We start from the raw sequence: 57446 nt of genomic DNA on the forward strand, positions 1-57446 counted from the left end.
AGCGGTCCGGTGGTGGGGCTGTACAGGCCCCAGAACAGCAGGGACGCGGAGGCCAGCCCCAGCGCGCTGGGCAGGAAGTAGACCGCACGGAAGAAGCCCGCGCCGGGGCGGAACTCCTGCACCAGCAGGGCTAGCACGAGCGCAAGGCCGAGGAGGACGACCGTGACGATCACGGTGTAGAGGAGGGTGAAACGGACCGCTGGCCAGAACAGGGTGCTGTCGGTGGTGTCGGTGTAGTTCTCGGGGGCGTTGACGCCCCGGTCCCCGGCGAGCAATGGCCAGTCGCTGAGCGACATCTGCCCGACGAGCAGCAGCGGGAGCAGGAAGAAGACCGTGACGAACACGGCCGTGGGAGCCGCGTAGGCAAGGCCTTTGACCTTGCGGGACCGCCATCGGGGCGCGGATGCGCGGGGTGGGCGGACCCGGCGTTCCGGCCGGGTATCGGGTTCGGCCGCCGTGCGGTCGGCTGCCTTCACCTGCATTTCTCTCCTCTGCCTTGTGACGTGGGAGGGGCTGGTGTTGTGACGTGGGAGGGGCTGGTGCTGCCGCGGGCGGGGACGTGCGGGTACCGGACCGGGCGGTGAAGCGAGGCCGGGACCGGTGAGGGGAGGGTCGACGGGGCCTTGAACGCCGAACTGTCGCTCAGTCGGCCAGCGAGGCGGTGACCGCCTCGTTGTCCTTCTCGACGGACGCCCCGTCGTCGAAGACGGCGTTGCGCATCAGGGTCAGCCAGGGCCCGTTGGGGTCGTTGAAGGTCTGGCCGAACTTCAGCGCGTACGGGGTGTGGCCGTCGGCGACGAGTTCGTTGATCGTCACCAGCCGCGGGTCCGCGTCGGAGTGCTTGTTGGACGCGAGGTCGGTGCGCGCCACCACGTCCTTGTTCGCGGCGACCACGTCGACCTGCGCCTTGTCGCCCAGGGACCAGGCGAGGAAGTTCCAGGCCTGGTCGGCCGACTTGCTGGTGGCGGAGATGCCGATGGCGTCACCGCCGACGAAGGTGGACTTGCCGCCGTCGGGTCCGGGGATGGGCGCGACGCCGAGGTCGAGGTCCTTGGGCATCAGCCCCAGCGTGGTCGACGGCATCGGCATGACACCGACCTTCCCCTTGGGGAAGACCCCGGTCCAGGTCGTGCCCGTCTCGTCGCGCGCGCCGGGTGCCACGATGTCGTCCTCCACCCACCCGCGGTAGGTCTCGTAGACCTTCTTCGCGGTGTCGGAGGAGAGCGTTGCCTCGGTGCCCTCCTCGTTCAGCACCTCTTCGCCCGCGGCCCAGATGGACGGCCACCAGGTGAAGACGCCACAGCCACCGCAGTTGCCGCCGAAGAAGGTGCCGCTGACGCCTCCGCCGAGCGCGTCCACGGCCCGTGCCTGCCGGTCCCACTCACTCAGACTGGTGGGCGGCTTCTCGGGGTCGAGCTTCGCCTGCCGGTAGAGCTCCTTGTTGTAGAAGAGCACCGACAGGTCGAGGGTGTGCGGCACGACGTACTTCTTGCCCTCGTACGTCCCGGCCTTGATGTGCGACTGGGCCAGCTTGTCGGCGAAGAGCAGGGCGTCGATGCGTTCGGTGATGTCGGCGAAGAGCCCGCTGGAGGTGTAGTTGGGGACGAACACCACGTCGGAGGCGAACAGATCGGGAAGGTCCCGGGAGCCCGCGGCGGCACCGACCTTGGCCTGGTAGTCGTCCGTGGGTATGACGGTGAGCTCGATCTTGTTCTTGTGGCTCGCGTTGTATGCCTTGACCAGGGCCTCGCTCTGCGGCCGGGTCGCCGCTCGCGTCCACATCGTCAGCGTGGCGCCGTCGTCGACGCCCGTGACGTCCGCTGCCGCACCCCCTCCGCCGCCCGAACCCTCGTCCCCGGAGCCGCATGCCGTGATCAGGCTCGTGGCGGCGAGCAGCGCGATGGCACCGGTGACGAGGCGTCGTACGTGTCCACGCGGTCCGGCCGTGCTCCCCATGGTCGCTCCCCCTTGTGTGGCGACGGGCCGTGCGCGGGCCGGCCGGTCGGGACGATGGATGTGGTGGCGCTGAACTCTGCGACGAACTCTGCGACAGAAACGAACCGAAAAGGTTTTCCGTGAAGCTAGGACTCGGCTTACGACCCGTCAATCCCCTTTGCTTGAACGGATGGATCCGAATCATCGAAACCCGATCAGGCACCGGGACCGAAAGGACTCGCGTACTGTTTTCCGCGCGGCGTGCACCCTCGGGGCGTCGGCAGGCGACACGAGACAGGAGAAACACCCATGGCACAGGCCACCGGCCCCTCTCGTTCGCAGCCCGCCACGCTCAGCGACGTCGCCCGGCTGGCAGGCGTGTCCATCGCCACCGCCTCCAAGGCCCTCAACGGCCGCAGCCAGGTACGCGCGGAGACCCGACAACGGGTGATCGAAGCGGCCGAGCGGCTGTCGTTCCGACCCAACCAACTGGCCCGCGGCCTGCTGGCCGGGCGGACGGGCACCGTCGGTCTGCTCACCAGCGATCTGGAGGGCCGGTTCAGCATCCCGATCCTCATGGGCGCCGAGGACGCCTTCGGCGCGGGCGAGGTCGCGGTGTTCCTCTGCGACGCCCGTGGCGACGCGATCCGCGAGCAGCACCACGTCCGCGCGCTGCTCGGCCGCCGGGTCGACGGTCTCATCGTGGTGGGCAGCCGGACCGACCCACGCCCGTCCCTGGGCCGTGAACTGCCCGTTCCCGTCGTCTACGCGTACGCGCCGTCGGAAGATCCGGCGGATCTGTCCATCGTCCCCGACAGCGTGGGCGCGGGGCGGATCGCGGTCGACCATCTGCTCGCCTGCGGCCGCAGCCGGATCGCGCACATCACCGGCGACCCCGGCTATCTCGCGGCGCAGGAGCGGGCCGTAGGGGCCCGGGCCGCGCTCGCCGACGCCGGCCTCGCCCTGGTCGGCGAACCGCGCTTCGGCGTGTGGTCGGAGGGCTGGGGGCGGGCGGCCACCGCGATGCTGCTCGACCAGCACCCGGACGTGGACGCCGTGCTGTGCGGCAGCGATCAGATCGCCCGCGGCGTCATGGACGTACTGCGCGAGCGCGGCCACCGGGTGCCGGAGGATGTGGCGGTCATGGGCTTCGACAACTGGCAGGTCCTCACCTCCGCCTCCCGGCCACCGCTGACCAGCGTCGACATGAACCTCGAACAGGTCGGCCGCGCGGCCGCGCACGCCCTGTTCACCGCGATCGCCGGGGCACGGCGCTCGGGAGTCGAGACCCTGCCCTGCCGGGTGGTGATCAGGGGGTCCACGGCACCCCTGTCCTGAGCGGCCTGCCCGCTCCGCGTGACACCGAGCCGGCAGGCGTACGGGGCTGCCGTGAGCACCGCCGATGCGGCCGCCCCCACAAGCCCGGACCCGGACCCCTGAGCCTCCCAAGTGCCGGACCGAACGCTCGTGCGCAGCAGGTCATGCCCGCCATCGGCTGCCGGGCGGATGCCCGCCTGTTCCGGGATACCGCCCTCACGGACGGCGCGCGTACCCTGAGACCAGGCGGCAGGCGAGGGGGGCGGATACCGTGTCCGCAAGGCCATGCGCGGGATGTACTGAGCCGATGGGTGAGCTCCGGAAGGCACTGCAACAGGCCGCGGAGGACCGCCCGGTGGACGGGGTGCCGTCGTTCCGGGTGTCAGGGGACCGGTCTGCGCAGGAGGCCCAACCCGATAGTGACCCGGTGTCGTCGTTCGAAGGAGAAGTGACCGACCGGGAACGCGGCCTCGGGCCCGACCATCCCGACACGCTCGCCTCCCGCAACAACCTCGGGGGCGCACTCCAGCAGGCGGGACACCCCGACCGAGCCATGGCGCTGTTCCAACAGAACCTGGCCGTCAGCGAACGCGTCCTCGGCCCCGACCACCCCGCCGCCCTCACCGCGTACAACAACCTCGCGGGCGCTTACGAGGCGTCCGGCGACCCGGCCCGCGCCATCCCGCTCTACGAGTACGCCCTGGCCGGCCGCGAGCGCGTCCTCGGCCGCGACCACTTGCTCACCCTGCGGTGCCGGGACAATCTCGCCCAAGCCCACGAGCAGACCGGGAACCCGGCTCGCGCCATCCCCCTCCACGAACAGACCCTGACCGACCGTCAGCGCGCCCTGGGCCCCGACCACCCCGACACCCTGCTCTCCCACGGCAATCTCGCCCACGCCCACCACCAGGCGGGCAACCGGGAACAGAGCGTGGCGTTGCTGGTACGCACACTGGCCGACAGCGAACTCCACCTCGGGCCCGACCACCCCGCCACACGACACGTCCGGGAACTGCTGACCCACGTGCAGAGCGGCTGATCCGCCGTGCCCAACACCGTGACGGGGCCCGGTCGGGCCTGCCCACCAGGAGCGTGCCACAGTTCACACACTGTCCGGAGGCGGCCGCGGAACACGCGGGGGGCGGTTCCGCGTTCTTCTGTACGTGGCTGCGGAGGGGACAGTGTCCCCGGGCCTCACCTATAGCCCATGGGGACGATCGTTCGGCTGAAGCCCCATGGAGCCTTTCGCCGAGAGGCGACCGCCCTCCGCCGGCCACCGCTCACGGCCCCGGCTGGTCTCCCCCGTCCAGCCGGGGCTTCTCATGAGGCGAGGGGCTCATTCGGGCTTCGACGCCGCTGCCCGCGGACGTCTCGGAGGGCGATCACGCCGGTGTCGACTCCAGCGTGGTGGAGCCGCATCCCTGATAGTGCCGCGGCAGACGCCGTTCGGTGGCATCGATGAAGTCATGCAGGACCTGGCGGGAGCGGGCGAGCGTGTCGATCTGTTCGTCCAGCCCGTGCAGGCGTGCTCGCAGGGTGGTCAGGAGCTCGGGGCAGGGCTCGAGGTCAGGAGCCGCGCCGGTGACGCAGGGCTGCAGGAACCCGATTTCCTGGGTCGACAGTCCGGCATCCAGCAGCTTCCTGATCTGAGTCACGGTCAGGACGGCGTCGTCGGCGTACTCGCGATAGCCGCTGGTACCGCGGCTCGGTTCGAGCAAGCCCTGGGCCTCGTAATAGCGCAGCTGATGCGCACGGACTCCGGTCCGTCGGCTCAACTCCCCGATCAGCACGCTCAGTCCCCCTTGACCTTCATACCGGTATGAACGTTGACGATTCTGCCACGATCACCAACCCACCCCGAGGGAGCACATGATGCAGAATCGCGATGCCGGCCACACTCCCGTGACGGTCATCGGCCTGGGCCTGATGGGCGAGGCGCTGGCCGGAGCGTTCCTGCGCGACGGGTATCCCACGACCGTGTGGAACCGCACGGCGGCGAAGGCCGAACGACTGGTCTCCCAAGGCGCGAAGCTCGCCGACTCGGTCGGCGACGCCGTCGCGGCCGGCCCGCTCGTGATCGTCTGCGTCTCGGACTACGACGCCGTGCACGAGCTCCTCCACCCGCTGGGCGAGGTCCTTGACGGTCGGGTCCTGGTGAACCTGACCTCGGGCACCTCGGCGCAGGCCCGTGAGACCGCCGACTGGGCGGCGCGGCAGGGCAGCACCTACCTCGACGGCGCGATCATAGCCATCCCTCCGGCTATCGGCACGGCGGACGCCGTCATCCTCTACAGCGGGCCACGGTCGGCCTTCGACCTGCACGAGTCGGCCCTGAGGAGCCTCGGCGCGGGAACGACATACCTCGGCGGCGACCACGGCCTGTCGTCGCTGTACGACGTCGCTGTGCTGGGCCTGATGTGGGGCATTCTGAACGGCTTCCTGCAGAGTGCCGCCTTGCTCGGCGCGGCGGGAGTGGACGCCGCGGCATTCGCCCCGCTTGCGAAGAAGGGTATCGAGACCGTGACCGACTGGCTGTCCGACTACGCCCAGCAGGTCGACGACGGCACGTACCCGGCCCTTGACGCCACCATCGACACCCACCTGGCCGCGATGGAGCACGTCATCCAGGAGAGCGAGTTCCTCGGTGTCAACGCCGAACTTCCGAGGTTCGTCAAGGCCCTGACCGACCGAGCCGTGGCCGATGGGCACGGCGGCAACAGCTACGCAGCGATGATCGAGCAGTTCCGCAAGTCCTCAGGGACGTGACCATGACCGGCCACCCGGCTCGCTTCGGCGCGAAGAGCCTGCGTCCGGTCGTGGCGGCCTGGCCCCCGACCTGATCGCCACACCATTCAACCCACGCGCATGGGGCATGGACGGTTCGCCGAGCGCGCGGATCTTCGCGTGCGAACCTCGGTGTGCTCGGCGACCTGAAGGTACTGTGCGAAGTCGAAGTCGAAGTCGAGGCCGTCGACGCGATGGCGGAAGGCGTCGACTTCGATTGCTTCGCCCTGCTCGACGCGTCCTCGGACGGGAACTCACCCAGGAGGTGGGGTGGTCAGAGGCCCTGGGTTGCGGATGGCAGGCCTGGCCGGTCTCGCCGCGCGCCGGCGCTCGCTACGGCGGCGGCCCGCCGCGCGTCCGATGCCCGACCTGCTCGAGCCGTGGGAGCAGGAGGTCGACGAGCGCACCGTGCGTGCCCAGGTACGCACCGGGATCCGTGGGTTCCCGTACTGTCCGCGCCGCGGACGTGCCCGACGGCGCGCTCGGGGCACTTCGCCAGGCCGCCGGGATCAGGGATGTCGAGGACCTGCTCGTCGTGCCCGCCCAGGCTCGGCCCGGCCGTCTCGGCGGCAGCCGCCTGCAGATTCTGACGCCCGCCGGCGTGCTCGGTTTCGGGCCAGGCGGCGTGGCGTTGTGGGTCGGCGCTCCCGCCCTCCCCGGAGTGCGGGTGGTCCTGCGCCCGCAGCAGGTGGCCGCGATCGAGACCACGCACATCCTGCTCCACGCCCGCCTGACGATCCTCGCCACCGACGCGCGGCTGACCATCCATTACAACGCCGTCGCCGAGCACGAACTGCACCCCTTGCTGCGATCCCTGCGTCGCCGGGTCGCCCACACCGAGCTGGATCTGCCGGATGCTCCCGTGCCGAACGCCGGGCTGCCGTACAAATGGCGCCGCCTGCTCGTCTCGGATGCGGTATGCCTGGACGACGGCGATCCGGTCGCCGCAGTCGCCGGGCGGCTGCCCGTGCCCCGCTGGTCGGAGCCCGCGTACGCCGCCGTCGTACTCACGCCCCGCGAACTCGTCTTCCTCGCCGACCCCGTGCACACCGAGCCGACCGGTGGCCGCCACGGCCTGGACACCCACTGCATTCCACGCGCGAGGATCGAGCAGGTGCGCGCGGACGGCCCGCTCCTGCGGGTCCGCGTGTGCGGAGCGGACCTGCAACTGCCGCTGGGCGACGAACTGTCCGCCCGGGTCGTCCACACCTTCGCCCGGCATCTGCCCACCGCCCGGTAGCCCTTTTGCGGTGCCCGGGCCTCGAGTTCGTGGTGCCGGCCGCCGCCGGTCCTGAAAGCGGTTCAGGAAGCGGATGATGGGTGATCGGACCTGTCTATGCAGGTCCGATCACCCATCATGTGTCACCTGGAAGGTGTCAGCCCTGCCTGTGCCTGATACGGCGGAGCAGCAAGCCTCCGGTGATCAGGAGCAGTGCCCCGGCCGCGGCCGGCCACAGTTGCGTCCCGGTGTCGGCGAGCCCGCCCGAGACCGCCTGCGGTTCACTGTCCCCTGCGACCGACTGGTCGTTCCCACCGATGGTCGGCGTCGGTTCAGGGCCGGGGACGGCACCGCCGCCGTCGCTGTCCGAGCTGTCCCCCGATGTGACGGGATCGCTGTGGACAGCCGAGGGGGATGTGTCGGCCTTCGGTTCCGCGTTGCCGCCGTCGCTGTCGCTGTCCGAGCCGTCCGCCGGCTTGGGCGCCTGCGCACTGCTGGTCGAGGGCTGCGGCGTGTCCCCGCCACCGTTGTCCGCGGGGTCTTCGTCCTGTCCGTTCCCGCCGGACGGAGCATCAGGCGTCCCGGACGGAGTGTCAGGAGCGTCAGGAGTCGGCGACGGGGTGTTCCCCGGCTCCTCACCGGCGCCTGAGCCGTCGTCCGAGCCCCCGCCCGATCCGGCGCCCGAGGCGGCGTCGCACTGTCGGCCGCCGTTGATGCAGTCCACCATCTCCCGCATCAGCTCTTCGTCGAAGACGTTGATGAAGTCGCCGTGGTCGGTCACCGGCTTGTGCAGCTGCTCGGGGAAGGAGTCGACGGCGAACAACGGGGTCGTGCGGCCGCCGTCCTGCAGGCTGGGCGCGTCGACGTCGTAGACGATGCGCTGCACCAGCTGCGGAATGGCCTTGAAGCCGCCCGCGCAGTTGCCGCCGGCGTCGGCGAACGCCACGTGGGTGCGGTGGTTGGCGCTGTCGATGTTCCGGCCGTCCCAGCAGCTCTGGAACTTGAAGGTGCGGACCACGTCACTGCCCTTGGGGCAGAGCGGGTACTTGTCCTTCAGCTGCACCTTGTTCTCGAACCCGGTGCAGCTCCACGAGGCGTTGGCGTTGGCGGTGCCGTTGACGAAGGCCTTGGCGTCGCCGGTGATGATGCGCAGCAGCCTCGGCATCTCCGTGACCTCGCTGCGCGGGTTGCCCACGAAGGTCATCGTGACCTGCTTGGGCGTGACGATCTCACCGGCGTTGCCCTCGATGCCGCCGCCGGGAGAGGCCGCGTCCTTTTCCTGGGTGCCGTTCTGCAGGCGCAGTACGGGCCAGAAGTACGAGGACTTGTCGTCCTTGCTCTCGCAGGACGTGTCCGCGTTGGCCAGGTCCTCGTCGCTCGCGAAGGCGTCGTTGGACTGGTTGCCGACGTAGTCGTGGAAGTGGTGGGCGCCGTTGGTGACACCGGGGGCCACGATCACGTTGTCGGAGTTGAACAGGCCGCCCTCGTTCACACCGCAGCTGGTGGTGAAGGTGCCGCGGGAGGCGTCGCCCTGCGGGTTCGGGTTCTGCACGTTGGGCTGGACTTTGGTGATGTCCGCGAAGTCCGCCGCCGCGGGGCCGTTGCCGGCCTGGCCGCCGTTGCCGCCCTGCTGGTTGCCCTGTTCCTGGTCATTCCCCTGGTTCTGGCCGTCGTCCTGGCCACCACCTTGGTCCTGGCCGTCATGGTTGTCGCCGGCCTCGTCCTGGCCGTCGCCGCCCTGGTCACCGTTCTGCCCGTCCCCCTGGCCGGGCTGGTTGCCGGAGGCGCGCAGCGTGCAGGCCGCGAAGTCCTCCAGCCCCTGCGGACGGTCCCCGACACGGTCGATGGCGATCGAGATCCGCTCGATCGTGGCAGCCCGCTTGTCCTTCAGCGGATTCATGATCGCGCTGTCGGCGAAGCCGCCGTCCTGCTCGATGGCCTGCGCCGAGTTCTGCAGGCGCTGATAGGCCTCGGCGATCTGCTTGTCCAGGAGCGCGAGTTCGCCGTCGACCTCCGTCTTTGCCTGGTCGGGCACCGCCGTCAGCTGACTGCCGACGTCCGGGCAGTCGATCGTGGCGGCTCCGGAAGCCAGGACTTGGCCAGCCTGGTTCTGACCCGACTGCCGGGTCGAGTCGCTTTCGGAAGCGGTGGCGTAAACGTTCGCCGCTACCAGCCCACCCCCACCCAACATCAGTGCGACCGCTCCAATGGTCGCGCGGCGAGCACCTGTTGGGCGTCTGCGCGTGTTGCGTCTCAAGGGAGTACTCCTACGCTTCGTTGCCGGCCCGGCATAGCAATGCCTCATCCCATACGGAGGCGAAGCCTCGAGTGTTCAAGCACCTCTGAGATTTATAGAAACCTCTCACGAATCAAGCCACCCGGGGGCCGTCTCCCAGATGTCCGCTCCTCGTCCGTGCCGCCCCGTACCGCCCGCCCCGAACACGAATGCGCCGACCCAACCAGCCCGCTCCAGGTCTGGGTGCCCGCGCGCGCCGCATATCCCCGCCACGCAGCAGGCAGGCGATGTCGGCGCGGTCGGCCAGGGCCGCTCGGAATCCATGGCGAACTCCTTGTCACACAGGTCGTCACACACATCGGTTCAGGCACAGCGGCAGTTCGCGGTCAGCGTCAGCCGCCATCGCACCTCGCCGCAGGCGGGTACCTGGGCGGCGTCACCGGGGCCTGCCTCGGCGAGGTCGAAGACGCGGCCGAGCATCGGCTCGACGCCCGTGCTGCGGTAGGGATGCACGTCGGGGAAGCCGCCTAGGTTGCGCCACAGGGCGATGGACATCGGCTGTCCGTCGGCTTCGAGTGCCAGCGACAGACGGTCCGTGTGATCGTGGACGCAGCAGCCGGAAGCGTCCACGACGGCTCCGACCGCGGTGCCGTCGTCGGGACCGAGCCGGTCCAGGCGCAGTCCGCAGGGGGCGGGCCAGCTTCCTTCCACCCAGGCGGCGCCCTTCGGCCACGCCCGGTCCAACAGCGGCGCTGCCTCGGGGAAGAGGCGGGTGCTCGCTCCGTCGCGGGTGTGCAGGGTGGCGCGGTCGGAGAGGTCGAGCAGGGCGTGGGCGGCCCACACGAAGCGGAAGCCCTCGTCGGCCGTCAGTACGTAGTCGGCCTCGGCTCCGCCGGTGGTGGTGCGGATGGCACGGGTCAGGGTGAAGCGGTCACCGTCGATGACGTCCCGGTCCGCGTCTCGTCTCCAGGGCCGTGACCAGACGTCGCCGTGGTCGGGGGTACCACGGACGGTGGGGACGCACTCCTCCAGTCCGCCCGCGTCCACGAAGGGCTCGCCCGGTGACACGCTCGCCCGCTCGGGTGCCTCGCGCCGCCACAGCCATTCCCGGCCGGCCGTGCGCAGCGAGGTCCAACGGCCCCCATGGGCAAGGTCGGTGACGATGTCCAGCGGCACGCTCACCACTCCGCGAAGGAGCCGTCGGGGTGCCGCCACACGGGGTTGCGCCAGGCGTGCCCGGTGCGGTCGGCGGCGCGTACGGCGGCCTCGTCGACGGTGATGCCGAGGCCGGGGGCGTCGCCGCGGGAGGCATGGCCGTCGACGAATCGGAACGGTTCGGGGTCGACCAGGTAGGACAGCAGGTCGGCGTCCTTGTTGTAGTGGATGCCGCGGCTCTGCTCCTGGATCAGGAAGTTCGGGGTGGCGAACGCGACCTGCAGGCTGGCCGCCAGCGCGATCGGGCCGAGCGGACAGTGCGGGGCGAGCTGGGCGCCGTAGGTCTCGGCGAGCGAGGCAATGCGGTGCACCTCCGAGACGCCGCCGGCGTGGGACAGATCGGGCTGGGCGACCGCGATGCCCGCGGCGAGCACGGGCAGGAACTCGGCGCGTCCGTAGAGGCGTTCACCGGTGGCGAGCGGTATCGGGCTCGCGGCGACGAGGCCGGCCAGCTGGTGGCCGTGCTCGGGTACGACGGGCTCCTCGACGAACAGCGGGTGCAGGGGGACGAGTTCGGCCAGGATCCGGCGGGCGCCGGCGGCGGTGAAGCGGCCGTGGAAGTCGACGGCGACGTCACGGTCCGGGCCGAGCGCCTCGCGGGCGGCGGCCACGCGGCCGACGACCGCGGCGGTCTCGGCGGCGGTGGGGACCGGCGAGGTGGCTCCGGCCGCGTTCATCTTCACCGCCGTGAAACCCGCCTCGACCTGGGCGGCTATCTGCTCGGTCAGCTCGGCGGGTTCGTCTCCGCCCACCCAGGCGTAGACCCGGACGCGGTCGCGCACCGGGCCGCCCAGCAGGGCGTGCACGGGAGCGCCGTAGGTCTTCCCGGCGATGTCCCACAGGGCCTGGTCGAGGCCGGCCACCGCGCTGGAGAGGACCGGACCGCCGCGGTAGAAGCCGCCCTTGGTGAGCACCTGCCAGTGGTCCTGGATGCGCAGCGGGTCCTGGCCGACGAGGTACTCGGCCAGGACGTCGACGGCGGCACGGACGACCTCGGCGCGCCCTTCGACGACCGGTTCGCCCCAGCCGACCACGCCCTCGTCGGTCTCGATGCGGCAGAACAGCCAGCGCGGCGGGATCAGGAAGGTTTCGATGCGGGTGATCTTCACTGAGAGCGGGAGCCTTCCATGTCATCGGAGTCGCCGACACGGTCCAGATCGCGGCCGGCCTGGTCGAGCAGGGCATGCATCGCGGCCTCTGCGGCCCGCGGGTCACCGTCCCGTACGGCGTCCAGGACGGCACGGTGCGCCGGGACCGGGTCCTCGCTGTGCGGGGAGCTGTGCACGATGCGGTCGCGGTGGGCCAGGCCGGACTCGATCACCATCTCCATCCGTTCGAGGAGCTCGTTGTGGGTGGCGGCCAGCAGAGCGCGGTGGAAGGCGAGGTCGGCCTCGACGGCGTGGGCGGCGTCGGTGTCCTCCTCCCCCATCGCCTCCAGGGCGCCGTCCAGGGCGGTCAGGTCCGCGTCGGTGCGCCGTTCGGCGGCCAGGCGCACTGCGGCCGGTTCGATGATGGCGCGCACCTCGGCGAGGTTGCGCAGCAGCGCCTGGTCGGCCTCCGTGGTGCTGCCGCCCTCGAACTGCCAGCGCAGTACGTCGACGTCGAGCAGGTTCCAGTCGGCGCGTGCGCGGACGAAGGTGCCGCGCTTCTGGCGGGCGTCGACCATCCCCTTGGCGGCGAGCACCTTGAGCGACTCGCGCAGGGCGGTGAGGCTCACGTCCAGCTCGCTCTGCAGCGCCACCAGGTCCAGCGTGGCCCCCTCGGGGATCTCACCGCCCAGGATGCGGCGGGCGAGGACTTCCACGGTCTGGCCGTGCACGCCGCGGCGGGCATAGGGCGTCATGTCGTTGAGCCTTTCTGCTGAGAGGTGAGCGTGGTCATGCGGAGGCCTTGACGACGCTCCAGCCGCCGTCCACGACGAGACTCGTCCCGGTGATGTAGGAGGCTTCGTCAGCGCTGAGGAAGGCGATGGCCGCGGCCACTTCCTCGGGGGTGCCGAAGCGGCGCACCGCCGTCTCGGCGATGCTGCGCTCCCGGTCCTCGGGGGCGACCCGGTCCCAGGCGGCGGTCAGGATCGGCCCCGGCAGGACGGCGTTGACGCGCACCTCCGGGCCGTACTCGACGGCGAGTTGGCCGCACAGGGACAGCAGAGCGCCCTTGGAGGCGGCGTAGGCGGGATGGCCGGGGATGCCCTTGTGTGCGTGGACGGACGAGGTGAGCACCACCGCTCCCCGGCGTTCCCGCAGGTCGGGCAGGACCGCCTGGAAGCCGAGGAAGCTGCCGGTGACGTTGACGGCGAGCTGCCGCTGCCACGAGGAGAGGGACATCTTGTGGGCCGGTGTCACATCGACGGTGTAGGCGTTGCTGACGAGGACGTCGACGGGTCCGAAGTCGTGGGCGGTGGTCACGACGCGCGTCCAGTCGTCCGCCGCGGCGACGTCGGCTCTCACGAACCGGGCGAGGCCGCCGGCCTCGGTGATCTGCGCGGCGACGGCCTGGCCTCGTTCCTCGGCGATGTCGGCGAGCACGACGGCGGCTCCTTCCTCGGCGAGGCGTTCGGTCGTGGCGGCTCCGATGCCGGAGGCCGCTCCGGTGACCACGGCCGTGCGGCCGGTGAAGCGGGCGCCGTGCCGTCGTGCGGGCTGCTCCATCGTGGGGTTCGACTCCTTTGCGGGCGTGACACGGCTGGTCGGCCGTCCTGGAAACATATGCCGGGCCGGTTTCACTGCCGTATCAGCACCACCAGTTCGGCGTCGTGGTCGGCGCTCCAGGCGAAGGGCAGCCCGTAGTGGAGCAGATGGGCTCCGCTGTATGTGCCGCCCGATACGGCGTCGCGATAGCGCGCCTGTGGGGCAAGGCCTCGCAGGCGCAGCCGGTCGGGGCGGCCGGGCACCAGCGGAGCCCCGTCGAGACGTCCGGTGCTGAGCGCCGCGACGACCGTGCGCCCTGCCTCCGGGTCGTCGTACTGCACGCCGAAGGTGGGGTCGTTCGGTGTGCCGAGGAGCTGGACGTCCCCCTGGTGGATGATCTCCCGTATCTCCTTGTAGCGGGCGATCCACCAGGCGGCCTCGGCACGCTGCTCGGACGTCCAGGCACGCAGGTCGGCACCGATGCCGAGGACGCCGCACATGGCGTTGACGAAGCGGAAGGCGAGGCTGCGGGGGCGCGGGTCGAACACTCCGGGAGCGTCGGTGACCCAGGAGCTCATGACGTGCGGGGCGTGGGCGTGCAGGAAGCCGTACTGGATGGACAATCGGTCCAGCGGCGCGGTGTTGTCGCTGGGCCATACGACGTCGGTGCGCGCGAGGGTCGCGTGCTCGATGCGGCCGCCGCCGCCCGCGCAGCCCTCGATGGTGACGTCGGGGTGCGCGGCGCGCAGATGGTCCAGGATCCGCAGGTATCCGCCGACGTGCTGGGCGTCCAGGTCGAGGTGGTCGGCGCGCTCGGTGCCGGGTCGGCCGCGCTCGGTTGGCGGCCGGTTCATGTCCCACTTCAGATAGCTGATGTCGTAGGCGTGCAGCAGCCGGTCGAGCGTGCCGATCACGAAGTCCTGGACGTCCGTGCGGCCCAGGTCGAGGAGCAGTTGGTTGCGGACCAGACGGGCGGGGCGGCCGTCGATGCGGTAGACCCACTCGGGGTGCTCGGCGTACAGGCGGCCGGCCGGGCTGACGGCCTCGGGTTCGACCCACAGGCCGAAGTCCAGATCGAGCGCCCGGATGTCCTCGACGAACCGGTCGAAGCCCTGCGGGAAAGCCGCCGGGTCCGGGTACCAGTCGCCCAGTCCCCCGGTCTCGTCGCCGCGGCCGGTGAACCAGCCGTCGTCCACGACGAACAGTTCGGCGCCGATGTCGGCGGCCGTCTTGGCCAGTTCCAGCTGCCCGGCCGCGTCGACGTCGAAGCCGGTGGCCTCCCAGGAGTTGTAGAGCACCTTGCGGGGGCGGTGCAGCCGTCCGCCGGCGAGGTGGCGTTCGTAGCGGTGCCAGACGCGGGAGAGCCCGTCGAGGCCGTCCGGGCTGAAGGCGCAGGCGAGGCGGGGGGTGGTGAGGGTTTCGCCGGGGGTCAGGAACACCACGCCCTCGTGCGGGACCCGCCCGGCGCGGACGCGCACGGAGCCGCCGGGCTCTGCCTCCGCGGTGATGTGCCAGTTGCCCGGCCACTCGAGGGCGACACCGTAGGCCGCCTCCGCCTCTGCGTCCTGTACGGCGAGCCAGGGCGCGTACGCGTGTCCGGGCGCACCCTGGAGGCTGCCCATGGTGAAGGTGCCCCGGGGCAGGTCGAGTTGGGTGCGCTGGAACTCCTGCGACCACTGGCCGGCGAGGTACGTCAGCCGGGCCGGGCCGGTGACGGGGATGTTCACGGCGGCCGAGTCGAGGCGCTCCAGGCGCAGTTCCTCGCTTCCGGTACAGGTGAACTCGGTCCAGCGCAGAATCACGTCCGTGCCCGGCACCGCCTGGTAGCAGAGGACCGTACGCAGTCCCAGGAGGTCGTCGGTGAAGGAGAGCCGCAGGCTCCCCTCTTCCTCCTGTGGGCCGTCGAAGTCCCACCACACGCCCCGCTCCCGGCCCGGACGGGTTGCCACGAGCTCGGATCCGGTGAACGGCCGCAGGCCGTGCGGCAGATACTCGGCGGGCGCCGCGTCCGCGGGCGTGATGAAGTGCGTGCGCCGGGACCAGTCGAGGGCGGAGGGGCCGTGTTCGACGCCGAGCGGGCCCCAGGCGTCGAGTTCGGCCCACGGGCCGTCCGGGGACAGGCGGACGGTGTAGCTGGTGTGCTCGGTGCGCAGGGTCCAGCGCAGGTACGACGTCACTTCACCGCTCCCAGGTTGAGGCCGGCCACGAAGTGCCGCTGGAACCGCAGGAAGACGGCCACGGTGGGAGCGGCGGCGATGACGGATCCGGCGGCGATCACGTTCCACATCGACACATACTGGCCCTGAAGTCCGATGAGGGCGGCGGTGATCGGCATCTTGGTGTCGCTGCGCAGCACGGTGATCGCCCACAGCAGGTCGTTGAAGATCCACGTGAAGGACAGGGCGCTGAGGGCCGCCAGGGCGGGGCGGGTCAGCGGCAGGATGATCCGCCAGAAGATCTGCCACGGTCCGGCGCCGTCGACGACCGCCGCCTGCTGGATCTCCGCGGGGATCGCGCGCATGAAGCCGTGCAGGACGAAGACGTAGAAGCCGACGCCGAAGCCGATCTGTACGCCGATGAGTGCGGGCAGGGTGTCGTAGATGCCCATCAGCTCGCTCAGTTTGGACACCGGGATGAGCAGGATCTGCGGCGGGAGCAGGTTGCCGCCGAGCATGAGCAGCAACAGGGAACGGCGGAAGGGCAGTTCGTAGCGGCTGAGAGCGAAGGCGGCCATGGCGGCCAGCGCGAGTGTCACGAGGACGCAGGGCACGGTGACCAGCAGGCTGTTGATCAGGGCGCGCTGCTGGCCTCCGTCGTTCCAGGCCTGGCCGAAGTTGTCAAGGGTGAAGGAGTGCGGCCAGCTGCCCAGACCGTGTGCGGCGATGTCGTCGAAGGAGCGCAGGCTGGTCACCAGGACCAGGAGGATGGGCAGCAGCCACAGGACGGCCAACGTGCCCGCGCCCAGGTGGAATCCCGCGGTCGCGGCCCGCTTGCGGCGCAGTGCCGTGGACGTGGCGGACATCAGTCGGCCTCCCGGAACGCACGGACGAGGTAGGAGCAGATGACGCCGAAGGCCAGCACGAAGATGACGACGGCCAGGGCGGAGCCGTAGCCAAGGCGCAGGGACTGGAAGGCAGTTGAGTACATGTAGGTGCTCAGCAGTTCGGACGAGTGGTAGGGGCCGCCGCGGGTCAGCGACCACACGACGTCGAAGGAGCGGAGTGAGTCGATGACGATGACGGACAGGACGACCGCGTTGACGCTGCGCAGTTGGGGCAGGGTGACGTGGCGGAAGCGTTGCCAGGCTCCGGCGCCGTCGACCTTGGCCGCCTCGTACAGGGCCGGGTCGATGCCCTTGAGGCCGGCGAGGTAGAGGACCATGACGTAGCCGATCTGCCGCCACAGCGCGGGCACGATCACCGCGTACAGGGCGGTGTCCTGGTCGGCTAGCCAGGCGTGGCGCAGGCTGCCCAGGCCGACCGATTCCAGGAGTTGGTTGAGGACGCCGTCGGGCTGGTAGATCGCCTGCCAGACGAGCGCGGTGGCGACCAGGGAGAAGACGACGGGCAGGAACAGGGCGGCCCGGTAGAAGCCGACGCCGCGCCGCTCCTGCTGGAGCAGCAGCGCGGCGGCCAGGCCGAGGAGTGCGGACAGGCCGCCGAAGAGCACGAGCCACAGCACGGTGTGGCCGGCCGCGCTGCGGAAGACCTCGTCGCCGGCCATCTCGCGGAAGTTGTCCAGGCCGACGAACTGCGGCGTCGACACGCCGTCCCACTGGGTGAGGGCGAGGTAGAAGCCCTGCGCCGCGGGCCAGAACACCCACAGGGCCTCGGCGAGCAGCGGTACCAGGACGAAGGCGAGTACCAGCGGGGGTGTGCGCCGGGGGCCCCGGCCCCGACCGCCACGGGACGGCGTCGGGACCGGGGGCTTTTGGTGGGGAGCGGTCAGGACGGCCATGTCAGGCGTTCCAGATCTTTTCGGCGTCGCGCTGCCAGTCGGTGAGGATGCCGCCGATGCTCTTCGGTTTGGCCAGGAACTTCGTCAGCGCGGTGTCCGCCGCGGGCTGCATGGCGTCGCTGGAGTCCCGGTTGAAGAACTGGGTGATCTCGACTGCTTCCTCGATGTGCTTGCGGCCCTTCTTCACCAGCGCGGTGCCGGCGTCCTTCGCGTCCGGGTGGCATGGCAGGACGGTCCCGGACGAGCCCTTGATGTAGATCTCCTGGGCTTCGGCGGTGGCGAGGTAGCGCAGCAGGTCGGACACCTGGTCGCGGCGGCCGGTGCGGGCGCTGGCGAAGTAGCCGTCGACCGGGGCCTCTTCGGCGAGCGGGATCTTCGGGTCGATGACGGGGAAGCGGAAGAAGTCGATGTCGTCCAGGGCGTCCTTGGGCGCCGCGTCGGCGAAGAAGGTGCCGATCAGCATCATGCCGCTGCGGCCGTTGAGCAGGGAGGTCGTGGCGTCCTGGAAGGCGACGGCGGTGCCGTTCGGGTCGAAGTACGGCAGCAGCTCCTGCCACCGGTCGAAGACCTTGCGTACCTCGGGGTCGTCGAACCGGTGCTTGCCGGCGAGGAGTTGGCGGTGGTAGTCGGCGCCGTTGATGCGGATGTCGAGGTAGTCGAACCAGGCCGAGGCCACCCAGGCGGTGTTGCCGCCGGCGCCCAGGCCGATCGGGTCTACGCCCTTGGACTTGAGCTTGTCGCACAGGTCCAGGAAGTCGTCCCAGCTCTTGGGCTCGCTCACGCCCCACTTCGCGAAGTTGGACTTCCGGTAGAACATGCCCCACCAGTAGTAGGTGGCGGGGACGAAGACCTTCTTGCCGGAGCTCGCGGTGCACAGGCTGTGCAGCGCCTTGGAGTAGCCCTTGAGGTCGGGCGAGGTCCAGACGTCGTCGAGGTCGAGCAGCAGGTCCTTCTTGGCGTAGGCGTCCGCGACCGAGCCGGGGTACCAGGTGCAGACGTCAGGCGGGTTGGCGGAGGTGAGATACGTCGGCAGCTGGGTGCGGAAGGTCTCCGCGGCGACGGTGTTGAGGGTGGCGCGCCCGGACCCCTTCTTCGCGTAGGCGGCGACGATGTCCTCCATCGCGGCCTTGGCCTGCGGGGCGGAGAGGTTGGACTGGAGGGTCACCGCGCCTTTCGAGGAGCTCTTGCCGGAGGAGGTGGCGGTGACACAGCCGCTGAGCAGCGCCGCCGTCCCGGCGGCGCCGAGTCCGGTGAGGAACCGGCGTCGGTTGGGCTGATGGTTCGTCATGGAGGCTCCCTGCAGATCCGCGCGAGTGGGGCGGGCCCTCCTGACGGCCGGGGCCCCGCTCGCGCGGATCCAGATTCGCGTGGTGCTTCGACCACGTCAAGAATAATTACTAATTTATTTGAACTGGGTCCGGTGGACGTGTCCGTCGACTCCGCGGAACACCGCGTCGACCGTGCCGCCCGGTCCGGCCACCGCTCCGAGCGCCCCGTCGAAGGCGGCGCTGGGGAACTCCTGCCGCTTGGTCCAGCCCTGCCAGGCACCGTTCTCGTACCGCTGCTGCCAGAGCGTGTAGTCGGCGGCCCGCGCGTACAGCACCACGGCGTCTCCCACCGCGACGAGCGTCGGGCTGCCGCTGACGGTCCCGCCGAGCGACGTCCACTGCGACCCCTCCCCCGACGTCGCCCGGGACCGCGTCCACACGTCGTCCGCCGCGGTGCGAACGGCCACGTGGACCCGCCCCTGGGCGTCGACGACGGCGGACGGCCGCCCGTAGGTCGGCCGGCCACCGGGTGCGTCGAGCGACGTCCACCCGGACGAAGGGCCGCGCTGCACGATCCGCCCGTCGGAGCCCCGGGCGAACAGCGTCCAGTGACCGGGATCGGTGAACGCCACCGACGGCGCGTCGGTCACCTGGCCGCCCAGGCTCTGCCACGTGCCCCAACGGCCGCCGGAGAAGACCCGCCGGTACACCCGGGAGTCGGCGCCCCGCACGAACACGTCGATCCGGCCGCCCGCCGAGGCGTACGCGGCCGGCTGCCCCAGGATCCTGCCCTTCGCAGGACCGCCGAGATCCCGGATCCGCGGCCTGCCGCTGCCGTCGGCGGAGGCGGTGTGCTGGACGAGGGCGCCGTCCGGTCCGCGCAGGAAGGTCGTGAGTGTGTCGCCGTCGCGCACCACTGCCGGACTCGCCGTGGCCCGCTGTCCCAGGCTGGTGCCGGGCAGGGCGTCCGGGCCGGACAGCTTCAGGAACGCGGTGCCGTGCGCCGGAACTTCGACCGTGTACGTGTCGGTGTGAACGCCCCGGTCCTCTCGTGCCCGCAGGTCGCGGACCCGCACCGCCCCACCGAGCCCCACGTCGGAGAACCGGACCGTGCGCTCGACCGGCCGGTCGGAGCGGTTGAGCAGCACGACCGCCCGCCGGCCATTGCCTTCGAGGACCTTGCTGTAGACGTCGCCGACGGAGTCGGAGGCCACCCGTACGCCCTGGACGGCCAGGGGGTCTTGGTCGACAGCGATGATCTCCGGGTTGCGCAGCGTCTCGATCATCGAGTCCGACAGGGTGCGCGGGTCGGAGCCCAGGACGAGCGGCGAGCCCATCTCGGCCCACATCACGAACTGCGTGGTGGACTCCTCCTGCGTCAGCTCCAGGGACCCGTCGCCCATGCGACGCATGGGGATGAGGTAGTCCGGGTCGTTGTAGCGGCCCGGGCCCTGCGCCTCGGGGTGCCAGGCGTTGGCGTCCATGTTGCGCAGCACGTTGGGCCACTGCCCGGGACTCGGGGTGCCCCAGGCGATGTCCGTGCCGGTGCGCCAGGAATCGGCGATCGTCGGGGCGTAGACGTACGAGTTGTGCGCGTCCTGCTCGGGCGTGTGCGGCAGCCCCCAGTCGTCGGTCAGCGGGTTGCACAGATTCAGCAGCATCTTCCGGCCGGACTTGGCCACCGCGTCGCTGAACTCCTTGAACGCGGGGCCCGGATCGAGCTTGGCGCCGATCCCGCACAGGAAGTCGACCTTGACCGCGTCGATCTTCCAGCCCGCGAACTGCCGCGCGTCCTCCTCGTAGTACCCCCTGCTGCCGAGACCGCAGCTCTTGCCGCCGTCGTAGGCGCCGGCGTCGGTGTAGATGCCTGCCTTGAGTCCGCGCTGGTGGAGGTAGGAGACCAGCGCCGGGATGCCGGAGGGGAAGCGGTTCGGATGGGCGACGAGCCGCCCTTGCGCGTCGCGCGGGTTGTCGGCCTGCCAGCCGCCGTCGAGCCACACGATGTCGTAACCGCTGTCGCGCAGACCGCTGCTGACCAACTTGTCGGCGACGGCGCGCACTTCCTGTTCGGTGGGTGCGCCCAGCCCGTAGTACGTGTTCCAGCCCATGTAGGGCGTCGGAGCGAGACCACTGTCGTAGTACTCGGGCGCGCCCTGGTCGACGGCGGTCTGCGCCGTGGCCACAGGGGCCGCGGTCACCGCCAGGACCGTGGCGATCGCGACCGTGGTGGCACGGCGCGTGAGTCTCAGCGCTGCGGGTGTACGGGGCTGCGGGGGTGAAGTCACTTGCCTCTCCCGATGGTTGGGAAGCACGAGGGCGTGACGCGGGCCGCGCTGCAACAGGGGCCGCCGACGTCACGGCGAAGACTGTGGCGCGTGGCCGAAACCCTGTCAATATTAATTCCTAATTTAATAGAAAGCGGCTCTGGTCTTGCACCAGGGGTTGACAGGAATCCCCTCGCACCACAGCCTTTGGCAACGTTGTCATTCCGTTTGGCACCACGCGCGCCGTGTCGTGTCCGGCCCGTGCCGCTGTCTTTTGATGGGACATCACACTCATGACAGATCAGTCGAGTCCGCCACGTCACCCGTCGCGACGGTCGGTCGTCACCGGGGGCTCCACTCTGCTGGCGGGGTTCGGTCTCGGTTCCCTGTTGCCCGTGTCGACCGCTGCCGCTGCCGGCACCGACATGCCGGCCGCGCCTTCCCCCACTCGTGAGCTCGCGCTCCACCGCCCCGTCGCGGTCTCTTCGACGGCCTACGCGCCCACCCCGGGCTCGTTCGTGGTCGATCGGCTCACCTCACCGGGAGTGCGCGGCAGCGGATGGCGCGCGGCAGCGGGTGACCCGCAGTGGATCTCGATCGATCTGCAGGCCGCATGCGACGTCACCTGGATCCGTCTCACTTTCGAAGCCGATGCCAGTGACCCGGTGTTCACGCCCCCCACCACGGGCAATCCGGCCAACGGCACCACGGGCAAGGAGATCCAGTCGAGTTACGCGGTCGAGTACACGGTCGAGACGTCGACCGACCGTGCGTCCTGGACGAGCGTGTACCGCACGACGGCGGGCACCGGCGGCGTGGTGAACATCCAGCTCCCCCGCCCGGTCACGGCGCGCTGGGTGCGGATGACCTCGCGCAAGCGCTCCAGCCCCAACCCCCTGGGCCTGAACGGCTTCGAGGTCTACGGCACCGCCAAGGGACACCGGCCGTCGGCCACCGGCTGGACGGACTGGGGCACGCACTCCGGGCCTGCGCCCAAGCTGACGGTGGCCGATGACGGCACCGTGCCGGTGGAGTCCGGTTGGCGGCTGACCCTCGACGAGTGGGCCGGCGCCGAGGGCAAGGACCTGTCGAAGACGTCCGTCGACACCGGCGGCTGGCTGCCGGCCACCGTCCCCGGCACGGTGCTGACCTCGCTCGTGGACCAGGGCAAGCTGCCCGATCCCGTCGTCGGACTCAACAACCTCCAGGTCCCCGAGGCCCTGTCACGGCACGCGTGGTGGTACAAGCGGGACTTCGAGCTGCCGCGCGGTCTGCGCACCGGAGCCGGGCGCCGGATCTGGCTGGAGTTCGACGGCATCAACCACACGGCCGACATCTGGCTCAACGCTCGGCACGTGGGCGATCTGACGTATCCCTTCGCCCGCTCCGCCCACGACGTGACCGAGCTGCTCTCGACGGACGACACGAACGCCCTAGCGGTGAAGATCACGCCGATGCCGGTTCCCGGCAGCCCCGGTGACAAGGGCCCGGCCGGCGAGGCCTGGGTGGACGCGGGCGCCAACCAGATGAACCTCAACTCGCCCACCTACCTGGCCTCCTCGGGCTGGGACTGGATGCCCGCGGTACGCGACCGGGCCGCCGGCATCTGGAACCACGTCCGGCTGAGATCCACCGGCCATGTCGTGATCGGCGATCCGCGTGTCGACACGGTCCTGCCGAACCTGCCTGATGTGTCCGTCGCCGAGTTGACCATCGTCGTTCCGGTCCGCAACGCCGACACCGCCGACCACCGAGCGACGGTCTCCGCGGCCTTCGACGACATACGGGTCTCCAAGGTCGTCACCGTGCCGGCGGGCAAAAGCATCGACGTGACCTTCACCCCCGACGCCTTCGGCCGCCTGCGGCTGCGCAACCCCAGGCTGTGGTGGCCCAACGGGCTCGGTGACCCCGCCCTGCATGACCTCACCCTGGTCGCGTCGGTCGACGGCGACGAGAGCGACCGTCGTGCCACCCGGTTCGGCATCCGCCAGTTCGGCTACGAGTACGAGGTGCCGCTGCCGTTCGCCGCCTCCGGTGACGCCTACACCCAGTCCGTGACCTTCGACCGGCAGCAGGCCCGGTACGTACGCATCAAGTGCCTGACCCGGGCCACCAGTTGGGGCAGCTCGCTGTGGACCCTGTCCGTGTTCGACAGCGCCCGGCCCTCCACCGACCTCGCCCTGCACGCACAGGCCGACGCCTCGAGCACGGACGGGAACGATCACGGCCCGGCCCACGTGACCGACGGCGATCCCGCCACCCGCTGGTCCTCGGCCTACGAGGACGACCACTGGATCCGCGTCGACCTGGGATCCCAGCAGTCCCTCGACCGGGTCGACCTGGTCTGGGAGCAGGCGTACGCGAAGACCTACGTGGTGCAGGTCTCCTCCGACGACGCCAACTGGACAGATGTGGCGTCGGTGGACAACGGGGCGGTGCCACTGCCCTTCAACAACGGCAACGCCAGCCTGCAGGTCGAGGACTTCGCTCCCCGAACCGCCCGCTACGTCCGCATCGCCTGCGGGCTGCGCAACACGAGCTGGGGCAACTCCCTGTGGTCACTGGGCGTCATCGACAGCGCCGACCCCGGAACCGACCTCGCCCTGCGCCAGAAGGCGGCTGCCTCGACCGAGGAGCCCGACCACCCGGCCGCCCACGCCACCGACGGCGATCCGGGCACCCGCTGGTCCTCCCAGTACGAGGACCACCAGTGGATCCAGGTCGATCTCGGCTCCGCGAAGAGGTTCGACCGGGTGGCCATCCTGTGGGAGTCGGCCTACCCGAAGACCTACGTGATCCAGGTGTCCGACGACGCGGACACCTGGACCGACGTGAAGTCCGTGTCCAACACCCCCGACCCTCTGAAGATCAGCGTGAACGGCGTCCGGGTCCTGGCCCGCGGCGGAAACTGGGGCTGGGACGAACTGCTGCGCCGGATGCCGTCGGAGCGGATGGACGCGGCCGTACGGATGCACCGTGACATGAACTTCACGATGATCCGCAACTGGGTGGGCACCTGCGACCGGGAGGAGTTCTTCGCCGCCTGCGACACACACGGGATCCTGGTGTGGAACGACTTCCCCAACGCGTGGGCCATGGACCCGCCGGACCACGACGCCTTCAACTCGATCGCGCGGGACACCGTCCTGCGCTACCGCATCCACCCCAGCGTGGTGGTCTGGTGCGGAGCCAACGAGGGCAACCCGCCGGCCGCCATCGACAAGGGCATGCGTGAAGCCGTCGAACAGCAGGTCCCCGGCATCCTCTACCAGAACAACTCGGCCGGCGGGATCGTCACCGGCGGCGGACCGTACGGCTGGGTCGAGCCGGAGAAGTACTTCGACCCGTCCATCTACGGCAGCAAGGACTTCGGTTTCCACACCGAGATCGGCATGCCCGTCGTCTCCACCGCCGCCAGCATGCGCAACATGACGGGCGACGAGCCCGAGTGGCCGATACGCGGCGCCTGGTACTACCACGACTGGAGCGAGCGCGGGAACCAGGCGCCGCACACGTACAAGGCCGCCGTCGAAGCCCGCCTCGGAGCGGCCACGGACCTGGACGACTTCGCCCGCAAGGCCCAGTTCGTCAACTACGAGAACACGCGCGCCATGTTCGAGGCATGGAACGCGAACCTGTGGGACAACGCCAGCGGCCTCATGCTGTGGATGTCCCACCCGGCGTGGCACAGCACGGTCTGGCAGACCTACGACTACGACTTCGACGTCAATGGCACCTACTACGGCGCCCGCACGGCCTGCGAGCCCCTGCACGTGCAGGCCGACCCCAAGGGCCAGATCCTCGCCGTCAATCACACCCGGAAGGACCTGCGGAACGCCACCGTCACCGCACGACTGCTCGACCTGTCGGGGCGGCAGCTCGGCAAGAGCAGGGACGCCCGACTGAACGTGGCACCGGCAGCCACCGCGAAGGCGTTCACCGCCGGCTGGACCGACGATCTGCCCGACCTGCACCTTCTGCGCCTGACCCTGGAGAACAGCGACGGCCGCGTCGTATCGCACAACACGTACTGGCGCTATCGCACCCCGGCCGCCATGCAGTCCTTGACCAAGGCACCGCAGGCGAAGGTGTCCGCAACGGTCACACGCCTGTCGCGTTCCGGGACCCGTCACGACCTGACCGCCACCATCCGCAACCACGGTCCGGCCGTTGCCGCCATGGTCCGGCTCTCACTGCTGGACGGCACGACCGGCCATCGTGTGCTGCCGACGCTCTACAGCGACAACTACCTGTGGCTGCTGCCCGGCGAGTCACAGACCGTCACCTTGTCCTGGCCCGCCCGGGCTCTGAAGTCACCCAGCCCGCTTCTCAAGGTGGAGGCGTACAACAGCCGCTCCTCGACGGCGCGCCCCTAGAACCCACGACGATCCGTACTGACTGGCCGCAGAACCATGACGTGCCGCGGAGAGCCTCAACCCGACATGCAGACGCGAGACGCTCCGCGGCACTCAGCGCTTCGACGCCGCCATCGTGACCGAGCCCGCATCTCGGGGGTCCCCTCAGCTCGGATCGGCAGGCAGTCGACAACGATGAAGCGCTGGCCATGAGGACAGTTCGACCGGGCACGGGGTGGCCCGCGCGGTGCGCGATGGGGTGTGTCAGGGCAGGACCGCCGCCGTCATCGCACGGGCACCGCGAGGTACTGGTACTCCAGGAACTCGTCGATTCCGACCCGGCCGCCCTCGCGGCCCAGCCCGGACTGCTTGACGCCACCGAAGGGGGCGGCAGGGTTGGAGACGAGGCCGGTGTTGAGGCCGACCATGCCGACCTCCAGGCGTTCGCTGACGCGCAGCGCTCGGTCGAGGCCCTCGGTGAAGACGTAGCCGACGAGGCCCCAGGGGGTGTCGTTGGCCCGGCCGATCACCTCGTCCTCGTCGTCGAAGGTGAGGATCGCCGCGACCGGGCCGAAGATCTCCGTGTCCATCAGGCGGCTGCCGGGGTCGACGTCCGCGAGCACGGTCGGCGGGTAGAAGCAGCCCGCGCCTTCCGGTGTACGGCCGCCGACGAGCACCCGGGCGCCGCGCTCCACCGCGTCGGCCACCAGTTCCTCGACCTTGCCCCGTCCGACCCTGTCGATCAGCGGGCCGACATCGACGCCGTTCCGGGTGCCGGGGCCCACGACCAGCGCGCCCATGCGCTCGGCCAGGCGCCGCCCGAACTCCTCCGCCACCGAGGTGTGGACGAAGAAGCGGTTGGCGGCGGTGCACGCCTCGCCCATGTTGCGCATCTTGGCGACCATCGCGCCGTCCACGGCCTTGTCCAGGTCGGCGTCCTCGAGGACGACAAACGGCGCGTTGCCGCCCAACTCCATCGACGTACGTACGACGGCGTCGGCGCACTGCGCGAGCAACAGCCGCCCGACGGCCGTGGAGCCGGTGAAGGACAGCTTTCGGATCCGGCCGCCGCGCAGCAGGGGCTCGACCACCTCACCCGCACGGGAGGTGGTGACGACGTTCAGCACGCCGTCCGGCAGCCCGGCCTCCTTGAGGATCGCGGCGAGGGCCAGGCTGGAGAGAGGGGTCTGCGGGGCCGGCTTGAGGATCATCGTGCAGCCCGCGGCGATCGCCGGGCCGATCTTGCGGGTACCCATGGCGAGAGGAAAGTTCCACGGGGTGATCAGCAGGCAGGGGCCGACCGGGCGGCGGGAGAGCAGCATGCGGTTGCGGCCGTCGGGCAGGACGCCGGCTCCGCCGTCGATGCGTACGGCCTCCTCGGAGAACCAGCGGAAGAACTCCGCCGCGTACGCCACCTCTCCCCTGGCCTCGGCGAGCGGCTTGCCCATCTCGGCCGTCATCAGGTGGACGAGCTCGTCTGTGCGGTCGAGGATGATCTCGTACGCGCGGCGCAGGATCTCACTGCGCGCCCGCGGTGCCGTACGAGCCCACTGCTCCTGTGCCTGCACGGCCGCGTCTTCCGCGAGCCGGGCGTCCTTGGGGCCCGCGTCGGCGACGTGGGCGATGATCTCGCCGGTCGCCGGGTCGTCCACGGGCAGGGTGGCGCCGTCCGCGGCGTCCACCCAGGCACCGCCGATGAACAACTGCGTGGGTGTGTCGGTCACTTGGTCTCTCCTGGTTGATCGGCGGCGGGGTCGAGCAGTTCCGCGAGGTGCAGGGCACGGATGTCCCGGTCACCGGCGAGGTGGTCGATCTGGGTGGCGCAGCTGAATCCGTCGGCCACGACAACGGTCCGCTCAGCGCCGTCGACGGCATCGAGGCGGGGTTTCAGCGCCAGGTCGGCGACCGCCATCGAGGTGTCGTAGTGCTGCTCCTCGAAGCCGAAGTTCCCGGCGAGTCCGCAGCAGCCCTCGGCCTCGTCCACCTTGCGTACGCCGAGTTTGCGCAGCAGGTCTCGTGGGCGCCGGCCGGTGAAGGTGGCGTATTCGTGGCAGTGGGTCTGCAGGACGACGTTGTCCGGCAGGTCCGGTGGCGTCCAGTCGGGGGCGGCCAGGTCGGTCAGGGCGCCGGTGAGGGTGTGGACGCGGGCCGCGACGCGCCGGGCGGCCTCGGTGCCGAGCAGTTCGCGCACGTCCCGCTTGAGCGCTGCCGCGCAGCTGGGTTCCGCGACGACGATCGGCAGGCCGTCGCCGCTGTCCAGGCGCGCCACCGTACGGGCCATGATGCGGCGCGCGACGGACAGCTGACCGGTGCTGACCCAGGTCAGTCCGCAACACAGCCCGTCCTGCGCCGTGTTGGGGATTCCGGCATCGGCGAGCACGCGGCTCGCGGCGCCCGCGACCTCCGGGCGGAAGGCGCGCGTGAAGCTGTCGACGAAGAGCAGGGCCTTCGATGGTTCGACGGTTTTCGCCGCGCGCAGCGCCTTGCGCAGGGCTCGCCGGGAGGCGAAGGCCGGGATGCTGCGCTTGGTGGTCACGCCTCCGAGCCGGGCGAGCGCTCTGCCGACCGGCCCGCGCAGCAGCGCGTTGACCGGCCGGGCGGCGAATCCGGCCAGGGCCGAGGTCAGGGGCAGCCAGCCCAGTGAGTAGTGGGAGCGGGGCCGGAGCCTGCCCTTGTAGTGCTGGTGCAGGAACTCCGCCTTGTACGTCGCCATGTCGACACCGACCGGGCAGTCGCTGGAGCACGCCTTGCAGGACAGGCACAGATCGAGGGCGTCCTTGACCTCGGTCGAACGCCAGCCGTCCTGGACCGTCCCGCCCCGCACCATCTCCTGGAGCAGGCGGGCCCGGCCCCGCGTGGAGTCGTTCTCCTCTCCCGTCGCCCGGTAGCTGGGACACATCACACCGCCCGCGTCGCTGCGGCAGCGGCCGACGCCGACACAGCGGCGCACGGCACCCGCGAAGCCGTCCTCGTCGTGCGGGAAGGAGAAGAGGGTGTGGACGGGCAGCACGTCGGAGGGTGTGTGCAGCGCCAGGTCGGCGTCCAGGCGGGCCGGGGCCACGATGACACCCGGGTTCAGCAGTCCTTCAGGGTCGAAGATCTCCTTGAAGGCGGCGAACGTGCGGATCATGCGGTGGCTGTACATGACCTCCAGCAGTTCGCCGCGCGCCCGCCCGTCGCCGTGCTCGCCCGACAGGGTTCCCCCGTGCTCGACGACCAGGGCGGCCGCCTCGGCAACGAACCTGCGGGTGGCGGCTCGCCCGGGCTCCGTGGCGAGGTCGAAGTCGATGCGCACATGCACGCAGCCGGCGCCGAAGTGGCCGTAGAGCACGCCGGTCAGCCCGCGCGTGGTCAGCAGCTTGCGGAAGTCCCGCAGGTAGGCGGCCAGGTTCTCCGGTGCCACGGCCGCGTCCTCCCAGCCGGGCCAGGACTCCCCGCCATCGACGAGACGGGCGGCGAGCCCGGCGCCGTCCTCGCGGACCCGCCACAGCGAGCGCCGTTCGGCCGGGCTCTCGACGACCCGGCCGCCGGTCAGCCGGCCCTGCGCCTTGAGCACGTCCAGCAGCTCGGCGGCGCGGGCGTCCACCGCGCTCTGGTCGTCGCCGTCGAGTTCGACGTACAGCCAGGCACGCCCCTCGGGCAGTCCGGTCACAGAGTCCGGGCCGCGCCGGGCACGCATGGTGGCGACGATCGCCTCGTCCATGCCCTCCACGGCGGTGGGATTCCAGCGCAGGATCTCCGACACGTCCTCGGCCGCGTCGACGACGTCGTCGTAGCCGAGGGTCAGCAGCGCCGATGCCTGTGCGGTCGCCACCAGGCGGACCGTCGCGGCGGTGACGACCGCGCAGGTGCCCTCGGTGCCGACCAGGGCGCGGGCCATGTCGAAGCCGTGCTCGGGCAGCAGGTGGTGCAGCTGGTAACCGGACACCTGGCGGGGAACGCGCCCCAGTTCGGTGCGGATCGGGGCCAGGCCATCGCCGATCAAGCCTCGTACGTCCGCCTCCAGGCGGGCGACGCGCTGCACGGCGTCGGTGTCGTTCGGGTCGGCGGCGCGCAGTCCGGTGCGGTCGGCGACAGCCCGTACGCTGTCGGCGGTCACGATCTCCAGTGCCTCGATGTGGCTGCTGGTACGCCCGTGCCGCACCGACCGGTTGCCGCACGCGTCGTTTCCGATCATGCCGCCGAGGGTGCAGCGGCTGTGCGAGGAAGGGTCGGGGCCGAAAGCCAGCCCGTGCGGGCCCGTCGCGCTCTGGAGCGCGTCGAGGACCACGCCCGCCTCGACGCGCGCGGTGCGCGCCTCCGGGTCGACGTCCAGGATCCCGTTCATGTGCCGCGAGAAATCCAGGACGACGCCGGGTCCGACGGCGTTGCCCGCCATGCTGGTGCCGCCGCCGCGCGCGGTGACCGGGACGCCCGCCTCCCGGCAGGCCCGCAGCACCGCGCACACGTCGTCGGAGCTGCGGGGGAAGGCCACCGCCCGCGGCGGGACCCGGTAGTTGGAGGCGTCGTAGGCGTACGCGCCGGTCCCTCCCGCACCGGTCTCGATCCGCAGGCCGGGAGCGGTGCGGGCGAGCTCGTCGACCAGGTGCGCGAGGGAGTCCGTCATCGCTGTGACGCCCCTGTGGTACCGGCCTCCACCGCGGCCGTCCACGCCTGAAGGCCCTCGTCCACCGCCGTCTCGTCGATGACGAGCGCCGGGATCATCCGTACGACCTGGTTCCAGGCCCCGCACAGCAGCAGGAGCAGTCCCTCGTCGACGGCGGCGCGCTGGACGCGGGCGGCGGTCTCCGGGTCGGGGCTGCCGTCCTCGGTGACGAACTCGGAGGCGAGCATCAGACCCAGGCCTCGTACGTCCCCGATGGCCGGCGTCCGGTCGGCCACCGCCTCCAGGCCGGCGCGCAGCCGGGCGCCCATCACTTCGGCGTTCTCGACGAGCTTCTCGTCGCGGACGACATCGAGGGTGGCGCAGGCCGCGGCGCAGGCCACGGCGTTGGCGCCGTACGTGCCGCCCTGCGAGCCCGGCCACGCCTTGGTCATCAGCTCCTCGGAGGCGGCGATGCCGGAGATCGGGAACCCGCTGGCCAGACCCTTGGCGGTGATCAGGATGTCCGGGGTGACGCCGAAGTGGTCATGGCCCCAGAACCGGCCGGTGCGGCCGACGCCGGTCTGCACCTCGTCGAGGATCAGCAGGAAGCCATGGCGGTCCGCCCGCTCGCGCAGCCCCTCCATGAAGGCACGGTTCGCGGGCACGTAGCCGCCCTCGCCGAGCACCGGCTCGACGATGATCGCGGCCGTGTCGGCGGGCGAGGAGATCGTCTGGAGCGTGTAGTCGAGCTCCTTCAGGGCGAAGCTGGTGGCGGTCTCCTCGTCCCAGCCGTACCGGTAGGCCGTCGGGAACGGAGTGACGACCACGCCGCTCATCAGCGGCGAGAAGCCGGAGCGGAAGCGGGTGCCCGAGGTGGTCATGGCGGCGGCAGCCACCGTGCGGCCGTGGAAACCGCCGTGGCAGACCAGGATGTTGGGCCGCCCGGTGGCCTGGCGGGCCAGTCGCAGCGCCGCCTCGACGGCCTCGCTGCCGGAGTTGGTGAAGAACAGGCTGTCCAGGCCGGCCGGCAGCACCTCGCCGAGCTTGTCGACCAGCCGCCGCAGCGGCGGGTGCATGACCGTCGTGTACTGGCCGTGGACCAGCGTGCCCACCTGTTCCTGGGCAGCCGCCACGACCGTGGGGTGGCAGTGTCCGGTGCTGGTGACGCCGATGCCGGCGGTGAAGTCGAGGTAACGGCGGCCGTCCTCGCCGTACAGGTGGACGCCCTCGCCCCGGACCGCCGTCACGGGGGTGGCCTGGCGAAGGTGCGGCGACAGTGCGGTCATGTTCGTCTCCCGGCCGTACGTCGTGATCTGCGTGGTCTGCTTGCTCCCGTATCCCGAGTATTTCCGCGGCTGTGAAGGGCTACAACGCGCGATCTGTCCGGCTGGAGCGCGATGATCGGACGTTGTGTCAACCGCGGAGCCGCGAGGCGAGGGGGCGTGCGCCGGCGGACAGCTCTTGCGCAGGTCAGCGCCGCTTGCCACAGTGACCGGGTCACTTCCCCGAGGGGTCGGCTCCTCCCCCACTCCCGGCTTCTCGAGCGCGGAGACCCCTATGGAGACACCGTGAACGACAAGGACCCGACAGATCGTCCGCCGGCCGCCGACGACCGGGACACCGCGGCGGCCGGCCACGCGCCCACTGTCGCCGACGTCCTCGCCCTCCCCGTCATGGCCGCCGGACGACCCGAGGTGGTGACGGGCGTCGCTCACCTCGATCGTCCGGTGCGCTGGGTCCACATCACCGAACTCACGGATCCCGCGTCCTTCCTCAAGGGCGGCGAACTCGTCCTGACCACCGGAATGCCCCTGCCCGAGGACCCGGCGGGCGTCCGCCGCTACGTCGACGAACTCACCGACATCGGGGCCGCGGCCCTGGTCATCGAACTCGTACGGCGCTACCACCGCCCGCCCGACCTGCTCGTCCAGGCCTGCCGAACCCGCGGCCTCCCGCTCATCGCCCTCGCCAAGGACGTCAACTTCCTGGAGGTCACCCAGGTCGTCCACGCACTCATCCTCGGCAGCCAGGCGGACGCGATGCGCAGGACCCAGCGCATCCACGAGGCGTTCACCGCCCTGACGCTGCGCGGCGCGGGACCCGAAGACGTGGTGCGCGTGGCGGCGCAGCTGAGCGGCCACACCGTCGTACTGGAGAACCTGGTGCACCAGGCGCTGACGTACGAGGTCTCCGGCAGCACGCTGGAGGAGGCGCTGACCGACTGGGAACAGCGCTCCCGGGCGACGCCGACCGGTGACCACCCGGGCGTGGGCGGCCCGGAGGGCTGGCTCACCGCACCCGTCGAGTACCAGGGCGAGCGCTGGGGTCGCGTGGCCATGCTCGCGGTCCGGGCCGGCGAGTCGGCTTTCGGCCCGGAGCACATCACCGTGCTGGAGCGTACGGCGATGGCCCTGGCCGTCGCCCGCCTCATCCACCCCACGCCCTGGGAGCGCACAGCGCATCGGGACGCCCTGCGGGACCTGGCCGAACAGCGCCACCACTCCCCCGAGGACGCCCGCGCCCGCTTCGCCGCACTGGGCCTGCCCACGGAGGACAGCCGGTTTCTCGCGATCCTCGTGGATCTCGGTACAGCGGACCTCCGTACATCGGACTCGGACGAGGCGGCGGTCCTTGAGGCCCGTCTCTCCGAAGAAGCGCGGACAACAGGGATTCCGGCGCTCGTCGGTGAGCTGGCTCCCGGCCGTCTCGGCGTCCTGCTGGCCCTTCGCCCGTCCCAGCTCTGGCGGCCTGTCGCCGAGCAGCTCGGCCGCGCCGCGCTGGACGTCGCCTCGCCGGCGGTCGTGAGCGTCGGCTCGGAGGTCACGGACCTCCGCGACACCGCCCGCTCCTTCCGCGCGGCGGCCCGCGTCGCCGAGGCCACGCCGCCCGGCCAGCCCCTCCCCCCGGACCGCTCCTTCCACGAACTGCCCGACATCGGACTGCGCCGCCTGCTGTACGCGTTCCGCGAGGACCCCCGCATCCAGGAGTACGCGGAACACCGGCTCGGTCCGCTCATCGACCACGACACCCGACACGGCACCGACCTGCTGACGACCCTGCGCCACTACCTCGACTCGGCCGGCAACAAGACCACCGCCGCACGCCGTGGCGGACTGTCCCGGGAGACCGTCTACCAGCGCCTGCGCACCATCGAGCGCTTGCTGGCCTGCGACCTCGAGTCCGGCGAGGAGCGCACCGAACTCCATGTGGCGCTGACGGCGCTCGACATCTTGCGGGCCCACCCGTGAACCGGCACCCGTCGCAGCGCAGTCAATCCCGGTACTCACCCTGCCCCTCGCCCAGGACGACGGCGCTGGTGCGGTTGAGGTTGGCATCCTGCAAGCAGCCGCGCAGGCGCATCACGTCGTGCGACGGCTGGGCGGGGCGGACGACGCCGGCGTACGGGCGGGCGGCTCCCCAGGGGAACCGTCGCGGCGACCGGCGGGGCGGTCAGTGCCGCCAGGCATCCGGCCGGCTGGCGTTCCGCGCCCGGTCGCGCGGTGGCTTCGGCCACCTTCTGGATGCCCATGGCGATCCCGGAGAGGGCCGCGCCGGCCACCATCTCCCGACGAGTCAACGAGCCTCAGAACCTGCTACTGAAGGGGGCATGGCGACGATCTGGCGAAGTGAACTGTTGCCGGCGGACAATCGCGGATGCAGTGCGGCACCGTGCCGTGGTGGGATCGCCGCATGAGCGACTTGCTACGTGCCCGCATCGGGCAGTACTACGCCACCGTGCCGTTGCTGTTCGCCGACGCCCACCCCGACGCCGACGAGGTTGGCTCCTTACGGCTCTTCGTGCGAAGGAGACCGGGTGCCTCGTATGACGGCGGCGCCAGGAGTGCTCAACCCGCTGCTGCATCGGCGTCCTTCCCATTGCCCACCGCATGAGCACCCCTTCAGGCACCTCCACCTGCGGCGCCGGATGCCTCCTTGCCGGCCTCGGCGCAGCGACTGCGGCCCTTGCGTGGGCACCGCGGGCCGCGATCAGTATCAATGGTGGGTTCGAGGGCCATGCCCGTGATCTGAGCGTGCTCTTCGTCGATCTACCGCTTGTCCTGCTCGGCGGTGCTCTGGTTCCGCTGCTGGCTTGGGCGCTGGCCACCCGCTGGTCGGGCCGGCCCTGGGTTGCGGTACTCGCCGCCGTGGCCGCGCTCGCCTTTGGGGTGTGGGGACTTCTGGAGTGGTGGACTCCCCGCCAACCTCCCAACCCCGGTTACGGAGACGGCATCTAACCACCGCCTTCGCCGAACGGCGCCTGGGTGGCTTCGCGCCTTCCCGCTGTCTAGGCTCGCGGCGTCGGCCCAGGCATTGACGGTGGTGAAGATCCTCGGTGCCGTCTATCTCATCTGACTGGGCGTCACCACATGGCGCTCGGCGCGTCAAAGCCCCGAGCCGACAGGCCGGGTGCGATGGCGCCTGCCGTGGGCCCGGCTCGGAGGATTCGGGCAGGGCCTCAGGTATTCGCACCGCAACGGCGAAGTAGGGTCCGCATGTCACCGTCTCTGCTTTTTCGTGCGGTGACAGGCAGTTGATGATAGAGCCGGACGAACGTGTTGAACTCTTCAGGACTGAGGGGGTCGATGACCAGACGGCACAACGGCCACATGCCGAGGGGCCGCCGCTTCCATGGCCCGGCGAGCGGCGGGACCATGCGGGCGATGTGGTGGGACATACGGCTCCGCTCTACTCGGTCCGTCACGGATCGCCGCCGCTCGTGACCGTGCTTCTGGCGGTCGCGCGACGGTAATCGCCCGCGGGTCAGATCTGGTTCTCGCCGCCGTCGACGTACAGGTTGGCTCCGAGGATGAAGCTGCTCTGCTCGGAAGCGAGGAAAGCCACCACGTTGGCGACCTCGTCCGGGCGTCCGATCCGGCCCAGTGGGACACCTGCGGCGAACTGTGACTTGGTGAGGGGCGTGTCGCCCGCGGCCACGGCGTCGAGTCCAGGAGTGTCGATGGTGCCCGGGGAGATCGCGTTGACCCGGATACCGCGGTCTTTGAGCTCGTTGGCCCAGGTCCGGGCGAAGGACCGTATCGCTGCCTTGGAGGCCGCGTACGTACCGAAGGCCGCGACACCGTCATCGGCGCGCACCGAGGAGTTCAGGATCACCGACGCGCCGTCGTTGAGCAGCGGCAGCGCCTTCTGCACCGTGAACAATGTGCCCCGGACGTTGACGCCGAAAGTCTCCTCGAAGTGGTCCTCGGTGACCTGCTGCAGCGTCGCGAACGACGCGGTGCCGGCATTGGCGAACAACACGTCCAGGCCCCGGCCCCGGGCGCGGACCGTGGCGTAGAGCCGGTCAAGGTCGGCCAGGTTGGAGATGTCACCCACCACCGCGGTGGCCCCTGCCGGGCCTATGGTCTCGACGGCCGCGTCCAGCACGTCCTTGCGCCGGCCCGTGATGAACACGTGCGCGCCCTCGGCCGCCAGCCGAACGGCGGTGGCCAGGCCGATCCCGGTGCCGCCGCCGGTGACGACGGCGGTCTTGCCTTCAAGCTGTCCCATGCGAATGACCTCCACAAACTTCAGTACCGATCGATACTGAACGGGACCGTAGCACATCTGCACCGACCGGTACGGAAGAGGTATGCTCGACCGTATGGAGACGCGTCAGAAGGCACCGATCGGCCGACCGAGGAGTTTCGACGCCGACGAGGCCCTCGAACACGCCATGCGGGTCTTTTGGCAACAGGGCTACGAAGGCGCCAGCCTCACCGATCTGACCAACGCCATGGGCATCACCCGCACCAGCATGTACGCGGCCTTCGGCAACAAGGAGGACCTGTTCCGGAAGGCCTTGGAGCGCTATACCGAAGGCCCCGCCTCGTATGGGGCCCGGGCCCTGCAGGAACCGACCGCCCGACAGGTGGCCACCGCGTTCCTGGGCGGCTCCGTCCGGGCCACGACCCGCCCCGGCTGTCCCACCGGGTGCTTCGGCGTCCAGGGATCCCTCGCCGCCGGCGACCCGGGAAGCAATGCCCGCGACGCCCTCATCGTCTGGCGCAACGAGCACACCTCCCTCCTCCGCGACCGGTTCCGGCAAGCCGTCGACGAAGGCGACCTGCCCCCCGGCACCGATCCCGAACTGCTCGCCCGCTACCTCATGACCGTGGCAAACGGCATCGCCGTCCAAGCCGCCAGCGGCACCACCCGCGACGACCTCCAGCAGGTGGCCGACATGGCCCTGCGAAGCTGGCCATCTGCCTGACGGCCCTGACGACCGAGGTCGATCGCATACAGCGCCCGCCCCCTCAGTCGTCCGGAAACTAACCGTCAGTCGTCCGGAAACTCACCCTCCAACGCGGCGGCCATGCGCAGCCAGGGCTTCGCCTCTTCGCGCCGCCCCTGACGTTCCAAGGTGCGGCCCAGCATCAGGTGGGCGTAGTGCTCCACCGGATTGCGGTCGATGACCAGGCGCAACTGTTCCTCGGCGCGCCGCAGTTGTGCGGAGTGGTAGTAGGAGCGGGCCAGCAACAGCCGGGGGCCGGTCTGCTCCGGGGCCTCCTCCACGACGGCGGCGAGCAGCCGGGCAGCACCGATGTAGTCCCGGGCCTCGAACAGCAACTGGGCCCGCTCCCAGCGTTCGGCGGTGGTCTCCTCGTGCGGCACGCCGGCGCCGTTGTCGAACAGGTGCAGGGCGCTGGCCCAGCGGTCGGGCGCGACGCCGCCGTTCGCCCAGTTGTCGTTGAAGTTGTCGCTCATCGGTAATCCTTTCCCTGCTGCCGCGCGCTCGAGGACTAGGGAACGCCGGGAGCTGTCGCCCGTGGCGGCGATCAGCACCGGCTTGCCGGTGGGAGCGCCCTCGTCCAGCACGTCGAAGAACGACCGCAGCAGCCGCCCCTCGCGCTTCCAGCGCGTGAAGTCGTGCAGCGTCTGCAGCTGCACGAGGTCGGGGACCAGGGTGTCGGTGGCGAACTGGTTGTCCACGCGGACGTCGTGGTACTTGCTGTAGTCCACGATGAGCGTGAGGTCGATCTCCGGGAACCGCTGGCGGAAGGCCGCCCTCGCGCCCCCGCCGCTCCCCGAGTTGGCGAGGTCTCCGCCCGCGTAGATCACGAGTTTGCCGCCCTCGGCGATGGCGTCCTGGTACAGCTCGTCGAGCGAACGGGTCTCTTCACCACGGCCTGCGACGCCCTGCGACGCGGTGTCGGACGCGGAGTCCGCGGCGGTGCCGGCCGACGCGTGTGTGCCAAGGGGCGCGGCGGACACCGACACCGCGGACGTCGCGCCCAACACGGCGCCTGCGCCCGCCGCGAGCATCCGTCGCCTGCTGAAGTTGTTGGACATGTGAGGGGGTTGGTCCTTTCTCGGCCTGCGTGAATCCGCCGTAGACCACGGCGCCGTCAGCCTGCCGCCTCACCGAGGCGCCGCGCATCGCCCGGAAGCCGCTTCTGCCTTCAACCGTTCGATTGAACGCAGAAGCACCTCGCGGCCGAACCGCCTACTGCCCTGTCACCCGAGGCCGTCGGCGCCAACGGCTGCGACGGACTCGTCGAGAGCGGCGTCGGAGACGGACTGCGGGTGCCCTTCGATGTCCAGGCCGAGCCGCGGCCCTGTGAAGGTCGCTGAGAGGCTCCTGAGCAGCGTCGTCGACGCTCAGCACGCCTCAGGCGCAACTCGCGGCACGCGGGACCGCCTGTTCGTGGTTGCCCGCGGCGACGTACAGGTAGTACCAGTTGCGCGTTGTAGTACGCCGTGATCCCGCTCAAGTGCTGGAAGGCGCGGGGCCGGTACTCCCCTCGTCGCCTCCAGCGCGACGCGCGCCGCGGTCATCCGGCGGGTCATGAGACTGGGCCCGACCAGGCTCTACGGCGACCGACCGCCCCGAAGCCGCAGGTGGGACGGGCCGGCCTGTCAGCGCGACCCCGACCGTGAGGGCCAGGGAAACCCGGGTCCGCACCGCGGTGCGGACCCGCATGGGATCACCGCAGGGCCGCCGCCTCGGGGCCGTGGATCGGCCGAACGGCCGAGGGCCCGGCCCCGGGCTCATGGGCGTTGTGGCCGTTCGGCCGATGCCGCTGCCCGGGCCCACCGGAGAGGTTGGGATCGCTGACCTTCCCGCTGAGATTCGGAGTACTTCATGCGGTGCGAGCCTCTTGTCATGAGCGACGTGTCCGACGTGCGCTGCCGGGACCTGAAAGCGGCGCCCTGGACCAGCGCACCAGCACCGAGGTCATCCAGCTGCTGACCTTCGTCACCCGTGAGTCGGGCACAGCGCTGGTGATGGTCACCCACGACGCCGACGTCACCGCCCACTGCGGCCGGATCCTCCAGGTGCGGGACGGCCGGATCAGCAGCCACAGCCAGTACACGGTCGCCTGACCGCACCATCCACGCCCCGGAGACCTCCATGCGTTCCCCCGTCCTGCCCCTGACCTGGCACCTCGCCAAGTCCTCCGGCCGCCGCGGCCTGCAGACGCAGCTGCTGGCCGTCGTCGTCGCCGCCGTCAGCGCGTTCGTGCTGCTGGTGATGATCGCCGCGAGCCTCGGTTCCGGCGCCCGGGCCGACCGCACCACATGGCGTACGCCCGACGCCGTACCGGCGAAGCAGGCCACCGCCGTCCAGGCGGTCACCACGACGTACGTCCGCCACGAGCCCGTCACCGTGGTGTCGCTGGCCCAGCTGCCCGGCCGCAAGGCCACACCCGCCCCGCCCGGCCTGAGCACCTTCCCCGAGCAGGGCGAGGTGTACGTCTCCCCCGCGCTCGACGGGCTGATGCGCGAGCTGCCCACGAACCAACTGGCCGACCGCCTCCCGAAGCCGGCGTCGTACGGCACGATCGACGCGGCCGGCCTCGCCTCCCCCGACGAGCTGGTCGCCGTCGTGGGACGGGCGCCGTCCGATCCGTCGGTGTCCAAGGCGGCCGGGGGCGACAACTGGTACGACGAGGAGCAGACCGCACGCGCCGAGATCGCCGGCTTCACCTCCACCCAGCCGAGCCCCTTCACCGGGCCCGACCAGCAGATGACGGTGCTGGGCGTGGCACTGCTGGTGATGCCCGTGATCGTGCTTGCCTCGGCGGCCGGACGGCTGGGCGCCGCCCGGCGCGAGCAGCGGCTCGCCGCACTGCGCCTGGCCGGGGCGACCCCACGGCAGATCATCGCCATGACGGCCGCCGAGGCGGCGGCCGTGGGCGGGGCCGGAGCGCTGACGGGTGCCCTCGCGTACGCGACGCTGCTGCCCGCCCTCGCCGAGATCCCCTACGGCGTCGGCGGCTGGTACACCGGCCAGCTGTGGGTGGGCCTGCCCTGGCTCGCGGCCGTCGTGCCGGCGGTCACCGCGCTCATCACCGTCAGCGCCGTGACGATGCTGCGCCAGGTCGCCACCTCCCCGCTGGGCGTCGCCCAGCAGGCCGACCCGCGCCGCACCCGCATGATCCGGCTCGTACTGTTCGCCGCGGTACTGGGCTACGTCCTGTTCTCCACGCAGGGCGGGCAGCTCGGCGCCCGGCAGATGGTCGCCCTGCTGGCGCTGTTCTACGGCGCGTTCTGGCTCTTCGGCCCGTGGGTCGTGGACCGGCTGGGCCGGATCGTGGGCCGTTACGCCCGCCGCCCGGCCACGCTGCTGGCGGCCCGTCGGCTCAGCGACGACCCGAGCGGCGCCTGGCGCACCGTCAGCGGCCTGGTCCTGGCCGGCTTCGTCGCCGGGTTCTTCTCCGTCAGCCAGTTGGCCATCGGCTTCTCCGACCAGCACGGCCAGGTCGCCGTGTTGACCGCGGACTCCGCGGCCACCCAGCGTGCCGCCGCCGAAGCCCGCACGCTCCTGCGCGAAGCGGGCGTCACTGCCACCGTCACGGTCCCCTCCGAGGACGACTTCGACAATCCGCTGCACGGCAGCTCGGGCCTGATCGCCCGCGTCTCCGGCGGCCAGGACCAGCTCGACACCGCCGTCACGGCGCTGACCCCTCTCGGAGCGGGCAGGCTGCCGTTCACGCAGGACTATCCGAATGCCGTGGACAACGTGTACATGGACCGCCTCGGCGTGGTCAGTACCGCCACCTTGGGCATGAGCTTCCTCGTCGCGGCCGCCTCCGCCGGTCTGACCGCCGCCGCGAACGTCCTCGACCGGCGCCGCGTCTACGGCCTGCTGCGGCTGGCCGGCACTCCGCTGAGGATGCTGGACCGAGCCCGGACGCGCGAGACGGCCCTCCCCCTGGCCGTCCTGGCCGGCGGCACCACCGCGATGGGCGTCTACGGCGCCTACCAGCTCAACAAGGCGGCCGACAGCACGATGAACGTCTCCGGCGCCCTGCAACTGGCCGCCTGCGTGGCCGTCGGCACGCTGGCGATGCTCGCCGCGATCGGCGCCAGCAGGCCGCTGCTGCGCAAGGTGACCGCCGACCCCGTCCAGACCGCGGACTAGAACCGCGCACTGACAAGGCCGTCGGGCCGGCCGCACCCCACAAGGCGACCGGCCCGACACCACCGCCTGCGTGCAGGTGCGGCGGCAACGGCCCGGTCGCGGAAGCCACGGCCAGTTCCCCGCCGTCCCCGCGCTCAACCTCGTGCGGCACACCCACGACGCCCCCCCACGATGGCGCCGACGTACCGCACGGCCACCGCGCGGGCCGCACAACCATCGGCCGGCGAACCGGAGTTACTCGACATTCGATACGTCGGACATCGCGTCGGGAAGGCGTCAGTCACCCGGCTGCGGCGCGAGCGTCGCTCTACGGGAGCGGGTTCTGTCGGTCGTGGTCGGCTCACCGGGAGGCGGTGGCTGCCTGGTGTGTGTGAGGGACGGCCGGGCCATGGGGCTGCGTCGTGCGCTGGTGGCGGCGGGTGAGCCGGCGGTCCAGGAGCGTGCTCGCGAAGGCCGCCAGGGCGAAGGCCGCGCCGACCCAGCCGATGGCCGCCAGGCCCAGGTCCGCGTCGATGACCAGGCCCGCCACCCAGGGGGCGATGGCGATCCCGACGTTGAAGGCGGCGATGTTCATGGCTCCGCCCAGCGTCCGGACCTCGCCCAGGACGCTGAACACCCGGGCGTTGACCGCCGGGTTGGTGAGGAAGCCGCCGGCACCCAGCAGCATCGCGAGAAATGGTGGCGGAGACGGTCAGCGCGGTGGTGGCGTAGGCGACCCAGAGCCGGGGCACGGCCAGCGACCGTAGTTCGGTGCGCAGTTCGAGCCGCGGTGCGTCGGCGTCGTGTCCGCCGGGCAGGACGACCAGCAGCGCGATCGCGGAGAGCGCGGTCAGCACCGCCACCGCCCAGAACGCCGCTTGCCAGCCGGCGTGCTGGGCCAGCAGGGTGCCGGCCGGCACGCCGAGGATCATGGAGATGCTCAGTCCGGAGACCACCACGGACACCGCCTTACCGCGCTGGTCGGCGGGGACGAGGGAGACTGCGGCGACCGAGGCCAGTGTCCAGAATCCGGCATACGCCATGGCCGTCACCACACGCGTGACCAGCAGAAATCCGAAGTGCGGCACGAGCGCGGCGGCTGTGTGCCCGGCGATGAACACGATCTGGAAGCCGGTCAGCGCGGCGCGGCGGGGCAGCTTGAGGGTGGCCAGCGTCAGCAGCGGTGCTCCGACGACCATGCCGACGGCGAAGGCGGAAACGAGCAGGCCGGCCTCGGACAGGGAGATGTTCAGATCACCGGCGAGGGGCGGCAGCAGCCCGGCCGGCATGAATTCCGAGGTGCCTTGGGCGAAGGTGCCGAACCCGATGACGTAGATGACGAAAGGCATGGTGATTGGGGTGCTCCACTAGGCAGGACGGAGACCGGGTGCGGGCCGAAAGCCGGCGAGTACGTGACGACTCTTCGGAACCAGGCACGACCCTTCCGGACCGGGCTCGGTCCTTCGCGCCCGGCCTGTCTCCAGCTTCACGCCGCCGGCCGTACCGACGGCCCTCGAAGCGGGCCCAGCCGAACCTGGGTCCAGCTGGGCCACCCTGGCACCAGGCGACCGGACCACCAGCGGCAATACTGAAAAAATGGAGCAGAACGCTGAGCTGGGAGACTTCCTCCGCACCCGCCGGGCCCGCCTGAGCCCGGCCGAGGCGGGCGTGGCCCCAGGTGGCGGCGCCCGCCGGGTTCCGGGACTCCGCCGCGAGGAGGTCGCGTACCTGGCCGGGGTGAGCACGGACTACTACACCCGCCTCGAACAGGGCAGGCACCCCAACGTCTCCGAGACCGTGCTGACGGCCGTGGCCCGCGCCCTGCGCCTGGACGACGACGAGCGCGAATACCTCTTCGACCTCGTCCGACCCTCCACCACCCGCCCGCGGCGCCGCCACCCGGCACGTGTGCAGCGGGCCCGGCCCGAGGTCCACCGGATGGTGGACATCCTCAACGGCGTCACGCCGGCCTTCGTCGCCAACCACCGGCAGGACGTCCTGGCCGCCAACCAGTTGGCCCGTGCCCTGATCACGGACTTCGACGCACTGCCGTACCGCGAGCGCAACTTCGCCCGCTACGTCCTCCTCGACCCCGTGGCCCGCGAGCGGTACACGAACTGGGACGAGGTCGCGGAGATCGTCGTGGCCGATCTCCGCCTGCAGGCCGGACGCCACCCCGACGACACCCGGCTGAACGAACTGATCGGCGAGGCTTACGTCAAGGTGCCGGAGTTCAACACCTGGTGGGACAGCCACCGAGTCGCCCAGTGCGTCCACGGAACACAGCGCTTCCACCACCCGGTGGTCGGCGCCCTCACCCTGCACCACGAACTCCTCGCCTTCCCGGCCGACCCGGACCAGACGCTGTGCCTCTACACCGCCGAGCCCGGCTCCTCCTCCGCGCAGGCCCTGGCCCTCCTCGCCAGTTGGAGCGCACCCGACGCCACGCCCGGCCACGGCGCCTCCCACACCTCACGGCTCGGCGGCACCGAACGCGAGGAGTGAGCTGCGCCCGGGGCCCACGGGCGCAGAACTCCACGGGACGAGTTCTGACGGGCCGGGCGGAAGTCCGTTGCGCTGTCGAGGGGTCGGCAACCCACCACCCGAGCCACGCGCCGATCACGTGAAACACGTGGGAAACGGACGTTTCCTAAACTCCGGCAGGTGCACCTGACAGTCCTTGACGCCCCCAACGAGTGGAGCCGGTTCGCCGAGGGCTCCATCGAACGCCACATGCTGGTCGCCCTCGGCGACCAGCTCGGTACCGCGCTGCGTCCGAAGCCGCTCATGCTGCCCGACGGCAGCCGTGTCGAGGTCGAGGGGATCGACGCCGCGGGCCGCGTGCTCGTTCAACTCGTCAGCAATCAGGGCGCGTACAAGCCTGCCTACCGCAACAAAGTCATGGCGGACATGTTCAAACTGCTCTGGCTGCGGGACTCCGTGCCGACCGCCGAGCGCACGGTGCTCTTGATCACCGAGCTGATCGTGCAGGCGCTCGGCGGCTGGGTGGCACGCGCGGCGGCGGACCTCGGGATCGAGATCTACGTCTTCGACGGCAACGCGGCCGTCACTCTGCAACACCGAACGTAAAGTCCGCGAAACACATCGCGGTGGTGGACCGAAACACAAGGCTCCTACGGTCGGAGACACCTAAGCGGATTTCCGCGTGGCAGTCACCCGCACTCGCTACGCACGCTCTCCGACTTCCAGGACCGGGCCTTCGTGCTCGCTACATGGATGGGAGCGTGAAGGTGACTGGTACGCCAGCACTTGAACTGCGGTCGGTGCACCGGGTCTACGGATTCGGGTCGTCCGCGACCAATGCCCTCGACGACGTCCATTTGACGGTGCCGTCCGGCCGCTTCGTCAGCCTCATCGGCCCCAGCGGCTGCGGCAAGTCGACACTGCTGCGCCTCGTCGCCGGCCTTGAGCAGCCCGACCGGGGCGAGGTCCGGGTGCACGGCGTCCCGCCGGCGAAGGCGTGCGCCGCCAAGATGATCGGCCTCGTGCCGCAGAGCCCGGCGTTGCTGCCCTGGTTGTCCGTGCTGCGGAACGTCACTCTGCCGCAGAGGATCAACAAGGGTGCAGCCAGGCACCGCGAGCGCATCGCCGGCTTCGTCGAGCGGGAAGCCGCGCCAGCCGCCCCTGACATGCGCGAACTTCTCGCCAAGGCGGGTCTCGGCGAGGCCATGCACAAGCTCCCGGCGGAACTGTCCGGCGGAATGCGGCAGCGTGCCGCGATCGTGCGCGCCTTCGGCCTGCGGCCCGACGTGCTCGTCATGGACGAGCCCTTCTCGGCGCTCGACGAGTTCACTCGCGAGAGTCTGCAGGATCAACTGCTCGATCTCTGGGACGAGTTGAAGACGACGGTCCTGTTCGTCACCCACTCCGTCTCCGAGGCCGTCCGGCTCTCCGACACCGTGGTCGTCATGGCCCCGGGCCCCGGCCGCATCGTCGACACCGTCGACGTCGACCTGCCCCGGCCGCGCGGTGAACGCCTCTTCGGGGAGCGCCGCTTCCACGAGTACGAGGACCTGATCCGAGACCGGCTTCGCCGTGCCTGGCACGGCGAAGCCGCGTGAGTGGGGGTGTGCGGACATGACCGTAGCCGACGAACGCACCATCGCCCCGGCGACCGAGGCGGATCCACCCGTCGAACCGTCGCGCTTCAACCTCAGCCACCCGAGGTCCCGGATCGCCTGGATCCGCCCGGCCGTGTGGCTGCCCCTCCTCGTGACGCTGGCGATCCTCGCCGCCCTCTGGCAGTGGGGAGCCGAGGAACTGCCGTACCTGCTGCCGCCGTTGCCGGACATCGGCAGCTCGCTCGCCACCCAGTTCGGCTATTACGTCGACAACGCCCTGGTCACTCTTGGCGAGGCGGTGGCCGGCCTCGCGATGGGATTCGTCGCCGCGTTCGCCCTAGCGGTGCTGACCAGTGAACTCCCCCTCATACGCCGGGCGGTCATGCCCATCGCGGTCGTCCTCAACGTCACCCCGCTCGTGGCCATCGCACCGGCCCTGGTCGTGGCCTTCGGCTTCGGCCCGCTGCCCAAACTCGTCATCGCCGGCCTGATCTGCTTCTTCCCGATCCTCATCAACACCGCGGCCGGTCTGCGGTCCGTGCCGCAGCAGGTGCTGCAGGTGTACCAGACGTTGGATGCCGGCCGTATCGAACTGCTGTGGCACGTGCGCATCCCCAACGCGCTGCCGTACGTGTTCGCGGCGCTGCGCATCGTCTTCCCGCTGTCGATCGTCGGCGCCGTGGTGGCCGAGATGTCGGCGTCGGGGTCGACCGGCGGCCTGGGCACCGCGATCAGCGTGGCCTCGTCGATGAACCAACTGCCGGTCGTATACGCCTCGATTCTCGTCCTCGCGGTCATGGGCGTGCTGCTGCTGCTCGTCGTGACGCTGGTCGAGCGCCGCGTACTCCATTGGCACGACAGCGCGCACAACTGACGCGCCCTCACACCGGCTGAGGCCTCACGTTGCTCTACCGGCGGCCCGCGATGGCGGGGCGCTCGGCGGCCCATGCCCGCATCCACACCATTCCCTCGGCACCCCTCGCCAGTTCGGAGTCACCCATGTCACCCACGTCATCCAAGTCACCCACGTCATCCATGCCAGCCATGTCACCCATGCAGAACCGCATCGTCAGATCCGGCCTCGCCTCCCTCGCCGCCATCACGCTGACAGCCGGCGTCGCGGGATGCGGCTCGGACTCCGGCGACAGCACCTCGACGGGCTCGGAAGGGTCCGCGATCTCCGCCAAGCGCTGCGCCGAGAACAAGGCCGCCGGCAAGATCACCTACCTGTCGGGCTACCAGTACCAGTCGTCGGTGTCGATCCTCGAGTACATCGCCGCCGACAAGCTGGGCTACTTCAAGGACCTCTGCCTCGACGTCGACCTCAAGCCCGGCACCGGCGACACAGCACAGATCACCAAGCTGCTCGCCAGCGGACAGGCGACCGTGGGTCCCGTCTCCCAGCAGGACGTCATCCAGGCCCGGGCCAACGGGATCGACATCACGGGCATCTCCTCGTACTCGGGCGCCGGCCTCGAGGTCCTGATGACGAACAAGGACATCACCGACCTGACCCAACTCGACGGCAAGGTCGTCGGCCACAAGGGCTTCGTACCCGCAGGCGTCAGGGCGATGCTGGTCAAGGCCGGAGTCAAGTGGGACTCGCTCAAGCTGGTCAAGCAGGGCTACGACCCCTCCGTGCTGCCGCGCAGACAGGGCGGCCTCGAAGCGCTCACGGGATTCATCTCGAACGAGCCCAACCAGCTCAAGGCGGCCGGCAAAGACGTCACCGTGTGGAAGCCGATCGACTACGGCGTCCCGAGCTCGCTCGGCGCGATGGCGGTGAACCCGAAGTTCGCCCAGGCGAACCCGCAAGCCGTCGAAGACATCCTGCGCGCCGCGCTGCACGCCTACGACTACTGCTCGGCCGACGACAAGCACATCACCGAGTGCGTCGGATACGCGGCACAGCTGTCCGGACCGACGTACGACAAGAAACTGAACGCGACCATCTGGAAGACCGAGACGCAGGTCGCCAAGGACAATCCGACGTCCGGACAGCCGTTCGGCGCCATCGACCCCAAGAACGTCGCGGGACTCGTCGACATGCTCCACCAGTTCGAGATCGTGCCCGACAGCGTGACCGCCGCCCGGGCCGAGAGATGGTTCGACACCTCCCCCGTGACGAACATCTACGCCGCCGACAAGCTGGTCTGGCCCGCCCCGTAGCCGCATCGCACCGGGACCGGCCCGCACGGCTCCCGGCCTCGTCACGTGGCAGCAGAAATCTCACGGAAAGGCCCACCAACGTGCCAGCGAAAGAGTACGGAATCTTCCTCCCCATCGGGAACGGCGGCTGGATGCTGTCCACGACCGCGCCCCATCCCGAGGCGACCTACGCGTGGAACAAGCGCGCGGCCGTGCACGCGGAGACCATCGGCCTCGACTTCATCATGTCGATGGCGAAGTGGCGCGGCTTCGGCGGCAGCACCGACCACTGGGGCCGCTCGCTGGAATCGATGACGATGATGGCGGCGCTCGCCGAGGCGACCAGCCGGGTCAAGATCTGGGCGACCCTGCACGCCAACGTCCACAACCCCGCCGTCGCGGCGAAGATGCTCACCACCCTCCAGGACATCTCCGGCGGCCGCGCCGGCATGAACATCGTCAACGGCTCCTACGCGGGAGAGTTCGAGCAGTTCGGGGAGTGGGACCCGCAGCTCAGCCACGCGGACCGCTACCAGATGACGGAGCTGTGGACGGAAGCGGTCACCCGCTTGTGGACCGAGGACTCAGTCACCATGCGGACGCCGTACTTCGATCTCGTCGACTGCGAGTCCCGCCCGCATCCGGCCACCCGCCCGACCATCATCAACGCGGGCCGGTCTCAGGAGGCGCGCCGCTTCCAGGCCACGTACGCCGACGGGGCCTTCCTCGCCGCCGAAAGTCTCGACGAGATGCGGAAGCTCTCGGCGGACGTCCACCAGCGGGCTAAGGCCAACGGCCGGATCTGCAAGACCTACTCGATGCTCACCGTCGTCCAGGACGAGACCGACGAGCTCGCCGCCAAGAAGGTGAAGGAGTGGGGCGCGGGTCTCGACCGTGAGGCGCTCACCCACATGCGCCGGACCTGGGGCGTGCCCGAGGACCAGGCTCGCGCATGGGCCGAGGGGGCGGGCGGTGAGGCCGCGTTCCAGACCCCGTACGTCGCGGGATCGGCGCGGACGGTCACCGATCACATCGAGTACATCGTGCGCGAGGCCGACCTCGACGGGCTCATGCTGATCTTCCCGGAGTACGACGAGGACATGCTGCTGTTCGGCGAGACCGTCCTGCCCGCCCTGCGCGAGCGTGACGAGGTGGCCGTCTGATGTCCGACCTGCGGAGGAGACAACTCGCCCACCTCACCCGGCCCGGCAACAGGCCCGCGCTCGTCGTGGTCGACGTACAACGGGACTTCGCCGATCCGGACCGCCTCACCGAATACGGCCTGACGGATGCCGCACTGGCTGCGCTCGACCAGGCGGTCAGTCGCATCGGCAACCTCGTCGACGCCGCGCGTGCGGCCGAAGCGCCCGTCGTCTGGGTCGAGTTGGGGAGCGACCCCGCTCGGCCGTGGCGGTCGAGCAACTGGCTGCGCGGCGGCGACTACGACGCGCCCATGAGCCCGGACGAGCCGTGCGTCCTCGGTACGCCCGGGGCCGAGTGGTACCGCGTGCGGCCCACCGACGGCGAACTGCGCGTGGTCAAGCGCGGGTACAGCGGCTTCCTCGGCACCGATCTCGACGCGCGGCTCCACACGGCCGGCTGCGACTGGCTCACCGTCGTGGGCCTGACGAGCGAGTGCTGCGTCGACGCGACCGCCCAGGACGCCATGCAACTGGACTGGCCCGTCGTCGTCCCCCGGGACGCGACGGCCGCCTACGACCTCGACGTCAACGCCGCGGCCCTGGTCCAGCTGGGACTCAACGTGGCCGTGCTCAGCGACACCGACGAGGTCGTCGAACTGTGGAAGAAGGGCGTGCGGTGAACGGCATGCACATCGGCTACGACCTCTCCTTCACCCACACCGAGGGTGCGTGGGCCCGGCAGGGCTCCTGGGTCGGGCAGGACTTCCCTGACGTACGCATGTACATGGAACTCGCGCGGACGGCCGAGCGGGCCGGCGTCGGCATGCTGTTCTTCGGCGACGGAAGCGGCATACCCAGCACCTGGCGCGGAAGCATCGAACCGGCCGTGGAATGGGGCATCCAATGGCCGCGTCACGACATGTCGCCGGTCATCGCGGCCATGTCCACCGTGACCGAGAAGATCGGCTTCGGTCTCACGTACTCATCGACATTCATGCACCCGTTCTACGTGGCCCGGCTGCTCAACTCGCTCGACCATGTGACGGGTGGGCGCATCGCGTTCAACGTGGTCGCCTCGACGCGCGGCGCGGACGCGGCGAACTACGGGTTCGCGGAGTTGATGGACCACGATCTGCGCTACGAGCGGATGGAGGAGTTCGTCGCGGTCTGCCGCGCGCTGTGGGACTCGGTGGCGCCCGACGCCATCGTGCGAGACCGGGCCACGGGCCGTTTCGCCGACCCTGCGAAGGTGCACCCGATCGATCACCGGGGGCGCTTCTTCACCGTCAAGGGCCCGCTCGCGTCGGTACCCAGTCCGCAGCACCACCCGCTCATCGTTCAGGCGGGCAACTCACCCCGGGGCATTGCCGCTTCGGCCCGGCTCGCCGATCTGGTCTTCGGTTTCGGCGGCAACCTCATGGCCCAGCACCGCCACCGCAAACTGCTCGACGAGGCACTCCTCGCCGAGGGACGCGATCCGGCCGAGGTGGGCATCCTCTGGGCCACGCAGGTCATCGTCGGCCGCACGACGGCCGAAGCACGGGCACGCCGTGACGCGGTGCACGAGTTCTGGAGCGAGGAAGCCGTCGCCACCTACCTGTCGCACAACGCCGGGTACGACCTCTCCACGCTGCCGCAGTCGTTCCGCCTGGCCGAGCTGCGCGACGAGATCGTGGCGGCCAACGCGAGTCCCGCGGGTCTCGTCGGCTCGCTCATCGCCGAGTTCGGCGAGGACCACACGATGAGCCGGAGCGAGTTCTTCACGCACGGCCGCGGGCGGGCGACAGGGCTCGATCACAGCATCGTCGGCGACTTCGCCACCGTCGCCGACGCGTTGGAGGAGAACTTCGCCGCCACCGGATCGCGCGGCGGCTACATGCTCTCCAGCCCGCTCGCCATGCCCTCGGGCTTCGCCGAGATCAGCGAGCTGCTGCTGCCCGAGCTGCGCCGCCGCGGCGCGCTCGCCCCGGCCTACCCCGGCAGCACGCTGCGCGAGAACCTGGCGGTGTGAGATGACCACAGGGACCACACCGAGCGAGCGACGCCACTGGCTCGCGCTCGGCAGCCTGTGCGCGGGGTTCTTCATGCTGCTGCTGGACAGCACGATCACATCGGTCGCGCTGCCCGCACTGATCACCGGCCTGCGCACCACCGAGACCCTCGCGATCTGGGTCAACAGCGGCTACCTCATCGCCTACGCGGTGCCACTGATCATCGCGGGACGGCTGGGCGACCGCTACGGCCACCGGCGCGTCCACCTGATCGGCCTCGCGGCCTTCACTCTCGGGTCGCTGCTGTGCGCGCTGGCCCCCACCATCACGGCACTCATCGCTTGGCGAGTGGTCCAGGGCGTCGGCGCCGCGCTGATGACACCGCAATGCCTCACCCTCATCAAGGCGCTCTTCCAGCCACCGCGCCTCGCCGTCGCGCTGGGCACCTGGGGCGCGGTCGGCGGAGCCGCGGTGGCCGCCGGGCCACTGCTCGGCGGCCTGCTCGTCGCCGCCGGCGGCTGGCCCGCGGTGTTCTGGGTCAACGTCCCGGTCGGCGTCGCCGCGATGGTCGCCGTGTCCGCGTTCGTACCGGCCCTCCCCCGCCAGAAGGCGGGCATCCCGGTGTGGGCGATCTGCGCGAACGCGGCCGGCGTCGGCGCACTCGTGCTCGGCATCCAGGGCACGGATGCCGAGAGCGCGGATGTGCTGGGTATACCCCGGTGGCTGCTCTCCGTCGTCGGCGCGCTGGTCGTCGTGGGCGTCGTGTGGCTGCAACGCCGGGACGGACAGCGGGCGTTGGTGCCTATCGCGCTGCTGCACAGCCGCGGGTTCGTCACCGCATCCTGGGCTGCCGCCGCCGCGGCTTTCAGCGCCGGCTCGGCCATGATCCCGCTGATGCTCTACCTCCAGCGGGACCGCGGGCTCGATCCCGGCGAGGCGGCCCTCACCCTCGTACCGATGGGCGTGCTGTGCCTGCTCGGCGCGCCTGTATCGGCCCGGCTCAACAACGGCATCGGGCCCCGTGCGGTTGCCGTCATCGGCTCCCTGGCGCTCGTCCTGTCCATCGGGGCGTCGGGTGCGCTCGTCGCGACGGACGCGCCGATCTCCGCGCTGACCGCCGCCTTCGCGGTGTACGGAGTGGCCAACTCGTTCGTGTGGTCACCCCTGTCGATCGCGGCGGTGACCGCGGTCGCTCCGGACGAGGTCGGGGCGGCGTCCGGAACCTTCAACGCCATGAAGCAGCTCGGCGCGGTGCTGGGCAGCGCGGTCTGTGCCGTTCTGCTGGCCGGTTTCGGCTACGCGGTCACCCTCGGTGGCCTCGCCGCCGTCGGACTGCTCTGTCTCCTCGCGTCCGCAGTCCTCCGGGTCGACCATCCCGGGGCCGGATCCCCCGCGGCCTCCGCCCCTGCGCCCCAACTACCCACAGGAGTTGCCTGATGAAGGCTGTCGCCGTCGTCGGAAACCCCAAGGCCGGCTCGCGCACCCGCGATGCCGCCGAACGCCTCGCGGCAGCCCTCGAACTCGACTGCGAGATCCTCGAAGTCACCGCGCTCGGCGCCGGCCTGCTCGGCTGGGGCGACCCGGACGTCACCGCGGCCGTCGAGCGAGTGCGGTCCGCCGACGTCGTGATCGCAGCATCCCCCACCTACAAGGGCACCTACACCGGCCTGCTCAAGCTCTTTCTCGACCAGTTCCCCACGGAGACCGGCCTCGCGGGCCAGGTGGCACTGTCCCTCATGCTCGGTGCGGGACCCGCGCACACGCTCGCCCCCGAACTCACCCTCAAACCAGTGCTCGTCGAGCTCGGCGCGACCTGTCCCGCGCAAAGTCTCTACCAGCTCGACTCCACCTACACGACCGATGACTCACTCGCCCGCTGGGCCGGGCGGTGGAGTCGGATCGTGCTCGACGCCGCGAAGACGAGGGCCGCATGATGACGACAAGAGAAGGGACGACAAGCGAAGGGACGACATTGGAAGGCTTCACCTCGGATCCCGGCGAGATGAAGAAGGCGTTCTCCGGATTCCCCTCAGGAGTCGCGGCCCTCTCGGCGCGCGTCCACGGAGACCCGACCGTCATGATCGTTTCGTCGTTCGCCGTCGGGGTCTCCTACAACCCGCCCATGGTCTCCTTCGCCGCCCAGCACAGCTCGACGACCTGGCCGGTACTGTCTCGCGCGCAGGCGATAGGGATCTCCGTCCTGGGCGAGGGACACAGCGACAAGGCCCGGCAACTCGCGTCCCGCAGCAAGGCGGGCCGGTTCGCCGATCTCCGCACGGTGGAAGCGGCATCCGGCGCGATGTTTCTCGAAGGCGCGCCGGTCTGGCTGGAGTGCACTGTCGAGCACAACTATCCGGCCGGCGATCACGACATCATCGTGCTGCGCGTGCTCGCCATGATGGCCGACGACGACCGCAATCCGCTCGTCTGGCACCGTCAGACGCTCAAGCTGCTGGGCAGCTGAGGAACTGCCGGCGCCACGACGCCGGCGCAGTCGGCAATCAAACCGACGGGCCCCGCCCCGCACCCCCGCGCATCCTGCGCGCAAGCCCCGTCGGCGCCTCGCCGGCCCCGCCCTGCCGTGATCGACGAACCCCATGATCGGGTGTTGGCCGACGGTCCGCTTCCAGACGGCCGCGGCGTCCTTCTTGTCCTCGCGGGCGACAGCAATATCGCCGCACCCGCGTCCGGGTCACCTCGCCGACCGACTGGCCTGCTGGACAATCACAGGGGAGACTACCTAGACTTATTATCTAGAGACAGAAAATAGATCTAACCCAGTGTTCGAAAAGAGGCCTCGTGGAACGCGTTGTTGATGGGGCGGAGATGGACGAGCACGAGGGCGTCACTGCCGCGGCCTCGGCCGAGGCGGACGAGCACCTCATCCGTGAGGCCGAAAAGATCGCTGTTGCGCTGGGCCGCATGTTCCCGGGCCTGTGCGAGGTGGTCCTGCATGATCTGCGGGATCCACAGCATGCGATCCGGGCGATCGAGAACAACCTCTCCGGCCGCGAGGTCGGGGACTCCGTCACGGAGCTGGGCCTGGCCCGCATCGAGGACCCCGGCTACCCCAGCGTCATCCAGAACTACCCCAACCAGTTCCCCGACGGCCGCCCGGCCAAGAGCACGTCCATCGGCATCAAGAACGCCGCCGGCGAGTACATCGCGGCCCTCTGCCTGAACCTCGACGTGTCGGTGCTGTCACCGGTGACCCTCGCGTTGTCGAACCTCGTGGCCACGGACACCGAGCACCGCGAGCAGGCCCTGGAAACCCTGCGGGACCGCAACGCGCGCGAGCTGCGCCGGGCAGTGGAGGAACTGGCCGCGGAGCGCGCCGCCACCCCCCGGTCGCTGAGCAGGGAGGACAAGAAGGCACTCGTACGGCAGCTGCACCAGGACGGCTACTTCGACTCGCGCGATGCCGCGCAGACCATCGCGGACCTGCTCGGTGTATCCCGGGCGACCGTCTACAACTACACCAAGTGACACCCAGTGAAGGGCCCCTCATGACCGCCGCCGGACCGACCACCGGCCCCGTGCCCGCTCCCCCGTCCGGCTCCGGCCGGCCACCGGCAGCGCACCGCCTGCTGCACATCACCGAGGAGCAGACCGCCGCGCTCGTGGACGCGGACCTGGCCCTTGAAGCGGCCCGCGCCGCCTTCGCCGCGACGGTGGACGGCACGGTCTTCGCCAGTATCGCCGTGCACGGGTCCGACCCGCGCAACCGGTTCACCCTCAAGCCGTCGGCGTCCGCGACGCACGCCGGGGTGAAGATCGGTACCTATTGGCCGGGCAACGCGGAGCACGGGCTGCCGCGCCACCACTCCACCCTGCTGCTCTTCGACCAGACGATCGGCAGGATCGCGGCCGTCCTGGAGGTCGGTACCGCGAACGCCTACCGGACCGCGGCGGCCGACGCCCTCGCCGTCGACCTGCTGGCCCGCGCCGACTCCACCACCCTGGCGGTCTTCGGCACCGGACACCAGGCGGCCTACGAGGTGCGGGCCGTCAGCCGCGTACGGCCCATCGCCGAGGTCCTGGTGGTGGGACGCACCGCCGAGGGTGCCGAGCGGATGACCGCGGCAATGGCTTCAGAAGGACAGGAAGCCCGTAGCGTCGACGCCGAAGAAGCGTGCGCCCGGGCCGATGTGATCGTCACCGCCACCACCGCCACGACCGACACCAGGCCGCTGTTCGAGGCCGCGTGGGTCCGCCCCGGTACGCACATCTCCTGTATGGGCGCCGACGCCCCCGGCAAGCGGGAACTACCGCCCGAACTGTTCAGCCGCGCCCGCGTCTTCTGCGACCTGCCCGAGCAGGCCCGCCGCATGGGCGAAAGCCAGCACGCCCCTGCGGAGACGGTCCTCACCTCGCTCGGCGAGGTCCTCACCCACCGCGCCACGGGACGCACCGACGACAGCGACATCACGGTCTTCGACAGCTCCGGAATCGGGGTGCAAGACCTTTATCTGGGCCTGGCCCTTCTGAAGAGAATGGACATCTCGCTGTGAACATCCCCGCAGGCGCCACCAGCCCCGACACTGCCCGGACTCTGGCCGACCCCGACACCCCGTTCGCCGTCGTCGACGTCCGCAAGACCCGGCGCAACATCGAACGACTGGCAGCCAGGGCCGGCCGGCTCGGGGTCGCCCTGCGACCTCACGTGAAGACGGCCAAGAGCCTCGACGTCGCCGGCCTCCTGCACGACGACACACCCTGCCCGGTCACCGTCTCCACCCTGGCCGAGGCCGAGGCGTTCGCCGACGGCGGCTACACCGACATCACTTACGCCGTCGGTATCGACCCCCACAAACTCCCGCGCGTCCTCGCACTGCTGCGCCGCGGCGTCACCCTGCGCATCCTGCTGGACAGCACCGAGCAGGCGGCGTTCGTCGCCGAAGCCTCCCGCCAGGCCGGCCTTCCCCTCCCCACCCAGATCGAGATCGACTGCGACGGCCACCGCGGCGGCGTCAAGCCCGACGCCACCGCGCTCCCCGAGATCGGCCGCATCCTGCACGACGCGGGCTGTCTGGACGGCGTGCTGACCCACGCGGGCGAGTCCTACTTCGCCCACACCGCCGAGGAACAGCGCCTGGCGGCGAAGAACGAACGCGACACCGCCGTCGCCGCGGCCGAGCGGCTGCGCGCGGCCGGCCTGCCCGTGGCCACCGTCAGCGTCGGCTCGACCCCCACCGCCCACGCAGCCGATGACCTCACCGGAGTCACCGAACTGCGCGCGGGAAACTACGTCTTCTTCGATCTGGTGATGGCGGGTCTCGGCGTCTGCCACATCGAGGACCTCGCCCTGTCGGTCGTCGTCACCGTCGTCGGCCACCGCCCCGAGCGCGGGTGGATCATCACCGACGGCGGCTGGATGGCCATGTCCCGCGACCGCGGCACCGCAGTCCAGGCGCAGGACCAGGGTTACGGCCTGGTCACCGACCTGGACGGCAACCTCGTCCCGGGTCTGGTCATGACGGCCGCGAGCCAGGAACACGGCACCCTCACCGCCCGCGACGGCGCCCACCTGCCCGACCTGCCCGTCGGTACTCGCCTGCGTATCCTGCCCAACCACGCCTGCGCCACCGCCGCCCAGCACCACGGCTACCACGTCATCGACAGCACCCGGACCGCCAGCACCGCACCGGCGATTCAGACCTTCTGGGAACGCGTCACCGGCTGGTGACAACCGGGGCAACGAAGGGACGAGGCGCCCGGTCAGCGATTGCGGGGCAGGGTGTCCGCGTGCGCCGCTTGCACGCACTTGACGGGACACGCAGAGTGTGTGCATGCGGTCGCCCGGGTTCCCGCGGCCACGACCGGGCGGGACGCCGCGAAGAAGGCCCCCGGGCCGCAAGCGCGGCCTTGCGGTGGATGTGCCGGGGCTGGTCATCGTGGTGATCGCGCTCGCGGCAAACTCGTACGAGAACGCTCCCGCGCCCCTTCCGAATGCGAAGGTCAGCGCATTACGTCACCAACTCACTGCCGGAATCGTCTGGGGTGGTTGAAGGCCCGGGGCTGATGAGGGCGAGCGTCGCGTCGAGAAGTGCGGGGAGCTGGTCGGGGGATTCGGACAGCAGGAACAGCCAGGCGAAGACGGGGCCGACCAGCAGGGCGTTGAGGACGGCCGGGTCGGGGCGGGTGGTGAGCTCGCCGCGTGCGACCGCGCGGTCCAGGATCTCGGTGAGGGTCCGGCGCTGGGCGCCGAGGTACTTCGCGTCGAACCGGTCGAACAGTGCCGGGTCGGCGTGGATATCGGCCAGCAGGCCGGGAATCGTCCCCGGCGGTGGTGAGGCCATGCTGTCCGCGATCTCGGCGAGCACCGCGGCCAGGTCGGCGCGGAGCGATCCATGGTCGGGCGCCACGGCCAGGAACTGGCCCTGCACAAGGACCTCAAAGATCATTTCTTGCTTGGTGGCGTGGCGCCGGTAGATCGCCGCCTTGCCGACGCCGGCACGCGCGGCCACCTCGCCCATCGTCAGCCGCGCGTACCCCACCTCAGCCAGCAGCTCCAGCACGGCGGAGGCGATGGCGTCATCGACGCGACTGTCCCGGGGACGGCCACCCTGGTTCCGGGCTTGCTTTCGAGCAGACATACGAGCATCATACGGAACCATGAGTATCGAAACCAATGGTTCCGAAACTGGTGGTTTCGCAGTACTTGCCTCGGTCGCCGGCCTGGCCAACCCCATCCGGCGCACAGTCCTCACGAGCGGCCCACCCGACCCGTCCCGAGTCGGCGGCGCGTACCCGGTCGGAAGGAATGACAGATGCGAATCCCGAAAGCCGCCCACACCGCACAGCCGTGGCGGATCCACGAGTTCACCCGCGACTTCCGGATCGAGGACGTGTGGTCCTTCCGCGCCCCAGGCGCCGGGCCCGACGACTTCCCCGTGATGCTCGACGCACTGAAGGCGGCCTACGACACCCGCGAGGAGCCCGCCGCGGTCCGGTTCCTGTTCGCGGTGCGCTGGAAGCTCGGCGCCCTTCTCGGCTGGGACATTCCCCAGGCGGGTCTGAGCGGGCGGGTGACCTCGCTGTGCGACCGCCTCCCACATGACCTCGCCCAGACCGCGAACGACGCCACCCCCTGCACCGACCCGTTCACCGAGGTGTACCTGCTCGACAACGAGGCCGCCCGCGAACTGGCCAACAAGACCGTCCACGACATCATGCACCTGGGCTGGGTACCGACCAACGACGGCGGATACGAACTGCGCATGGCTGCCCTGGTCAAACCCAACGGACTGTTCGGACGGCTCTACATGACCTTCATCGCACCGTTCCGCTACCTGATCGTCTACCCGGCGCTGACCCGCCAATGGGAACACGCCTGGCAAGACCGCACCCGCCTGCTCGCCAAGACGGACCCCACCGACTGACACTCCTGAACCACCAAGGACCAGCACCTCGACACTCAAGAGTTGAGTACGAGCGGTCCGGACGGCGGAACAGCCATGACACGCAGCACGTCGTGGTGCCGTACCCGGAGAAGTGCCCTGCAAGGGACACCTGTTCGACCCCCAGCTCCTGCGGGCGGCTACTTGTGCAGGTCGGGCCTCTCGGCCTCACTGACCGCAGGGCCCCGCGTGATCGCAGTACGGCTGAAGGCGGCTCTGCCCGCAGCCACAGAGCATGACCCTGGTCTCGGCGCGCGGGCCTTCCGGGGTGTCCACGCGGAGCTCGCCGCGCACGGTCAGCTGCCCTGCGGAGCTGCGCGCGATCTGCGTGGGACGCTCCGGTATCTCCCTCCCGCCGTCCGCGAGTTCGTACCGCAGCGCACCCGAAGGGCAGCGCCGCACCACTTCGGCCAGGCGATCAGCCGTGGCACCGTCGGGCCGGATCCACGGCCGCGCGGCCGTGTCGAAGACCTCCGGCAGACCACGGACACACTCAGTGGCGTGCAGGCAGCGCCTGGCTTCGAACGTCACGGTGATCGACTCGCCCTTGTACGCCTTCTTCGCGGGCCTGTC

General features: G+C 70.5%; 47 protein-coding genes and 3 pseudogenes (2 of these 50 only partly in view). 27 read left to right on the forward strand and 23 right to left on the reverse strand.

Annotated elements, in window-relative coordinates; all coding sequences use genetic code 11:
* Both GAS53_RS24820 and GAS53_RS24825 read right to left on the reverse strand, forming a co-directional pair.
* On the reverse strand, positions 1 to 482 hold the 5' portion of the coding sequence (locus GAS53_RS24820; RefSeq protein WP_151479917.1) for a carbohydrate ABC transporter permease. The gene continues 481 nt to the left of window position 1, outside the view; 482 of the gene's 963 nt are visible here — the first part of the coding sequence; it begins with the start codon at positions 480 to 482; its stop codon lies off the left edge, out of view.
* A 160-nt stretch (positions 483 to 642) separates the two neighbouring features.
* Positions 643 to 1956 carry an ABC transporter substrate-binding protein gene (locus GAS53_RS24825; RefSeq protein ID WP_151479918.1) on the reverse strand — a complete coding sequence of 438 codons (1314 nt, stop codon included), beginning with the start codon at positions 1954 to 1956 and terminating at the stop codon, positions 643 to 645.
* A 288-nt stretch (positions 1957 to 2244) separates the two neighbouring features.
* Between GAS53_RS24825 and GAS53_RS24830 the strand changes: the two genes are divergently transcribed.
* On the forward strand, positions 2245 to 3273 hold the full coding sequence (locus tag GAS53_RS24830) for a LacI family DNA-binding transcriptional regulator (RefSeq protein WP_151479919.1): 1029 nt from the start codon (positions 2245 to 2247) through the stop codon (positions 3271 to 3273).
* 286 nt (positions 3274 to 3559) lie between these two features.
* Positions 3560 to 4291 (forward strand): tetratricopeptide repeat protein, encoded by a 732-nt coding sequence (locus GAS53_RS24835; RefSeq protein ID WP_151479920.1) that lies wholly within the window; start codon positions 3560 to 3562, stop codon positions 4289 to 4291.
* Positions 4292 to 4634: 343 nt separating this feature from the next.
* Here GAS53_RS24835 and GAS53_RS24840 read toward each other — a convergent pair whose 3' ends face one another.
* Positions 4635 to 5042, reverse strand: a complete 408-nt coding sequence (locus GAS53_RS24840; RefSeq protein WP_151479921.1) for a MerR family transcriptional regulator — start codon at positions 5040 to 5042, stop codon at positions 4635 to 4637.
* Positions 5043 to 5124: 82 nt separating this feature from the next.
* Between GAS53_RS24840 and GAS53_RS24845 the strand changes: the two genes are divergently transcribed.
* Positions 5125 to 6018, forward strand: coding sequence for an NAD(P)-dependent oxidoreductase (locus GAS53_RS24845; RefSeq protein ID WP_151479989.1), 894 nt, complete (start codon positions 5125 to 5127; stop codon positions 6016 to 6018).
* A 454-nt stretch (positions 6019 to 6472) separates the two neighbouring features.
* Positions 6473 to 7276 carry a hypothetical protein gene (locus tag GAS53_RS24850; RefSeq protein WP_151479922.1) on the forward strand — a complete coding sequence of 268 codons (804 nt, stop codon included), beginning with the start codon at positions 6473 to 6475 and terminating at the stop codon, positions 7274 to 7276.
* Positions 7277 to 7412: 136 nt separating this feature from the next.
* On the opposite strand, the gene GAS53_RS24855 is transcribed toward GAS53_RS24850, so the two are convergent.
* The 10 genes from GAS53_RS24855 to GAS53_RS24900 all read right to left on the reverse strand — a co-directional run bounded on the left by GAS53_RS24855 (position 7413) and on the right by GAS53_RS24900 (position 20846).
* The gene (locus GAS53_RS24855) at positions 7413 to 9446 is read right to left on the reverse strand and encodes a DUF1996 domain-containing protein (RefSeq protein ID WP_151479923.1); all 2034 of its coding nucleotides are present in this window, start codon (positions 9444 to 9446) and stop codon (positions 7413 to 7415) included.
* A gap of 408 nt (positions 9447 to 9854) precedes the next feature.
* Entirely contained in the window at positions 9855 to 10673 is an 819-nt protein-coding gene (locus GAS53_RS24860; RefSeq protein ID WP_151479924.1) for a hypothetical protein, read from the reverse strand.
* Complete coding sequence (dgoD, locus tag GAS53_RS24865) at positions 10670 to 11815, reverse strand: galactonate dehydratase (protein WP_151479925.1); 1146 nt, start codon at positions 11813 to 11815, stop codon at positions 10670 to 10672. The genes GAS53_RS24860 and dgoD overlap by 4 nt, the downstream gene beginning before the upstream one ends.
* Positions 11812 to 12549: a FadR/GntR family transcriptional regulator gene (locus GAS53_RS24870; protein WP_151479926.1), complete on the reverse strand. Its 738-nt coding sequence runs from the start codon at positions 12547 to 12549 to the stop codon at positions 11812 to 11814. Before GAS53_RS24870 ends, dgoD begins: the two co-directional genes overlap by 4 nt.
* A 34-nt stretch (positions 12550 to 12583) precedes the next feature.
* Positions 12584 to 13357 (reverse strand): SDR family NAD(P)-dependent oxidoreductase, encoded by a 774-nt coding sequence (locus tag GAS53_RS24875; RefSeq protein ID WP_151479927.1) that lies wholly within the window; start codon positions 13355 to 13357, stop codon positions 12584 to 12586.
* Between the two features lie 71 nt (positions 13358 to 13428).
* Positions 13429 to 15513 (reverse strand): alpha-galactosidase, encoded by a 2085-nt coding sequence (locus GAS53_RS24880; RefSeq protein ID WP_151479928.1) that lies wholly within the window; start codon positions 15511 to 15513, stop codon positions 13429 to 13431.
* Positions 15510 to 16358, reverse strand: coding sequence for a carbohydrate ABC transporter permease (locus tag GAS53_RS24885; protein ID WP_151479929.1), 849 nt, complete (start codon positions 16356 to 16358; stop codon positions 15510 to 15512). Before GAS53_RS24885 ends, GAS53_RS24880 begins: the two co-directional genes overlap by 4 nt.
* Positions 16358 to 17293, reverse strand: coding sequence for a carbohydrate ABC transporter permease (locus GAS53_RS24890; protein ID WP_151479930.1), 936 nt, complete (start codon positions 17291 to 17293; stop codon positions 16358 to 16360). Before GAS53_RS24890 ends, GAS53_RS24885 begins: the two co-directional genes overlap by 1 nt.
* Before the next feature lies 1 nt (position 17294).
* Positions 17295 to 18581, reverse strand: coding sequence for an ABC transporter substrate-binding protein (locus GAS53_RS24895; protein WP_151479931.1), 1287 nt, complete (start codon positions 18579 to 18581; stop codon positions 17295 to 17297).
* Positions 18582 to 18695: 114 nt separating this feature from the next.
* Positions 18696 to 20846 carry a glycoside hydrolase family 27 protein gene (locus GAS53_RS24900; protein WP_151479932.1) on the reverse strand — a complete coding sequence of 717 codons (2151 nt, stop codon included), beginning with the start codon at positions 20844 to 20846 and terminating at the stop codon, positions 18696 to 18698.
* A gap of 272 nt (positions 20847 to 21118) precedes the next feature.
* Here GAS53_RS24900 and GAS53_RS24905 point away from each other — a divergent pair, with 272 nt between their 5' ends.
* Positions 21119 to 25201: a discoidin domain-containing protein gene (locus GAS53_RS24905; RefSeq protein WP_151479933.1), complete on the forward strand. Its 4083-nt coding sequence runs from the start codon at positions 21119 to 21121 to the stop codon at positions 25199 to 25201.
* A 263-nt stretch (positions 25202 to 25464) separates the two neighbouring features.
* Here the strand turns inward: GAS53_RS24905 and GAS53_RS24910 are convergent, their stop codons facing one another.
* From GAS53_RS24910 to GAS53_RS24920, 3 genes are read right to left on the reverse strand one after another with little or no spacing between them, the layout of a single operon-like run.
* Positions 25465 to 26904, reverse strand: coding sequence for an NAD-dependent succinate-semialdehyde dehydrogenase (locus tag GAS53_RS24910; protein WP_151479934.1), 1440 nt, complete (start codon positions 26902 to 26904; stop codon positions 25465 to 25467).
* Positions 26901 to 29786, reverse strand: coding sequence for an FAD-binding and (Fe-S)-binding domain-containing protein (locus GAS53_RS24915; RefSeq protein WP_151479935.1), 2886 nt, complete (start codon positions 29784 to 29786; stop codon positions 26901 to 26903). Before GAS53_RS24915 ends, GAS53_RS24910 begins: the two co-directional genes overlap by 4 nt.
* Entirely contained in the window at positions 29783 to 31051 is a 1269-nt protein-coding gene (locus GAS53_RS24920; RefSeq protein ID WP_151479936.1) for an aspartate aminotransferase family protein, read from the reverse strand. The genes GAS53_RS24915 and GAS53_RS24920 overlap by 4 nt, the downstream gene beginning before the upstream one ends.
* A gap of 282 nt (positions 31052 to 31333) precedes the next feature.
* On the opposite strand from GAS53_RS24920, the gene GAS53_RS24925 reads away from it, so the two are divergent.
* The 3 genes from GAS53_RS24925 (at position 31334) to GAS53_RS24935 (ending at position 34000) form a co-directional block, all read left to right on the forward strand.
* Positions 31334 to 33013, forward strand: coding sequence for a PucR family transcriptional regulator (locus tag GAS53_RS24925; RefSeq protein ID WP_151479937.1), 1680 nt, complete (start codon positions 31334 to 31336; stop codon positions 33011 to 33013).
* 442 nt (positions 33014 to 33455) lie between these two features.
* On the forward strand, positions 33456 to 33656 hold the full coding sequence (locus GAS53_RS24930) for a hypothetical protein (protein WP_192583265.1): 201 nt from the start codon (positions 33456 to 33458) through the stop codon (positions 33654 to 33656).
* Complete coding sequence (locus tag GAS53_RS24935; protein ID WP_151479938.1) at positions 33653 to 34000, forward strand: hypothetical protein; 348 nt, start codon at positions 33653 to 33655, stop codon at positions 33998 to 34000. Before GAS53_RS24930 ends, GAS53_RS24935 begins: the two co-directional genes overlap by 4 nt.
* A gap of 526 nt (positions 34001 to 34526) precedes the next feature.
* Here the strand turns inward: GAS53_RS24935 and GAS53_RS24945 are convergent.
* Positions 34527 to 35273: an SDR family NAD(P)-dependent oxidoreductase gene (locus GAS53_RS24945; protein WP_151479939.1), complete on the reverse strand. Its 747-nt coding sequence runs from the start codon at positions 35271 to 35273 to the stop codon at positions 34527 to 34529.
* A 94-nt stretch (positions 35274 to 35367) separates the two neighbouring features.
* On the opposite strand from GAS53_RS24945, the gene GAS53_RS24950 reads away from it, so the two are divergent.
* Positions 35368 to 35976: a TetR/AcrR family transcriptional regulator gene (locus GAS53_RS24950; protein WP_151479940.1), complete on the forward strand. Its 609-nt coding sequence runs from the start codon at positions 35368 to 35370 to the stop codon at positions 35974 to 35976.
* Between the two features lie 65 nt (positions 35977 to 36041).
* Here the strand turns inward: GAS53_RS24950 and GAS53_RS58025 are convergent, their stop codons facing one another.
* A complete protein-coding gene (locus GAS53_RS58025) occupies positions 36042 to 36470 on the reverse strand; it encodes a tetratricopeptide repeat protein (RefSeq protein ID WP_151479990.1) in 429 nt (142 codons plus the stop codon).
* Between the two features lie 1437 nt (positions 36471 to 37907).
* Between GAS53_RS58025 and GAS53_RS24970 the strand changes: the two are divergent.
* Positions 37908 to 38090 (forward strand): annotated as a pseudogene (locus GAS53_RS24970) (ABC transporter ATP-binding protein); the annotation flags it as partial.
* A 28-nt stretch (positions 38091 to 38118) separates the two neighbouring features.
* Complete coding sequence (locus GAS53_RS24975; protein WP_151479941.1) at positions 38119 to 40131, forward strand: FtsX-like permease family protein; 2013 nt, start codon at positions 38119 to 38121, stop codon at positions 40129 to 40131.
* 340 nt (positions 40132 to 40471) lie between these two features.
* Here the strand turns inward: GAS53_RS24975 and GAS53_RS56490 are convergent, their stop codons facing one another.
* Both GAS53_RS56490 and GAS53_RS58400 read right to left on the reverse strand, forming a co-directional pair.
* A complete protein-coding gene (locus GAS53_RS56490) occupies positions 40472 to 40798 on the reverse strand; it encodes a hypothetical protein (RefSeq protein ID WP_225859079.1) in 327 nt (108 codons plus the stop codon).
* Positions 40799 to 40877: 79 nt separating this feature from the next.
* Positions 40878 to 41459: pseudogene (locus tag GAS53_RS58400) on the reverse strand (MFS transporter); the annotation flags it as partial.
* Positions 41460 to 41706: 247 nt separating this feature from the next.
* Between GAS53_RS58400 and GAS53_RS24985 the strand changes: the two are divergent.
* From GAS53_RS24985 to GAS53_RS25000, 4 genes are all read left to right on the forward strand, one after another.
* Positions 41707 to 42615, forward strand: coding sequence for a helix-turn-helix transcriptional regulator (locus GAS53_RS24985; RefSeq protein ID WP_151479942.1), 909 nt, complete (start codon positions 41707 to 41709; stop codon positions 42613 to 42615).
* Positions 42616 to 42774: 159 nt separating this feature from the next.
* Complete coding sequence (locus tag GAS53_RS24990; RefSeq protein WP_151479943.1) at positions 42775 to 43200, forward strand: hypothetical protein; 426 nt, start codon at positions 42775 to 42777, stop codon at positions 43198 to 43200.
* Between the two features lie 161 nt (positions 43201 to 43361).
* The gene (locus GAS53_RS24995) at positions 43362 to 44192 is read left to right on the forward strand and encodes an ABC transporter ATP-binding protein (protein ID WP_225859066.1); all 831 of its coding nucleotides are present in this window, start codon (positions 43362 to 43364) and stop codon (positions 44190 to 44192) included.
* Positions 44193 to 44208: 16 nt separating this feature from the next.
* On the forward strand, positions 44209 to 45066 hold the full coding sequence (locus GAS53_RS25000) for an ABC transporter permease (RefSeq protein ID WP_151479945.1): 858 nt from the start codon (positions 44209 to 44211) through the stop codon (positions 45064 to 45066).
* A gap of 34 nt (positions 45067 to 45100) precedes the next feature.
* Here GAS53_RS25000 and GAS53_RS57660 read toward each other — a convergent pair whose 3' ends face one another.
* Positions 45101 to 45229, reverse strand: coding sequence for a hypothetical protein (locus GAS53_RS57660; protein WP_263974160.1), 129 nt, complete (start codon positions 45227 to 45229; stop codon positions 45101 to 45103).
* Positions 45230 to 45245: 16 nt separating this feature from the next.
* Here GAS53_RS57660 and GAS53_RS25005 point away from each other — a divergent pair, with 16 nt between their 5' ends.
* The 11 genes and pseudogenes from GAS53_RS25005 to GAS53_RS58405 form a co-directional block, all read left to right on the forward strand.
* Complete coding sequence (locus tag GAS53_RS25005; protein WP_151479946.1) at positions 45246 to 46361, forward strand: ABC transporter substrate-binding protein; 1116 nt, start codon at positions 45246 to 45248, stop codon at positions 46359 to 46361.
* A gap of 80 nt (positions 46362 to 46441) precedes the next feature.
* Positions 46442 to 47503, forward strand: coding sequence for an LLM class flavin-dependent oxidoreductase (locus tag GAS53_RS25010; RefSeq protein ID WP_151479947.1), 1062 nt, complete (start codon positions 46442 to 46444; stop codon positions 47501 to 47503).
* The gene (locus tag GAS53_RS25015) at positions 47503 to 48162 is read left to right on the forward strand and encodes a cysteine hydrolase family protein (protein ID WP_151479948.1); all 660 of its coding nucleotides are present in this window, start codon (positions 47503 to 47505) and stop codon (positions 48160 to 48162) included. Before GAS53_RS25010 ends, GAS53_RS25015 begins: the two co-directional genes overlap by 1 nt.
* Positions 48163 to 48167: 5 nt before the next feature.
* Entirely contained in the window at positions 48168 to 49493 is a 1326-nt protein-coding gene (locus GAS53_RS25020; protein WP_225859075.1) for an NtaA/DmoA family FMN-dependent monooxygenase, read from the forward strand.
* 1 nt (position 49494) lies between these two features.
* The gene (locus GAS53_RS25025; RefSeq protein WP_151479950.1) at positions 49495 to 50910 is read left to right on the forward strand and encodes an MFS transporter; all 1416 of its coding nucleotides are present in this window, start codon (positions 49495 to 49497) and stop codon (positions 50908 to 50910) included.
* Positions 50910 to 51407: an NAD(P)H-dependent oxidoreductase gene (locus GAS53_RS25030; protein WP_151479951.1), complete on the forward strand. Its 498-nt coding sequence runs from the start codon at positions 50910 to 50912 to the stop codon at positions 51405 to 51407. Before GAS53_RS25025 ends, GAS53_RS25030 begins: the two co-directional genes overlap by 1 nt.
* A complete protein-coding gene (locus GAS53_RS25035; protein WP_225859067.1) occupies positions 51404 to 51937 on the forward strand; it encodes a flavin reductase family protein in 534 nt (177 codons plus the stop codon). Before GAS53_RS25030 ends, GAS53_RS25035 begins: the two co-directional genes overlap by 4 nt.
* 362 nt (positions 51938 to 52299) lie before the next feature.
* Complete coding sequence (locus tag GAS53_RS25040; RefSeq protein WP_151479992.1) at positions 52300 to 52959, forward strand: helix-turn-helix transcriptional regulator; 660 nt, start codon at positions 52300 to 52302, stop codon at positions 52957 to 52959.
* A 20-nt stretch (positions 52960 to 52979) separates the two neighbouring features.
* A complete protein-coding gene (locus GAS53_RS25045) occupies positions 52980 to 53984 on the forward strand; it encodes an ornithine cyclodeaminase family protein (RefSeq protein WP_151479952.1) in 1005 nt (334 codons plus the stop codon).
* The gene (locus tag GAS53_RS25050) at positions 53981 to 55159 is read left to right on the forward strand and encodes a DSD1 family PLP-dependent enzyme (protein WP_151479953.1); all 1179 of its coding nucleotides are present in this window, start codon (positions 53981 to 53983) and stop codon (positions 55157 to 55159) included. Before GAS53_RS25045 ends, GAS53_RS25050 begins: the two co-directional genes overlap by 4 nt.
* 105 nt (positions 55160 to 55264) lie before the next feature.
* Positions 55265 to 55406: pseudogene (locus GAS53_RS58405) on the forward strand (IS5/IS1182 family transposase); the annotation flags it as partial.
* A gap of 33 nt (positions 55407 to 55439) precedes the next feature.
* Here GAS53_RS58405 and GAS53_RS25055 read toward each other — a convergent pair.
* Positions 55440 to 56069, reverse strand: a complete 630-nt coding sequence (locus GAS53_RS25055) for a TetR/AcrR family transcriptional regulator (protein WP_151479954.1) — start codon at positions 56067 to 56069, stop codon at positions 55440 to 55442.
* A gap of 174 nt (positions 56070 to 56243) precedes the next feature.
* Here GAS53_RS25055 and GAS53_RS25060 point away from each other — a divergent pair, with 174 nt between their 5' ends.
* Positions 56244 to 56855: a DUF2867 domain-containing protein gene (locus tag GAS53_RS25060; RefSeq protein ID WP_151479955.1), complete on the forward strand. Its 612-nt coding sequence runs from the start codon at positions 56244 to 56246 to the stop codon at positions 56853 to 56855.
* A gap of 186 nt (positions 56856 to 57041) precedes the next feature.
* Here the strand turns inward: GAS53_RS25060 and GAS53_RS25065 are convergent, their stop codons facing one another.
* Positions 57042 to 57446, reverse strand: partial view of a (4Fe-4S)-binding protein gene (locus GAS53_RS25065; protein ID WP_151479956.1) — the 3' portion only. The gene runs 6 nt beyond the window's last position; only the last 405 of its 411 coding nucleotides appear in the window; the start codon falls outside the window, past its right edge; the stop codon is at positions 57042 to 57044.

Source organism: Streptomyces albicerus, from assembly GCF_008905045.1.
In the GTDB taxonomy this organism is placed as follows: domain Bacteria; phylum Actinomycetota; class Actinomycetes; order Streptomycetales; family Streptomycetaceae; genus Streptomyces; species Streptomyces albicerus.

Bases quoted from the DNA above. Each gene is read 5' to 3' on its own strand.
- GAS53_RS24855 (WP_151479923.1), bottom strand. From the start codon at position 9,446: ATGTTGGGTGGGGGTGGGCTGGTAGCGGCGAACGTTTACGCCACCGCT.
- GAS53_RS24825 (WP_151479918.1), bottom strand. From the start codon at position 1,956: ATGGGGAGCACGGCCGGACCGCGTGGACACGTACGACGCCTCGTCACC.
- GAS53_RS24930 (WP_192583265.1), top strand. From the start codon at position 33,456: ATGAGCGACTTGCTACGTGCCCGCATCGGGCAGTACTACGCCACCGTG.
- GAS53_RS25030 (WP_151479951.1), top strand. From the start codon at position 50,910: ATGAAGGCTGTCGCCGTCGTCGGAAACCCCAAGGCCGGCTCGCGCACC.
- GAS53_RS25025 (WP_151479950.1), top strand. From the start codon at position 49,495: ATGACCACAGGGACCACACCGAGCGAGCGACGCCACTGGCTCGCGCTC.
- GAS53_RS25015 (WP_151479948.1), top strand. From the start codon at position 47,503: ATGTCCGACCTGCGGAGGAGACAACTCGCCCACCTCACCCGGCCCGGC.
- GAS53_RS25005 (WP_151479946.1), top strand. From the start codon at position 45,246: ATGCAGAACCGCATCGTCAGATCCGGCCTCGCCTCCCTCGCCGCCATC.
- GAS53_RS24885 (WP_151479929.1), bottom strand. From the start codon at position 16,358: ATGTCCGCCACGTCCACGGCACTGCGCCGCAAGCGGGCCGCGACCGCG.
- GAS53_RS24920 (WP_151479936.1), bottom strand. From the start codon at position 31,051: ATGACCGCACTGTCGCCGCACCTTCGCCAGGCCACCCCCGTGACGGCG.
- GAS53_RS25040 (WP_151479992.1), top strand. From the start codon at position 52,300: ATGGACGAGCACGAGGGCGTCACTGCCGCGGCCTCGGCCGAGGCGGAC.
- GAS53_RS24950 (WP_151479940.1), top strand. From the start codon at position 35,368: ATGGAGACGCGTCAGAAGGCACCGATCGGCCGACCGAGGAGTTTCGAC.
- GAS53_RS24830 (WP_151479919.1), top strand. From the start codon at position 2,245: ATGGCACAGGCCACCGGCCCCTCTCGTTCGCAGCCCGCCACGCTCAGC.
- GAS53_RS25045 (WP_151479952.1), top strand. From the start codon at position 52,980: ATGACCGCCGCCGGACCGACCACCGGCCCCGTGCCCGCTCCCCCGTCC.
- GAS53_RS24945 (WP_151479939.1), bottom strand. From the start codon at position 35,273: ATGGGACAGCTTGAAGGCAAGACCGCCGTCGTCACCGGCGGCGGCACC.
- GAS53_RS24845 (WP_151479989.1), top strand. From the start codon at position 5,125: ATGCAGAATCGCGATGCCGGCCACACTCCCGTGACGGTCATCGGCCTG.
- GAS53_RS25060 (WP_151479955.1), top strand. From the start codon at position 56,244: ATGCGAATCCCGAAAGCCGCCCACACCGCACAGCCGTGGCGGATCCAC.
- GAS53_RS24935 (WP_151479938.1), top strand. From the start codon at position 33,653: ATGAGCACCCCTTCAGGCACCTCCACCTGCGGCGCCGGATGCCTCCTT.
- GAS53_RS25035 (WP_225859067.1), top strand. From the start codon at position 51,404: ATGATGACGACAAGAGAAGGGACGACAAGCGAAGGGACGACATTGGAA.
- GAS53_RS24975 (WP_151479941.1), top strand. From the start codon at position 38,119: ATGCGTTCCCCCGTCCTGCCCCTGACCTGGCACCTCGCCAAGTCCTCC.
- GAS53_RS24835 (WP_151479920.1), top strand. From the start codon at position 3,560: ATGGGTGAGCTCCGGAAGGCACTGCAACAGGCCGCGGAGGACCGCCCG.
- GAS53_RS24915 (WP_151479935.1), bottom strand. From the start codon at position 29,786: ATGACGGACTCCCTCGCGCACCTGGTCGACGAGCTCGCCCGCACCGCT.
- GAS53_RS24905 (WP_151479933.1), top strand. From the start codon at position 21,119: ATGACAGATCAGTCGAGTCCGCCACGTCACCCGTCGCGACGGTCGGTC.
- GAS53_RS25000 (WP_151479945.1), top strand. From the start codon at position 44,209: ATGACCGTAGCCGACGAACGCACCATCGCCCCGGCGACCGAGGCGGAT.
- GAS53_RS24890 (WP_151479930.1), bottom strand. From the start codon at position 17,293: ATGGCCGTCCTGACCGCTCCCCACCAAAAGCCCCCGGTCCCGACGCCG.
- GAS53_RS25020 (WP_225859075.1), top strand. From the start codon at position 48,168: ATGCACATCGGCTACGACCTCTCCTTCACCCACACCGAGGGTGCGTGG.
- GAS53_RS25055 (WP_151479954.1), bottom strand. From the start codon at position 56,069: ATGTCTGCTCGAAAGCAAGCCCGGAACCAGGGTGGCCGTCCCCGGGAC.
- GAS53_RS24875 (WP_151479927.1), bottom strand. From the start codon at position 13,357: ATGGAGCAGCCCGCACGACGGCACGGCGCCCGCTTCACCGGCCGCACG.
- GAS53_RS24985 (WP_151479942.1), top strand. From the start codon at position 41,707: ATGGAGCAGAACGCTGAGCTGGGAGACTTCCTCCGCACCCGCCGGGCC.
- GAS53_RS24870 (WP_151479926.1), bottom strand. From the start codon at position 12,549: ATGACGCCCTATGCCCGCCGCGGCGTGCACGGCCAGACCGTGGAAGTC.
- GAS53_RS56490 (WP_225859079.1), bottom strand. From the start codon at position 40,798: ATGCTGCTGGGTGCCGGCGGCTTCCTCACCAACCCGGCGGTCAACGCC.
- GAS53_RS57660 (WP_263974160.1), bottom strand. From the start codon at position 45,229: ATGGATGACGTGGGTGACTTGGATGACGTGGGTGACATGGGTGACTCC.
- GAS53_RS58025 (WP_151479990.1), bottom strand. From the start codon at position 36,470: ATGAGCGACAACTTCAACGACAACTGGGCGAACGGCGGCGTCGCGCCC.
- GAS53_RS24895 (WP_151479931.1), bottom strand. From the start codon at position 18,581: ATGACGAACCATCAGCCCAACCGACGCCGGTTCCTCACCGGACTCGGC.